Below are 56,794 nucleotides of genomic sequence, written 5' to 3'. Positions count from 1 at the left end.
GCCTGAAGCAGGGCATCGCGATTGCGGGCACCCACGGCAAGACCACCACGACTTCGCTCGTGGCGAGCGTGCTGGCGGCGGGCGGGCTCGACCCGACCTTCGTGATCGGCGGGCGGCTCATCAGCGCGGGCGCGAACGCGCGTCTCGGCACGGGCGACTTCATCGTGGCGGAAGCCGATGAATCCGATGCGTCGTTCCTGAACCTCTTCCCGGTGATCGAAGTCATTACGAACATCGACGCCGATCACATGGACACCTACGGGCACGACTTCGCGCGCCTGAAGCAGGCGTTCATCGAATTCACGCACCGCCTGCCGTTCTATGGCATTGCCGTGCTGTGCGTGGACGATCCGAACGTGAAGGAGATTCTGCCGTTCGTCTCGAAGCCGATCATCCGTTACGGCTTCGCGTCCGACGCGCAGGTACGCGCGGTGAACGTTGTCGCGCGCGACGGCAAGATGTACTTCACGGTGATGCGCGAAGACGCGCCGTCGCTCGACATCGTGCTGAACCTGCCGGGCACGCATAACGTGCAGAACGCGCTGGCCGCGATTGCGATCGCGACCGAGCTCGAAGTGAAGGACGCCGACATTCAACGCGCGCTCGCGGAATTCAACGGCGTGGGCCGTCGTTTTCAGCGCTATGGCGAGATCCCCGTCAACGGCGGCGGCGCCTGGACGTTGATCGACGACTATGGCCATCACCCGGTGGAAATGGCGGCGACCATAGCAGCGGCGCGCGGCGCGTTTCCCGACCGGCGTCTCGTGCTGGCGTTCCAGCCGCACCGCTATACGCGCACGCGCGACTGTTTCGAAGACTTCGTGCGCGTGCTCTCGACCGTCGACGCGCTCGTGCTGACCGATGTCTATGCGGCCGGCGAAGCGCCGATCGTCGCAGCGGATGGCCGCGCGCTCGCACGCGCGATTCGTGTGGCGGGCAAGGTCGAGCCGGTATTCGTCGAGACCGTGGATGAAGTGCCGGAGGCGCTCGCGGCAGTCGTGCGCGACGGCGACGTGGTGATTACGATGGGCGCGGGTTCGATCGGCGGTGTGCCGGGCCGGATCGCAGCTCAGGAACAGAAGGCGTGAGTGACATGAGCAGTATCGATCCCAATTTCGATCCGAAGCAATTTGGCAAGGTAGCCGTGCTGTTCGGCGGCGTGTCCGCCGAGCGCGAGGTGTCGCTCAAGTCGGGCACGCTGGTGCTGCAGGCGCTGCAGAGCGCCGGCATCGACGCGCATCCGTTCGATCCGTCCGTGCGTCCGCTTTCGGCGTTGAAAGAAGAAGGCTTCGTGCGCGCGTTCAACGCGCTGCATGGCGGCTATGGCGAGAACGGGCAGATCCAGGGCGCGCTCGACTTCTACGGCATCCGCTATACGGGCACGGGCGTGCTCGGCTCGGCGCTCGGGCTCGACAAGTTCCGCAGCAAGCTCGTGTGGCAGCAGCTCGGCATTCCCACGCCGCCGTTCGAAGCGGTGCTGCGCGGCGACGACTACGCAGCGCGCGCGCCGCAGATCGTCGCGAAGCTCGGCCTGCCGCTCTTCGTGAAGCCCGCGAGCGAAGGCTCGAGCGTGGCCGTGATCAAGGTGAAGGCCGAAGCCGAACTCGTGCCGGCGCTCGAAGAAGCCGCGAAGTTCGACAAGATCGTGCTGGTGGAAAAGAGCATCGAAGGCGGTGGCGAGTACACCGCGTGCATCGCGGGCGACCTCGATCTGCCGATCATCAAGATCGTGCCGGCGGGCGAGTTCTACGACTACGACGCGAAGTACATCCTCGACACGACGCAGTATCTGATTCCCTGTGGCGTTGCGCCCGAGAAGGAAGCGGAACTGAAGAAGCTCGCGCGCCGCGCGTTCGACGTGCTCGGCTGCACCGACTGGGGCCGCGCCGATTTCATGATGGACGGCGCAGGCAACGCGTATTTCCTCGAAGTGAACACGGCGCCCGGCATGACCGATCACTCGCTGCCGCCGAAGGCCGCGCGCTCGGTGGGCATCGAATATCGCGACCTCGTGGTGCGCGTGCTTGCGCTGACGCTGAAAGATTGAACCCCTAAATAATCGCTGACCGACGAATTGCCGAACCCGTATTAACCCGACAATCTCGAAATGTGGAATAACGTACGCCAGCTCAACCTTGCCGCCAACGCGTTGCACGCGCTGCTTGCGCTCGCGCTTCTGGCGGCTGGCTGCTACTGGCTCGTGCAGCGACCGAACTTCGCGCTGCGAGAGATCCGCATCGAGGGCGACACCGAGCACATCAATTCGCCCACCGTGCGCGCAAGCGTCGTTGGCCGGCTGAAGGGCAACTTTTTCACAGTCGATCTCGATGCGGCGCGCGCCGCGTTCGAACAGATGCCGTGGGTGCGCCACGCGAGCGTGCGCCGCGTGTGGCCCAACGCGCTGGCTGTCACGCTCGAGGAGTACAAACCGCTGGGCACGTGGGGCAGCGATCAGCTCGTGAGCACAGACGGTGAGCTGTTCACGGCGAACCAGGGCGAGCTCGACGAAGAACTGCCCGCGTTCGATGGCCCCGACGGTACCGCGCCCGAAGTGGTCGCGCGCTACCGGGATCTCGAGAAGTGGTTCGCGCCAATCGGGCTCACGCCCGATGAGGTGACGCTCTCGGCGCGCTACGCGTGGACGGTGAAGCTCTCGAACGGCATGCAGCTGGAGCTGGGCCGCGAGCGCAACGCCGACACATTGAGCGAGCGTTCGCACCGCCTCATCGCGGCATGGACGGCAGTCACGCAACGTTGGGGCAAAGAGATCGAATACGCGGACTTGCGTTATCCGAATGGGTTTGCGATAAGAGCGGCCGGCATGCGCTTCATCAGTGACACGCCCGCTCCGGGCAAGAAGTAACAAGACATCACACGCAACGAGCACGATATGAGTAAAGACTATAAGGATCTGCTGGTCAGCCTCGACATCGGGACGTCGAAGGTGGTGGCCGTCGTCGCCGAACTAAAGGGCGAAGGCCACTACGAAGTGATCGGTCTCGGCCAGAGCGAATCGAAAGGTCTCAAGAAGGGCGTGGTGGTGAACATCGAGGCCACTGTGCAGTCTATCCAGCGAGCGCTCGAAGAAGCGGAACTCATGGCCGACTGCAAGATCACTAACGTATTCACCGGCATTGCGGGCAGCCACATTCGCAGCTTCAACTCGAGCGGCATGGTCGCCATCAAGGAGAAGGAAGTCACGCAGGCCGATGTCGCGCGCGTGATCGAAACGGCGAAGGCGATCAACATCCCGACCGATCAGCAGGTGCTGCATATCCTCACGCAGGAATTCATCATCGACGGCCAGGAAGATGTGCGCGAGCCGATCGGCATGAGCGGCATCCGTCTGGAAGTGAAGGTGCATATCGTGACGGGCGCGGTGAGCGCGGCGCAGAACATCGTGAAGTGCGTGCGTCGCTGCGGGCTTGAAGTGAACGACCTCATTCTGCAGCCGCTCGCGTCGTCGCTGGCGGTGCTGACCGAGGACGAGAAGGAACTGGGCGTGGTGCTCGTCGATGTCGGCGGCGGCACGACCGACATCGCGATCTTCAGCGAAGGTGCGATTCGCCACACCGCGGTGATCCCGATCGCGGGCGACCAGGTGACGAGCGACATCGCCATGGCGCTGCGCACGCCCACGCCCGACGCGGAAGACATCAAGGTGAGCTACGGCATCGCGAAGCAGGCGCTCGCCGATCCGGACGAGATGATCGAAGTGCCGGGTCTTGGCGAGCGCGGTCCGCGCACGCTGTCGCGCCAGGCGCTCGCCGCCGTGATCGAGCCGCGCGTGGAAGAGCTGTTTTCGCTCGTGCAGCAGGTGGTGCGCGAGTCGGGCTACGAAGAACTGCTGAGCTCGGGCGTCGTGCTCACGGGCGGCGCCGCGATGATGCCGGGCATGGTGGAGCTTGGCGAAGACATTTTCCTGAAGCCGGTGCGCATTGGCGTGCCGGAATACGCGGGCGGTCTGGCCGACGTAGTGCGCAATCCGCGCTACTCGACGGCAATGGGCTTGCTCGTCGAAGGCCGCTCGCAGCGCATGCGCGGGCGCAAGGTTGCAGTGCAGTCGGGGTCGATGGGCCAGGTCTTCTCACGCATGAAGGACTGGTTCCTCGGCAACTTCTAAAAGCAGGCGCAGGTCAGAAGGCGAAGTACAAGCTTCGAAAAATCGCGCTGGTGACGGCGGCTAGCGCGCAGTGGAAGGTTGCCCGATCTTCCACTGGATAACGGCCGAGGAGCGGAATCTTTTTCTTGACGGAGGCAACATGGAATTCCAGATGCTGGAAACGGAAACCAACGGCACCATCATCAAGGTGGTAGGCGTTGGTGGTGCTGGCGGCAATGCCGTGCAGCACATGATCAACCGCGGCGTGCAAGGCGTCGATTTCATCGTGATGAACACGGACGCACAGGCGCTCTCGCGCTCGCGTGCATCGGCCGTGATTCAGCTCGGCAACACGGGCCTCGGCGCCGGTGCGAAGCCGGAGATGGGTCGCGCGGCCGCTGAAGAAGCCCGTGAGCGCATCGCCGACGCACTGCGCGGCGCACACATGGTCTTCATCACTGCCGGCATGGGCGGTGGCACCGGCACGGGCGCAGCCCCGGTCGTCGCTCAAATCGCCAAGGAAATGGGCATTCTCACCGTTGGCGTGGTGAGCAAGCCGTTCGAGTTCGAAGGCGGCAAGCGTATGCGCGTGGCGGAAGCCGGCTCGCAGCAACTGGAGGATCACGTCGACTCGCTGATCGTCGTCCTGAACGACAAGCTGTTCGACGTGATGGGCGATGACGCCGAGATGGACAAGTGCTTCCAGTGCGCGGACGACGTTCTGAACAACGCAGTTGCCGGTATCGCCGAAATCATCAACGTCGACGGTCTCGTGAACGTCGACTTTGAAGACGTGAAGACGGTGATGGGCGAGCAAGGCAAGGCGATGATGGGCACGGCGACGGTGGCCGGCGTCGATCGCGCACGCCTCGCGGCGGAACAGGCCGTGGCGAGCCCGCTGCTCGAAGGCGTCGATCTGTCGGGCGCGCGCGGCGTGCTGGTCAACATCACGTCGAGCCGTTCGCTGCGTCTGTCGGAAACTCGCGAAGTGATGAACACCATCAAGAGCTACGCGGCAGAAGACGCAACGGTGATCTTCGGTGCGGTGTACGACGACGCGATGGGCGACGCGCTGCGCGTGACGGTGGTGGCAACGGGCCTTGGCCGCGCTGCGAAGAAGCAGCAAGCCGCGCCGATGCAACTGCTGCGCACGGGCACGGACAATCAGCCGATCCCGGCTGCGGCAGGTGCGTACGCACCGCAGCACAGCGGCCACGGCAACACGGCCGACTACGGCGCGCTCGACACGCCGGCTGTGTGGCGCACGTCGCGCGACACCGCGGCTTCGCACGTGCAGGCGCTGCAGGAAAAGGGCGTCGACACGTACGATATCCCGGCGTTCCTGCGCAAGCAGGCGGACTGACGCGAGCCAATCTGACTGCGGCAGGGCACGCGTTGCCCTCGCCCGCAGACAGATAGTGCGCGGCGGTGCAATGAAGGCGAGCAAGACCAGCAAGGCCGCATCCGCGAGGATGCGCGGCAGGGACGGTTGCCCGCCACGCGTTGAGCGTGGGGGACAGGCGCGGTGTCGCCGGGCGAACCTGTGTAACCTTGGAGTACATCGTTGCCCAACATTGCAATCTGTAAGCGCATGAGGCTTGAACAAGCTTGAACATCGTTGCGAAGGACGAGTCATGATCAAACAGGGTGAAACGCTGCCCGAAGCGACCCTCTTCGAGTTCGTCGAAGACGCACGCGAGGGTTGCACGCTGGGGCCTAACAGCTTCGACGTGCGAAAGGAAGCGGCGGGCAAGCGCGTGGTGATCTTCGGATTGCCTGGCGCATTCACGCCTACGTGCTCTGCGAAGCACGTGCCGGGTTACGTCGAACACTTTGACGCGCTGCGCGCGGCCGGTGTCGACGAGATCTGGTGCGTGTCCGTCAACGACGCGTTCGTCATGGGCGCGTGGGGACGCGATCAGCGTACCTCGGGCAAGGTACGCATGATGGCCGACGGCAGCGCAGCGTTGACTCGTGCACTCGGACTGGAGCAGGATTTGTCGGCGCGTGGCATGGGAATCCGCTCCCAGCGCTATGCGATGGTGGTCGACGACGGCGTGGTCAAGACGCTGCACCTCGAAGCACCCGGCAAGTTCGAAGTGAGCGATGCTGCGAGCATACTTGTCACGTTGACCCGCCCATGAGCGCGTTTGCGGGCGCTGCGTTGCCCTGATGCAACGCGCACCTGCGGCGCAAATGTGACAGGCGGTTACGTGAGCCCAGCGGGCCGATCACCCCGGGAACGCCTCCGTTCCGGGCATCGGCCCGCGGTCCATCCCTGGTGGGTAATACAGGGAAACAGTTTGTCACGCCGGTGAAAACAACGGACTCGGTGCAACTGGAGTATAATTCGTGCTATGAGTTAAAAAATCCCGATTGGGATTTTCAATGAGCAAGAAGACCATGTTGAAGCAGCGAACCATCAAATCAATCGTGAAGACAGTCGGCATCGGCCTGCACTCGGGCCGCAAGGTCGACCTGACGCTCCGTCCGGCGGCGCCGAACACGGGCATCGTGTTTTCGCGCGTGGATTTGCCGACGCCGGTTGACATCCCCGCATCGGCGATGGCGATCGGCGACACTCGCCTCGCCTCGGTGCTGCAGAAAGACGGCGCACGTGTCTCGACGATCGAGCACCTGATGTCCGCCTGCGCAGGCCTTGGCATCGACAACCTCTATGTGGATGTGACCGCCGAAGAAATTCCGATCATGGACGGCAGCGCGGCTTCGTTCGTGTTCCTGATCCAGTCGGCGGGTATTGAGGAGCAGAACGCTCCGAAGAAGTTCATCAAGGTCAAGAAGCCGGTGGAGATCCGCGACGGCGACAAGTTCGCACGCCTCGAGCCTTACTTCGGCTTCAAGCTCAAGTTCACGATTGACTTCCGCCACCCGGCCGTCGACAAGACGGGGCAGGCGCTCGAAGTGGACTTCGCGAATACCTCGTACGTGCGCGAAATCGCGCGCGCCCGCACGTTCGGCTTCGCGCATGAAGTCGAGATGATGCGCGAGCTGGGCCTCGCGCGCGGCGGCAGCATGGACAACGCGATCGTGCTGGACGAGTACCGCATCCTGAACAACGACGGCCTGCGCTACGACGACGAGTTCGTGAAGCACAAGATGCTCGACGCGATCGGCGACCTTTACGTGGTCGGCCATCCGCTGCTGGCGGCATACGACGCGTACAAGTCGGGCCACGGCCTGAACAACGCGTTGCTGCGCGAGCTGCTCGCGAATGAGGACGCCTACGAGATCGTCACGTTCGACGATCCGCAAAAGGCGCCGCGCGGCTTCGGTTACGAGGCGCAGACGGCATTCGCCTGAGTTTCAGGCGCGTTTTGCCAGTAAAAAGGGCAGCTTCAAGCTGCCCTTTTTCTTTTTGTGCGCTTTGCAGTGCAGTGCCGTGAGCGCAGTTTCGTAAGATTTGCGCCCGCCGGATTAGCGCTTTTTCGTGTGGCGCGCCGCCATCTTCGCGAGGGCCGCTTGCAGCGGCGACGCTTCGAGCGTTTCACTGAGCGCCTGGAGCGCTGCTGCGCCAGCCGGTGACATGCGCGCCTGCTTGGGCGGAGCGGGATCTTTCACGGCTTGCGGGCGCACACGGATGCGCACGGTGTTCAACGCCCAGCCGCGCGCCTGCAGGTCGGCCACGAGCCGCGGCTCCAGATGCCGCAGCCGCGCCGCGAGCGCATTGTGCGCAGTGAAAAGGGCCAGCGTGCCGTCCTTGATGAAGCCGGGTTCCACGCTCGCCGCGAGATAGTCGGGCAGCAGGGCGTTCAGGTCGCGCTGGATCGCCGCGATCTGCTCGACGCCGGCGCGCAGCGGCGCGAACGCGTCCGTGCGGCTCAGCACTTCGGCGAGCGGCTGCGGGGCGCGTGGTGCCCTGGACCTTGAAAACGGCGAGAAACGGCTCATGTGGCGTAAGGATGGGAGAGCGCAAGCGGCGTCTCGTTGCCTGCGATGCTGTCATTGTAGCCTGCGCATCGCTCATTCAAGCGCCTTCAGGCCATTCGGCCAGGGCCGCATCGCGGCCCTTCGCCGCACGGCGGGAAGGCCGTCCGTGCGGGCATCGCACGCGCCAGAGCCGTCTTCGCGCTGACACAGGCGGGTGAGAGGGCGCGTGCTAAAATGCCCGATTCGAATCCACCAATTTTGGGCTAAAGCCGCCGAGGTCCCTCCGGTCCGGATGCGTAGTGCCGACGTCGGTAGACGTTGCACGACCCGCTGAACCCACCCTCAGGAATCCCGGCCGAAGCCGCGACGCAGACACCGATCCGATGACCACCGGTTTCTTACAGAAAATCTTTGGCAGCCGCAATCAGCGCCTGATCAAGCAATATCAGAAGACGGTCGTGGCGATCAACGCGCTCGAACCGAAGATCGAGCAGTACACCGACGAGCAACTGCGCGCGAAGACGGTCGAGTTCCGCGAGCGCGTGGCCAAAGGCACCTCGCTCGACGAACTGCTGCCCGAGGCGTTCGCCGTTTGCCGCGAGGCGAGCAAGCGCGTGCTGAAGATGCGCCACTTCGACGTGCAGCTGATCGGCGGCATGGTGCTGCATTACGGCAAGATCGCTGAAATGCGCACCGGCGAAGGCAAGACGCTCGTCGCCACGCTGCCCGTGTATCTGAATGCGCTGTCGGGCCGCGGCGTCCACGTGGTGACGGTGAACGACTACCTCGCCCAGCGCGACGCCGAATGGATGGCGCGCCTCTACAACTTCCTCGGTCTCTCGGTCGGCATCAACCTGTCGCAGATGGACCACGCGACGAAGCAGGAAGCTTACGCGGCGGACATCACCTACGGCACGAACAACGAGTTCGGCTTCGACTACCTGCGCGACAACATGGTCTACGAGACCGAGGCGCGCGTGCAGCGCGCGCTGAACTTCGCCGTGGTCGACGAGGTGGACTCGATCCTGATCGACGAAGCGCGTACGCCGCTCATCATCTCGGGCCAGGCCGAAGACCACACCGAACTCTACGTGCGCATGAACGCGCTGCCGCCGCTGCTCGAGCAGCAGATCGGCGAAGAGAAGGCCGACGGCACGGGCGTGGAAAAGCCGGGCGACTACACGCTCGACGAAAAGGCGCGTCAGGTCTTCCTGACCGAATCGGGCCACGAGAAGGCCGAGCGCATGCTCGCCGAGTGGGGCCTGATCGGCCAGGGCGAAAGCCTCTATGCGCCGCAGAACATCACGCTGATGCACCACGTGTACGCCGCGCTGCGCGCCCACACGCTGTTCCACAAGGACCAGCACTATGTGGTGCAGAACGGCGAAGTCATCATCGTCGACGAATTCACCGGCCGTCTCATGGCCGGCCGCCGCTGGTCGGACGGTTTGCACCAGGCCGTGGAAGCGAAGGAGCACGTGAAGATCCAGAGCGAGAACCAGACGCTCGCCTCGATCACGTTCCAGAACTACTTCCGCATGTACGCGAAGCTTTCGGGCATGACGGGTACGGCCGATACCGAAGCGTACGAATTCAACGAGATCTACGGCCTCGAAACGGTCGTGATCCCGACGAACCGCACGCCCAAGCGGATCGACAAGCAGGACCAGATCTACAAGACGGCGAAGGAGCGCTACGACGCCGTGATTCGCGACATCCGCGACTGCTACGAGCGTGGCCAGCCGGTGCTGGTCGGCACGACGTCGATCGAAAACTCCGAACTGCTTTCGAACCTGCTGACCAAGGCCGCTCTGCCGCACGAAGTGCTCAACGCGAAGCAGCACGCGCGTGAAGCCGCGATCGTTGCTGAAGCCGGCCGTCCGCAGCGCGTGACCATCGCCACCAACATGGCGGGCCGCGGTACCGACATCGTGCTCGGCGGCAACGTCGAGAAGCAGTCGGCGTTCATCGAAGCCGACGATGCCATTCCCGCCGACGAAAAGGCGCGCCGCATCCAGCAACTGAACGACGAGTGGCAGACGCTGCACGATCAGGTGAAGGCCGCTGGCGGCCTGCACATCATCGGCACCGAGCGTCACGAGTCGCGCCGGATCGACAACCAGCTGCGAGGCCGTGCGGGCCGTCAGGGCGACCCGGGTTCGTCGCGCTTCTATCTCTCGCTCGAAGACCCGCTGCTGCGCATTTTCGCGGGCGACCGCGTGCGCGCGATCATGGACCGCCTGAAGATGCCGGAAGGCGAGGCGATCGAGGCGGGCATCGTCACGCGCTCGATCGAGTCGGCTCAGCGCAAGGTCGAAGCGCGCAACTTCGACATCCGCAAGCAGCTGCTCGAATACGACGACGTGTCGAACGACCAGCGCAAGGTGATCTACCAGCAGCGCAACGAACTGCTCGAAGCGCATGACATCACCGAAACGATCGGCGCGATGCGTCATGGCGTGATCACCGACATCGTGCGCCAGTTCGTGCCGCACGGCAGTATCGAAGAGCAGTGGGACGTGCCCGAGCTCGAAGAAGTGCTGCGCAACGAATGGCAGCTCGACCTCGCGATCCAGGAGATGATCAACGAGTCGTCGTCGATCGACGCCGATGAAATTCTCGAAGCGGTGCAGGCCGCCGGCGACGAAGCGTACGAGCAGAAGGTCGGGCTCGTGGGCCGCGAATCGTTCAGCGCGTTCGAGCGCTCGGTCATGCTGCAAACGCTCGACCGCAGCTGGCGCGAACACCTCGCGGCGCTCGACCATCTGCGTCAAGGCATCCATCTGCGCGGCTATGCGCAGAAGAACCCGAAGCAGGAGTACAAGCGCGAGGCGTTCGAATTGTTCGCCGCGATGCTCGAAGCCGTGAAGCTCGAAGTCACGCGTATCGTGATGAACGTGCAGATCCAGTCGCCGGAGCAGCTCGAACAGGCGGCCGAGCAGATCGAAGAGCAGGGCCATCACGTCGAGAACGTCGAGTTCCGCCATGCCGAATTCGCCGAAGCCGACACGGCATCGGCTCCCGCGGGTGCCGCACCGGTGGCCGCGGACGCCGCCGCCGCCATGGTGGGCGCGGCCATGAGCCATACGCCGCCGGTGGGCGGCGAGCTGCCCAAGGTGGGCCGCAACGATCCGTGCCCGTGCGGCAGCGGCAAGAAGTACAAGCAGTGTCACGGCAAGATCGCGTGACGCAGGCTTAATAGATTCCGGTGGCCCGCTCCTTCTGGCGGGCCTTGCGTTTTGAATCCCGATGCCGGCCAGGCTCCAGCGCCTTGGCCGGCATCGCCTTTTCGACAGGTCGCCACCATGGCTGTCAATTTCCCCTCGATTGATCCCGCTCAACTTCATCCGGTCGCCGGCGTGACGCTCGGCTGGGCGGAAGCCAACATCCGCAAGCCCAATCGCAAGGACGTGCTGGTGATTTCCGTCGACGAAGGCGCGAGCGTGGCCGGCGTGTTCACGCTGAACCGCTTCTGCGCCGCGCCGGTGACGGTGTGCCGCGAGCATCTCGCGAAGGTGCGCGCAGGCGGCAAGGGTATCCGCGCGCTGGTGGTGAACACCGGCAACGCGAACGCCGGCACTGGCGAGCCGGGCATGAAGCATGCGCGCGAGACCTGCGATGAACTCGCGCGCCTCGCGGGCCTCGAGTCCTCGCAGGTGCTGCCGTTCTCGACGGGCGTGATTCTCGAGCCCCTGCCCATCGACCGTCTGAAGGCGGGCCTGCCCACCGCGCTGGAGAACCGCAAGGCCGCAAACTGGTACGACGCCGCGCAGGCGATCATGACGACCGACACGCTGCCGAAGGCCGTGTCGCGCCAGGTCGTGATCGACGGCCACACGATCACGTTCACGGGCATCAGCAAGGGCGCAGGCATGATCAAGCCGAACATGGCGACCATGCTCGGCTTCCTCGCCTTCGACGCGAACGTCGCGCAGCCCGTGCTCGACGAGCTCGTGAAGTACGTGGCCGACCGCTCGTTCAACTGCGTCACGATCGACGGCGATACCTCGACCAACGACTCGTTCATCATGATCGCCTCGGGCAAGTCGAGCCTGCCCGCGATCACATCGACGGACGCGCCCGCCTACGCCGCGCTGCGCGACGCCGTGACGGCCGTCGCCCAGGAACTCTCGCAACTGATCGTGCGCGACGGCGAAGGCGCGACCAAGTTCATGACCGTGCAGGTGGAAGGCGGCAAGGACGTGGCCGAGTGCCGTCAGATCGCCTACGCAATCGGCCACTCGCCGCTCGTGAAAACGGCGTTTTACGCCTCGGACCCGAACCTCGGCCGTATCCTCGCCGCGATCGGCTACGCGGGCGTGACGGACCTCGACGTCGACAAGATCGACCTCTATCTCGACGACGTGCTCGTCGCCAAGGCGGGCGGCCGTAACCCGGCGTACCGCGAAGAGGACGGCCAGCGCGTCATGAAGAAGAGCGAGATCCTGATCCGCGTGCTGCTCGGCCGTGGCGATGCGCAGGCCACGATCTGGACCTGCGACCTCTCGCACGACTACGTGAGCATCAACGCCGACTATCGTTCCTAACTGCGGTTCCTAACTGCTGCTCCTGATTCACGCCTCTATCACATGGACAAGCTCGAACAGTTTCTGACCCGCGCCGAAGCGCTGCTCGGCCGCCTCGAAGCCGTGCTGCCGCCGTCGGCACCCGATGTCGACTGGAACGCGGCTGTTGCGTTTCGCTGGCGCAAGCGCCAGGGCCGCGGCTTCCTGCAGCCGGTGCCCGCGATCTCGCTGATCTCGCTCGACGACCTGCAGAACATCGACCGACAGAAAGATCTGATCGACCGCAACACGCGCCAGTTCGTGCAGAAAAAGCCTGCGAACAACGTGCTGCTGACCGGTGCGCGCGGCACCGGCAAGTCGTCGCTGATCAAGGCCTGCCTGAACGCGTACGCGAAGGACGGCCTGCGCCTGATCGAAGTCGATAAGGACGATCTGCATGACCTCGGCGATATCGTCGATCTGATCTCGACGCGCCCCGAGCGCTTCATCGTGTTCTGCGACGACCTCTCGTTCGAGGAAGGCGAATCGGGCTACAAGGCGCTGAAGGTGGCGCTGGACGGCTCGGTGGCCGCCCAGTCGGACAACGTGCTCATTTACGCGACCTCGAACCGCCGCCATCTGCTGCCCGAGTACATGAGCGACAACGAGACGTACAAGCACATGCCCGACGGCGAGATTCATCCGGGCGAAGTGGTGGAAGAGAAGATTTCGCTCTCCGAGCGCTTTGGCCTCTGGGTGAGCTTCTATCCGTTCAAGCAGGACGACTACCTGACGATCGTCGGCCACTGGCTGCGCCATTTCGGCTGCGGCGACGCCGAAGTCGAATCGGCGCGCGGCGACGCGCTCGTCTGGGCGCTGGAGCGCGGCTCGCGTTCGGGCCGCGTGGCATGGCAGTTCGCACGCGACTGGTCGGGCAAGAAGGCGCAAGAGGCATGAGCGCCGAAGGCAACGCCGCAAAGGACGCGTCCGCAAATGCACGCCCCGTGACGGAAGTCGCGGTGGGCGTGCTGGTGCAGCCCGATGGCCGCTATCTGCTCGCGCAGCGCCCCGAAGGCAAGCCGTACGCAGGCTACTGGGAGTTCCCGGGCGGCAAGCTGGAAGCGGGCGAGACGGTCGAAGCCGCGCTTGCGCGCGAACTGCACGAGGAACTGGGCATCGACGTGAAGGCGTGCCACCTGTGGCACACGCTCGAGCACGATTACCCGCACGCCTATGTGCGGCTCTTCTTCTGCAAGGTGACGGAGTGGACTGGCGAGCCGCATGGACGCGAAGGTCAGGCGTTTGTCTGGCAGTCGTTGCCGGCGAGCGTCGAGCCGCTCTTGCCTGCGACGATTCCCGTGCTGGAGTGGCTGGCTGCCGAGTAACACGTTCCGGGCCGCTACGACGCAAAAGGCCGCTGTGCGAGATGCACAGCGGCCTTTTTCGTTTGGTGCGCGCGTCGCTTCGCTTATTGACGCGTATCCGTGGGCGGCGCGTCTTCAGGCGGCGTTTCGTCGTCGGCGCCGCCGATGCGGTACTTTTCGGCCGCCCATGCGCCGAGATCCATCTGCTTGCAGCGCTCGGAGCAGAAAGGCCGGAAGCGGTTTTCCGGTACCCAGCGGACTTCCTTGCCGCAGGTCGGACATTTGACGACAGTGGTCATGCGATAGAACTTGGGTTGCGTTGTGTCTGGCGTGGCGAGGCGTTCGGCTTCACAGGCTGATTCACAGGCTGCAGAGCGTGAGCTGGAACGGCACGTCCTGATCGACGGCGCGCGGACGCAGATCGCCATCCTGCACGGTGAAGCGCACCCACAGCATGTACTTGTTGGCGCTCGCTTCGGGAATCATGCGCAGCTCCGGCGCCACGCGCACTTGCATGAGCTGATACGCACGGCCCGACAGCATTTGCTGATAGCTGCCCTGCATGGCCATCACTTTCGACGCCTGGCCCGACTCGCGCGCAAGGCGCAGCACGATGGCGGCGGCGTCGCGCAGCGGCAGCAGCGGCGTGACCCACTTCGCGATGTCCTGGCGGCGTTGATCGGGATGCAGCTGCTGCCACGCGTAATACGACGGCAAATCGAACTTGCAGGTGCCGCCGGGAATGATCGCGCGGCTGCGGATGCTCGTGAGCCACTCGTTGTCCATCAAATGCTGGCCCGTTTTGCCTTGCATCTGCGTGAGGCCGGCCAGTGTTTGCTCGATTTCGCCCAGCACGGTTTCGAGCGCATTCTGCTCGATGCCAGGATTGCCGCGGAACGGCGCGAGCGTTTGGCGCTGCCGCTCGAGTTCCTTCATGAGATCCGACTTCAGGTCGGCACGGCCTGCGACTTCGGCGATTTCGAAGAGCGTCGTGAGCGCGACGTGATGTTCCCTCGGATCCTCCTGGGTCAGGAAAAACGTGAAGCGCTCGAACAGGTCTTCGAGGCGCAGCAGCGTTCGGATTCGCTCGTTGAAGGGATACTCGTAAAGAATCAAGCGCGCTCGCCTCGGGCGTGGTAGGTGACGGATTGCAGGACATTCTAATGCCGTGGGACTACGGTCGCAATCGCGCCGGCTCGGCCCTTTGCCGATATGTCCCGCTAATTTGCCCTGAGCATTGTCCCGCGATGCGTTTCGACTGGCGTGGCGAGCGTGAGTTTCCTGCGCGCAGGTGGCGCGCTTTAAGTTTGACTGGCCTTTGCGGCAGCGAGCTTGAGGTACGTCTGATGCAATGCGTCGACGTCCTGGGCGAGTGTTTCGAGCGTGGCCCCGTTGTCGTTCACCACCACGTTGTCGGCGGCCGCGAGGCGTGCCTCGCGCGTGGCTTGCCGCGCGATGATCGCGAGCACCTGCTCGCGCGTAAAGCCATTGCGCCGCATGACACGGGCGATCTGGGTTTCCACGCTGCAATCGACGGTAAGCACGCGATCGACACGTGTCTTCCAGGTGCCCGACTCCACGAGCAAAGGCACGACCACGATCACGTAAGGGCCGCTCGCCTCTCGCGTTTCGCGTTCTGTCTCGGAGCGGATCAGCGGGTGCGTGATGGCCTCGAGCCGCTTGCGCGCGGCTTCGTCGCCGAATACGAGTGTGCGCATGCGCGCGCGGTCCATCGAGCCGTCCGGCGCGACGAATTCAGCCCCGAATTCAGCGGCGATCTGCGCCATCGCGACGCCATGCGGCGCGGTAATGCGATGCGCGATGAGATCGGTGTCGACGATCGTCACGCCGCGCGCGGCAAAGCAATCCGCAACGGTGGACTTGCCGCTGCCGATGCCACCTGTCAATCCGACCGCGAACATTTGATCAGTTCCCCCACGCAAATACGCTATACAGCGGTGTGCCTGCAAACAATGTGATGAGCGCGCCTGCGGCCAGATACGGGCCGAACGGCAGCGGCTCCTCGTAGCGCATGCGTCCCGTCAACGTAGCGATGATGCCGATGAGCGCGCCGGCTACGGCTGCGATCACGACGATTTGCGGCAGCGCGCTCCAGCCGAGCCAGGCGCCGAGCGCGGCGAGCAGTTTGAAGTCACCGTGGCCCATGCCTTCTACGCCACGCAACAGCTTGAAGACCCAATAGACGCACCAGAGCGCCAGATAGCCCGCGACCGCGCCAATCACAGCTTCGCGCAGTGTGACGAAGGTGCCCGCAAAGTTGACCAGCAGCCCGGCCCACAACAGCGGCTGCGTGATCTCGTCGTGCAGCATCTGGTGTTCGAGGTCGATGGCGCTCGCCGCGATGAGCGCGGCGCACAGCACGAAGGCGGCGAGCGCCTTGCCCGTGGGCCCGAAGGCGAGCAACGCGCCGGCTGCGCAAGCCGCGCTCGCGATTTCGATGACCGGATAGCGCAAGCTCACGCGCGCATGACAGTGCGAGCAGCGCCCGCGCAGCGCGACCCAGCTGATCACGGGAATGTTTTCCCAGGCGCGCAAGACGTGGCCGCAGTGCGGGCACGCGCTGCGCGGGAGCCAGAGGTTGTAGCGCGCGGGCAGCCCGTCTTCTTCGAAGAGCGGGCCGGGTGTGCCGGTGGCTTCCGCCACATCGGCGCGCCACGCGCGCTCCAGCATGATCGGCAGCCGGTGAACGACTACGTTGAGAAAGCTGCCGATGACGAGCCCGAATGCGATGGTGAAGCCCATGAGCACGCCGAAGGGCAGGCCGGCGAGAGCGGCGGCGAGCGGCGTTGCGGTGTCGGGCGCGGAAAGAAGTTGGACGGGCATGGGACGGAACCGGAGTCTGGCAGCGATGCTACACCACGTTGCCCAGTTGAATGATGGGAAGATACATCGCCACGACGAGGCCGCCGACGAGCGCACCCAGCACGACGATCACGAGCGGCTCGCACAGGCTCGATACGAGCGCGATCTTTTCGTCGACCTGACGGTCGGCGAGCGAGGCCACATCGAGCAGCATGGCGTCGAGCGCGCCTGACTCTTCCGCGACCGCAACGGGCTGAACCACGTCGACCGGAAAGCATCCCGCCGCGCGCATGGCGGCGGCGAGCCGCTCGCCGTGCCGCAGACGCTCGCTGATGCCCGCGCTCGCGCGATCGAAGAATGCGTTGCCGCTCGCGTGCGCGAGCGAATCGAAGGCTTCGGCGAGCGGTGTGCCGGCGGCGAGCAGCGTACCGAGCGCACGGCTCCAGCGGGCGGCGCACAACGTGGTGAGCAGCGCGCCGCAAAGCGGGAGTTTCAGCATCGTTCGTCCGAACGCGATGCGCGCGGCTTCCGATCGGCGCAAGCACGCTTGCAGGGCGAGCGCGCCGGTCGCGGCACCGACAGCGGCCGGCACGCTCCAACGTGCGGCACCCGCCGAGAGCATCAGCACGAATTGCGTTGGCGCTGGCAGTGCGGCGCCGAAGCCGTCGAAGATCTGCTTGAACGTGGGCACGACCCAAACCAGCAGCGCCGCGGTAATGACGAACGCGAGCAGCAACACCGCGACGGGGTAGGTGAGCGCCGCGCGTACTTTGGCGCGCTGCACGGCGGCGCGCTCGCGGTCGTCGGCGAGACGCCCGAGTACGGCTGCGAGCGCTCCTGAGGCTTCGCCAACGGCGACGAGCTGGCAATAGAGCGCGTTGAAGCGCGCGGGGTGCAGGGCGAGCGAGTCGGCAAAGCGCAGGCCGCCGGCGATATCACGTGCGAGCGCGGCAGCAATGCGTGGCATGCCGTGCGGCCCCGGTGACAGTGCAAGCAAGTCGAGCGCATTCGCAAGCGGCAGGCCGGCGCGCAGGAGGCTCGCGAGTTGGCGCGTAAAGCGCGTGACGTCCGCGTGGCTTGCCTTGGGCGCGCCTGCGCTCGACTTGCGCTCGATGGCGAGTACGGTGATGCGCTCGCGCTTGAGTGCGACGCGCACAGCGGCGGCGTCGAGTGCGATCATCGTGCCGCGTTTCGCGGCGCCCGATGCATCGAGACCGCGCCACGCGAAGCGCCACTCGGATGGACCGCGATGGGCGCGCGTGGTGCCCAGAGTGCTCATGACGCGTCCGTTGCGGCGAGCGCTTCGGCCAGGCTCGTGGTGCCGTCGCGCACGCGGGCGAGCGCCGCTTCGCGCAAGGTCGCCACACCGTTTCTGCGTGCTTCGCGAGCGATTTCGTGTGCACCGCGCCCGGCGACGATCAGGTCGCGTATGGCCTCTGATATCGGCAAGACTTCGTGTATGCCCACGCGGCCGCGATAGCCAATGCCGTGGCAAGCTTCGCAGCCGCGCGCAACATAAGGTTGCGCGATGTCACATTCTTGCGTGCTCAGTCCCGCCGCGACGAGCACCGCCTGCGAAGCATCGCCGCGCACGCGGCATTGCGGACACAACCGCCGCACGAGACGTTGCGCCGTGACGAGCCGCAGCGAGCCCGCCAGGTTGTACGGCTCGACACCGATGTCGACGAGCCGTGCGCAGGCCGCGCTCGCGTCGTTCGTGTGCACGGTCGAGAGTACGAGATGGCCGGTTTGCGCGGCCTTCACGGCGACGCTGGCGGTTTCTTCGTCGCGAATTTCGCCGATCATGATGACGTCCGGGTCCTGGCGCAGCAGCGCGCGTAGTGCCACCGCAAAAGTGAGCCCGGCCTTCTCGCGCACGTTGACCTGATTGATGCCCGCGAGCTGGATTTCGGCGGGGTCTTCCACCGAGCAGAGATTGTGCGCCGTGCCGTTGAGTCTCTGCAGGAAACAGTAGAGCGAGAGCGTCTTGCCGCTGCCCGTGGGGCCCGTGACGAGCACGAGACCATGCGGCGCGCTGATCGCATCGGCAAGCGTGCGCTGTTGCGCTTCGTCGAGCCCGAGTTCGGCAAGGGATAGGTCTGCGGGTAGCGCTTCGAGCCTGCGCAACACGAGCTTTTCGCCGTGAAGGGTGGGCAGCGAATTCACGCGATAGTCCTCGGCGGCTTGCGACGTCGTGGAGGCCGCGAGCCGCAGCCTGCCGTCCTGTGGTACGCGCCGCTCGGCGATGTCCATGCGTGCGAGCACCTTGATGCGTGTGACGAATGCATCGCGCAGATGCGCGGGCGGCCTCGCCAATTCATGCAGCACGCCGTCGATGCGCAGACGCACGCGCCAGCCGTGTTCCATTGGCTCGATGTGCAGATCCGAGGCGTTGCGCCGTGTGGCTTCGCGCAGCGTCTCGGAGAGCAGGCGAACGGCCGGGGCGTCGTCGAGCTGCGGTGCAGAAATAGGCGCGGGTGCGCGTGCCGTTGCCCCGCCGCCCATACCGCCTTCGGCAGGCATGGCGGCGAAAAGGCGCGCACAATAAGGAGTAGAAAGCATCGACATGCCAGCGCGAAGCCGCCTCGAACAAATGACGCCTTCATCATGGCGTGCGGCGCACTGCGCCGCCACCTGGCCGAACGGCTAACGTCCCGGAAGCAGCTTCTTCGCCTTTTGCAGCGTGCTTGGGCGTGCTTTGGCGCCTGGCTTGAAGAGCTTGACCGTGCGCACAGCCTGGTCGTCGCTGCGCAGCACTTCGAGCTTCACGTCGCCGATCTGCAGGCACACGTCGCCCTCGGGAATCTCTTCGAGCACTTCGAGAATCAAGCCGTTGAGCGTCTTGGGACCGTCGGTGGGCAGCTTGATGTGAAGCCAGCGATTGAGCTCGCGCAAAGGCATGCTGCCCGGCACGATGCATTCGCCTTCTTCGTTCCAGCCGCCGCGCCCGGTGCCGCTGCGCGGCATCGACGTGGTGAATTCGCCGATCAACTCCTCGATGATGTCCTCGGGCGTCACGAGCCCTTCCATCTCGCCGTACTCGTTCACGACGAGGGCGATGCGATGACGGCTTTCCTGGAAGTACTGAAGTTGCTGGAACCCTGGTGTGCCCGTAGGCACGAAATACGGCTCGGCGAGCAGTTCGCGCAAGGTCTCGCGCTCGAACTCCTGGTTATGCAGCGCGGCCAGCGTCTTGCGCACATGCAGCACGCCGAGTACACGGTCGATGTCGCCTTGATAGACGATCAGCTTGTTGTGATAGCAGGTCTCGAGCTGATGCAGGATATCTTCGAGAGGAGCGTCGTAGTCGAGCGCCTCGATGCGCCGGCGCGGAATCATCACGTCGTCGACGGTGATGTTCTCCAGATCGAACAGGTTCAGCAAGATGCTGCGGTGCTTGGTCGGCATGAAGCTGCCCGACTCGAGCACGATGGTGCGCAACTCCTCGGTGGAGAGCCGCTGGTCGTGTGCCTTGTGCGTATTGATGTGCAGGACGCGCAAAATGCCGTTTGCGAACATGTTGACGAACCAGATGAGCGGCTTCGTCACACGCATGAGCGGCGCGATCAACAGGCTTGCGGGCAGCGCGATTTTCTCGGGGAACGTTGCGCCCACAATCTTCGGCGTGATTTCCGCGAACACGATGATGAGAAACGCGACGATGCCCGTTGCGACCGAGAGCACGAGATTGTCGTGACCGAACGTGTGCAGTGCGATCGAAGTCGTCAGCACCGGGATGATGGTGTTGAACAGATTGTTGCCGATCAGGATGACCGAAAGCAGCAGGTCGGTGCGCGCGAGCAGCTTCTGGGTGGTCTTCGCGCCGAGCGTGCCGTGATTGGCGAGGTATTTGAGCCGATGGCGATTGAGCGCCATCATCGCCGTTTCGGAGATGGAGAAAAAGCTGGAGCAGATGAGCAGGACGAAGACGGCGCAAATCTGCGCCCATAAGGGAAGGTGGTCCACGCGTCGAGAAAATGAGGGGGGGCGGATGGGGAAACTATAACAGAGGGGTTCCGCACTTCCAGGGCCACTGGCCGATCGGACAAGGCCGTGGCCGCCGCGCCCCCGCGTGGCCCGGCGCACAGGAGGTACAGACGAAAAAAAACCGCGCATTGCATGCGCGGTTTTTTTTGAATTCTGGTCGGGGTGAGAGGATTCGAACCTCCGGCCTCTACGTCCCGAACGTAGCGCTCTACCAGGCTAAGCTACACCCCGAATTTACTGCTGGACTCCACAACCCGCTTCGTCTGTTTCAAGACTGGCGCGTCGTCGAGTAAGAACATAATTCTAGCAGGCTATCTTTGTAAATGGAAGGGGGGAACGCTGAAATCGCATCGGCGGCAGCCTGCGCCTCGGCGCGCGCGCATTGCAGCGTGTGTTCGAGCGCGCCCGAGCGGGTAATTGCCGCGAAGATTTCGTCGAAGCGCGTCGTGCCGCCTTGCTCGATCGCTTCGCGTGCAAGTGCGGCTTCCGCCGCCGTGCCGTGTTCGATCAGCCAGATGAGCGGCAGCGTGGGCTTGCCTTCGCGCAGGTCGTCGCCGGCGTTCTTGCCCATCGATTCAGGCGTGCCCGTGTAGTCGAGCCAGTCGTCCATGATCTGGAATGCCGTGCCGATGCGCCGCCCGTATTCGGCCGCGGCCTCCTCGGTGCGCGCATCCGCCCCCGAAAGCACCGCGCCAAGCTGCGCCGCGGCTTCGAAAAGCTTGGCGGTCTTGTAGCGGATCACCTGCATGTAGCGGTCGGTGTCCACGTCGGCGTCGTGCATGTTCAGGAGCTGCAGGACTTCACCCTCGGAGATGATCGTCGTGGCCGCCGAAAGAATTTCCATCACGCGCATCTTGCCGACGCCCACCATCATCTCGAACGAGCGCGAGTACAGGTAGTCGCCCACCAGCACACTGGCGGCGTTGCCGAAGAGAGCATTGGCCGTCTGGCGGCCGCGCCGCAGATCCGATTCGTCGACGACGTCGTCGTGCAGGAGCGTAGCCGTGTGAATGAACTCGACGACCGCCGCGAGCACGTGACGCTGCGTGCCGACGTCGCCGAGCGCGCCGGCCACCATCAGCAGGAGCGCCGGACGCAGCCGCTTGCCGCCCGCGCCGATGATGTACTCGGAGATCTGGTTGATCAGCATCACCTCGGACGCCAGGCTTTGCCGGATGACACGATTCACCTGCTCCATGTCACTGGCGATGGGGGCGAGCAGGGTGGCTGCGCTGGGGGATGGGGTGGCGGTGGACGACATGATGGCAAATATGGGTAGTGCCGCGGATTATAAGGCGAATCGACGGCATGCCGGACGCTCCGCTGCCGTCCGGCTGATGGCTCCCTCTATTTTTACGCGGCCCGGGCGGGCGCATGGATGTTGGCGCTATGCCGATCGGACAGCCGCGGACCTGTCTGGCGATCCCCAGGCGCCCTCGCGCATCAGCACAACGGACTTGCATGTCTTTTGACCGCGTAGCTAACTCTATGTATAATCTAAGGTTTCGGGCGCGCAGTGTGCCTGAAAAGATTACTCAGAGTGAGGTTCTCAATGTACGCGGTCATAAAAACCGGCGGCAAGCAATACAAAGTTGCCGTTGGCGAAAAACTTAAAGTAGAACAGATACCGGCTGACATTGACGCAGAAATCACGCTCGACCAGGTTCTCGCAGTGGGCGAAGGCGAATCGATTAAGTTCGGTACGCCGCTGGTCAGTGGGGCTTCCGTCAAGGCCACCGTTGTGTCGCAAGGCCGACACGCCAAAGTGACCATCTTCAAGATGCGTCGCCGGAAGCACTACCAGAAGCATGGCGGCCACCGCCAGAACTACACCGAACTGCGCATCGACGCGATCAACGCGTAAGCGCACGCAGGTAAAGGAGCAAACAAATGGCACACAAAAAGGCAGGCGGGTCGTCACGTAACGGCCGCGACTCAGAGTCGAAACGACTTGGCGTGAAGGTGTTCGGCGGCCAGGCTATCCTCGCAGGCGGCATCATCGTTCGCCAGCGCGGTACGCGTATGCACCCGGGCCTGAACGTCGGCATCGGCAAGGACCACACGCTCTACGCGCTGGTCGACGGCCACGTCTCGTTCTCGATCAAGGGCGCAGCCAACAAGCAACAGGTCAACGTCGTCCCGGCAGCGGCCTAAGCTTTAGACCGCTCGCGAGCGGGCTACACGCGACGCTAAGAAGGCCCCGCGAAGTTTGCGGGGCCTTTTTGTTTATCTGCAGTCTTTCGGGGTCGTAGTGGGCTTCCGTCTGGCTTTGCGAGCGTCGTTGGCCGTTCGGCCAGGTTGGCCAGTTTTGGCCATGGCGGGCAAAATATCGACATTCACGGGACGGAGTAACTCATGAAGTTCATTGACGAAGCGAAGATCGAAGTCATCGCCGGCGATGGGGGCGATGGCAGCGCGTCGATGCGACGCGAGAAGTTCGTCCCGTTCGGCGGGCCGGACGGCGGTGACGGCGGGCGCGGCGGCAGCGTCTACGCGGTCGGCGACCGCAACATCAACACCCTCATCGACTACCGCTACACGAAAAAGCACCAGGCGCGCAACGGCGAGAACGGCCGCGGCTCGGACTGCTACGGCAAGGGCGGCGACGACATCACGCTGCGCATGCCGGTGGGCACGGTCATCACCGACCAGGACACGGGCGAGCTGATCGCCGACCTGACCGAGCACGAGCAGCAGGTGATGGTCGCGAAGGGCGGCGCGGGTGGCCTCGGCAACCTGCATTTCAAGTCGTCCACGAACCGCGCGCCGCGTCAGAAGACCGACGGCAAGCCCGGCGAGCGCCGCATGCTCAAGCTGGAACTGAAGGTGCTGGCCGACGTCGGCCTGCTCGGCATGCCGAACGCGGGCAAATCCACGTTCATCGCCTCGGTGTCGAACGCGAAGCCCAAGATTGCCGACTACCCGTTCACGACGCTCGCGCCGAATCTGGGCGTGGTGCGCGTGGGGCCGAGCAAGAGCTTCGTGATCGCCGATATTCCGGGCCTGATCGAAGGCGCCGCCGAAGGTGCGGGCCTCGGTCACCAGTTCCTGCGCCACCTGCAGCGTACGAACCTGCTGCTGCATCTGGTCGATCTCGCGCCGTTCGACGAAAGCGTCGATCCGGTTGCGGAGGCGAAGGCGATCGTCGGCGAACTGCGCAAGTACGACGAGACGCTCTATGACAAGCCGCGCTGGCTCGTGCTGAACAAGCTCGACATGGTGCCGGAAGATGAGCGTGCAGCGCGTATCGCCGACTTCGTGAAGCGCTTCGAGTGGGAAGGGCCTGTGTTCGAGATCTCCGCTCTCACGGGGCAGGGCTGCGAAAACCTGTGTTACGCGATATACGACTACGTCTCCGCGCACTCCGACGCACGCCGTGCTGAAGAAGCCGAAGACCTCGCATCCGACGTGCGCTTCCGCGAGGGGCAAGGCGGAAACGCGGAGCAGCCGCAGGAGTAATTCGCCGCATCGGCCGGCGCGCGAGCCGCGCCGGCCGCTCTCAGGAAACTTCACGCGTCATCAGTCATTTGGGAGACCGCGCAGCATGCGTTCCGTCATCGCCGATTCGCGGCGTCTGGTAGTGAAAGTCGGCTCGAGCCTCGTCACCAACGACGGCCGCGGGCTCGATCATGCGGCAATCGGCCGCTGGGCCGCGCAGATCGCGGCGCTGCGCGCACAGGGCAAGGAAGTCGTGCTCGTGAGTTCGGGCGCGATCGCCGAAGGCATGCAGCGGCTCGGCTGGACGAAGCGACCGCGCGAGATCGACGAGCTTCAGGCCGCTGCGGCGGTCGGCCAGATGGGGCTCGCGCAGGTTTATGAGAGCCGCTTTGCCGAGCACGACATCCGCACTGCGCAGATCCTGCTTACGCACGCCGACCTCGCTGACCGCGAACGCTATCTCAATGCGCGCTCCACGTTGCTCACGCTGCTGCGTCTGGGCGTCGTGCCGATCATCAACGAGAACGACACCGTGGTCACCGACGAAATCAAGTTCGGCGACAACGACACGCTCGGCGCGCTCGTCGCGAACCTGATCGAAGGCGACGCGCTCATCATCCTCACCGACCAGAGCGGCTTGTATACGGCCGATCCGCGCAAGGACCCGAACGCAACGCTCGTGCAGGAAGCCGACGCAGGCAAGCCGGAACTCGAGGCCATGGCGGGCGGCGCGGGGTCGAGCATCGGCCGCGGCGGCATGCTCACCAAGATCCTCGCAGCCAAGCGCGCTGCGCATAGCGGCGCGAACACGGTGATCGCGAGCGGGCGCGAAGCGCAGGTGCTCGTGCGGCTGGCTGCGGGCGAGGCGATCGGCACGCAACTCATCGCACGCACGGCGCGCATGGCGGCGCGCAAGCAGTGGATGGCCGACCACCTTCAGGTGCGTGGCCACGTCGTGATCGATGACGGCGCGGTGCAGAAGCTCACGGCAGACGGCAAGAGCCTGCTGCCGATCGGCGTGACCGGCGTGCAGGGCGCGTTTGCACGCGGTGAGGTGATTGCTTGCCTGAACGGCGCAGGCGCGGAAGTCGCGCGCGGGATCACCAACTACAGCAGCGCGGAAACGAAGCTGATCCAGCGCCATCCGAGCGGCGAGATCGAGGGCATCCTCGGCTATATGCTTGAGCCGGAGCTGATTCACCGCGACAATCTCGTGCTGGTCTGACGCTGTCCCGGCTAGCCGCGCGTCGCCAAAAATTGAAAAGCCGCTGTGGCCAATGGCCGCAGCGGCTTTTTTCACGCCCGTCGCCGTAAGCGTTGGCGCGGCTATTAACGCACCAGCGTCGACTGCGTGCGGCCGTAGCGCAGGTTCTCGATGAGGGTCGGCGCCTTCGCGATCGGCATCTTGTTGGCGCAGAAGTAGTCCTGATAAAGCCTCGACTGGTACGCGTTGAGCGTGCCGTTCTCGATGCGCGACCAGTTGTTCGCGACGGTCTGGTCCCAGCCGTTGTGATCGGCGTCGAGGCTCGCGTAGAGGCGCCACTCGTAGGTGTCGCAGCGAATGCCTTCATAGTTCACGTTACGCGCGCCCGTCGGGCTCGTGATGACGATCGTGTAGCGCACAACGCCATCCGTGCCGACCGTGAGCGAAGCCGGGTCGATCGCGAACTGGAGCGGCGAATTGTTCGATACGTCGAACGGCAGCAGCTTCGCGCCGGCCTGCGGCAGCGGCGGCAGGCCTTCGAGCTTGTTTTCCTGCCATTCGCCCTTGCGGTCCAGAAGGTAGACGAACGCGCTGTCGTCCTTGTTCGTGGGACCGGAACTGGAGCACGCGGCCAGTCCCGACACAAGCAGCACACCGCCTGCGGCGCATGCCGCAGCAAGAGCAAATCGTTTCAAATTGGTTTTCCTCGAAGCACGGGCGCACGTTACAACCGAACTGCGCCGCGAATGCGAACCGGCGGGGCCTGGCGCGTGATGCGCCGGACCCCGCCGGTTCGGGCGTTCTTTGCGTTGGCTCAAGCCCCCTGATCCTGCTCGTCCTGCGCAGGCTCGATGATACTCTGCGCCGACGCGCAATCGCTTTCGATCGGCGTTCGTTCGGGCACGCTTTCTGTTACGGCCTCGTACGGCTCGGCATGCACCGCGTCTGCGTGCGCCGACGTCACGAGGCGCGGGTAACGCACCTCGTGAGCTTGCACGCCCAGCCGCTCCTGGCGCGGCGCAGGCCGGCGCAAGAAGCGCGAGAGCTCGGTCAGCGCGAGCTGGTAGACGTCACGCTTGAACTCGATGACCGCTTCGAGCGGCACCCAGTATTCGTTCCAGCGCCACGCATCGAACTCGGGATGCTCCGTTGCCCGCAGGCAGATATCGCAGTCGCGCCCGACCATACGCAGCAGAAACCAGATCTGTTTCTGGCCGCGATAATGGCCGCGCACTTCGCGCTTGATGAACTTGTCCGGCACCTCATAACGCAACCAGTCGCGTGTGCGACCGACGATCTTGACGTGCTCCGGATGCAAACCGGTTTCTTCGTGCAACTCCCGAAACATTGCCTGCATGGGGGTTTCACCATACTTGATGCCCCCTTGCGGAAACTGCCAGGAATGTTCGCGAACCCGCTTGCCCCAAAACACCTCGTTTCGCGCGTTCAAGAGGATGATGCCGACGTTCGGGCGAAACCCCTCACGATCCAGCATACAACCACCTTCGAATCCTTTAAAATTGCTTTGATTATAAACAGATAACGGTCCTCACGCACCCGCCGTCCGGAAAGTTGAGCGAATGGCCGCGACCGCGCAAAACGGTCTCGGGGCGCAATCGGCTTCGAATCTGGCTGGCGTCATCGGCGCGGCACGTGGCGCGTTGTCATAATGGCGGGTTCGTGAACTCCTCCGTTGGTCACTTCTTCGGGCGGTCTGCACCGGGCCGCCGCTTTTGGATAATTTGAATGAAAGCCTCCCGTTTCTTTATCGGCACCCTGAAGGAAGCGCCCGCTGACGCGGAAATCGTCAGCCACAAGCTGATGGTTCGCGCGGGCATGATCCGTCGCATCGCTGGCGGCATCTACAACTACTTGCCGATCGGCCTGCGTTCGATCCGCAAGGTCGAGCAGATCGTGCGCGAGGAAATGAACCGCGCCGGCGCAATTGAGCTGCTCATGCCGGCCGTGCAGCCGGCCGAACTGTGGCAGGAATCGGGGCGCTGGGAACAATACGGGCCGGAACTGCTGCGCTTCAAGGACCGCAAGCAGAGCGACTTCGTGATGGGGCCGACGCACGAAGAGGTCGTTACCGACATCGCGCGTGGCCAGATCAAGAGCTATCGCCAGTTGCCGGTGAACTTCTATCAGGTGCAGACGAAGTTCCGCGACGAAATCCGTCCCCGTTTCGGCGTGATGCGCGGGCGCGAATTCATCATGAAGGACGCGTATTCGTTCGATAAGGACGTCGAAGGTCTCAAGGTTTCGTACCAGAAGATGTATGACGCCTACGTGCGCATTTTCACGCGCCTCGGCCTGCAGTTCCGCGCGGTCGCGGCCGACAACGGTTCGATCGGTGGCAGCGGTTCGCACGAGTTCCACGTGATCGCGGAAACGGGCGAGGACGATATCGCCTACTGCCCGACCTCGGAATTCGCAGCCAACGTCGAAGCCGCCGAAGCGCTGCCGCTCATCGCGCAGCGCGGCGCCGCGACGCAAGCACTCACGAAAACGCCCACGCCGGGCGCGGCCAAGTGCGAGGCAGTGGCTGAGCTGCTCGGCATTCCGCTCGAAAGCACGATCAAGTCGATTATTCTCGCGACGGACAACGAAGGCGCCGAGCCGACCATCTGGCTGCTGATGCTGCGCGGCGACCACGATCTGAACGAGATCAAGGTCGGCAAGCTCGAAGGCCTGAGCGGCTTTCGCTTCGCTACCGAAGCGGAAATCGTCGAGTGGTTCGGCACGCCGCCGGGTTACCTCGGCCCGCTCAACACGAAGAAGCCGGTCAAGGTGATCGCCGACCGCACGGTCGCGAACATGAGCGACTTCGTGGTGGGCACGAACGAAGTCGACTTCCACACCACGGGTGTGAACTGGGGCCGTGACCTGCCGGAGCCGGTCGTCGCCGATATCCGCAACGTGAAGAAGGGCGACCCGTCGCCGGACGGCAAGGGCGTGATCGACATCTGCCGCGGCATCGAAGTGGGCCACGTGTTCCAGCTCGGGACGAAGTACTCGGAAGCGATGAACGCCACGTTCCTCGCCGAGAACGGCAAGCCCGCGCCGATGCAGATGGGCTGCTACGGCATCGGCATCACGCGTATTCTCGGTGCAGCCATCGAGCAGAACTTCGACGAGAAGGGCATCATCTGGCCTGAGTCGATTGCGCCGTTCCAGGTCGTCGTGTGCCCGATGGGCATGGACCGCAGCGAGCTCGTGCGCGAGCACGCCGAGCGCGTGTACAGCGAACTCGTCGAAGCGGGCGTGGACGTGATCCTCGACGACCGCGGCGAGCGCCCGGGCGTGATGTTCGCCGACTGGGAGCTGATTGGCGTGCCGCATCGTCTCGTCATCGGCGAGCGCGGTCTGAAGGACGGCAAGATCGAGTACCAGGGCCGCCGCGACACCGAAGCGACGCTGCTCGCCGCCGATGAGGCTGCGCAGACGGTGGCGCAGAAGATCCGCGCGGCGCTTGCGGTTTAACGACGATCCATCACGGTTAAAGGAGCGCTCTGAGCGTGGAGTACAGTTTTCTGTCCGCTACGGTCCTGCTGCTCCTTATCACCGACCCGCTCGGTAACATTCCGCTCTTTATCACCTGCCTGCGCGGCGTTGCCCAGCAGCGCCGCGCGATCGTGATCCTGCGCGAGGTCGCGATTGCGTTCGTGATCCTGCTCATCTTCATGGTGGCGGGCAACGCCTTCCTGCGCATGATGGGGCTCACGGACACGTCGCTGCGCATCGGCGGCGGCATCGTGCTGTTCCTCATCGCGCTGCGCATGATCTTCCCGCATCCGGGCGGGCCGTTCGGCGGCGGCGACAAGGGCGGCGAGCCGCTCATCGTGCCGCTCGCCATTCCCGCGCTCGCGGGGCCTTCGGCGCTCGCCACGGTCATGCTGCTCACCTCGCAGGCACCGGGCAAGCTCTATGAATGGGTCGCGGCGCTCGTCGTGACGATGGTGATCTGCGCGATCGTGCTGGTGCTGGCGGAGCGCATCCAGCAGTGGCTGGGCGAGCGTGTCGTGACGGCATTCGAGCGGCTGATGGGCCTCGTGCTCGTGGCGATCTCGGTGGAGATGATCCTCGCGGGTATCGCCAACTTCGTGCATCACCTCTGACGCCGCATGCAGCGGGCGTCGCAGGCAATAAAAAAGCAGCCCACGGGCTGCTTTTTTTCATGGCGCTCCAGATAGTCGACGCGCGCTTCACGCGCCTTCGGTCAGCGCACGGATGGTCGGCAGATTGCGCCAGTAACCTTTGGCGTCCATGCCGCAGCCGAACACGTAGCGGTCCGGCACCGAAAAGCCGCAGTAGTCGGGATGCAGCGGCTTGGCCTTCGTGAGCGTCTTCTCGCACAGCACGGCCGAGAGGAAACGCTTCGCGCCCATGTCCATGATGCGGTCGCGAATCGCGGCCATGGTCTCGCCTTCGTCGAGGATGTCGTCGAGCACGAGCACCACGCGGTCTTTCACCGACTCGCGCGGCGCCACGCGCCATTGCATCTCGGCGCTGCCCTTGATCGCGTTGCGGTAGCGCGTGAGGTGGATGTAGTCGAACTCGAGCGGGAAGTCGAGGTGCGGCAGCAGCATGCCGGTGAACACGGCGGCGCCGCCCATCACCGACAGCACGAGCGGGAAGTCCTCGCTGATCTCGGCGCGGATGGCTTCGGCCATCCGGCCGATCGACGCATTGACGTCGCCCTCGGAAACGATCTCTTCGGAGTGGCGGAAAATGTGCAGGGCTTCTTCGCGATTCATGACTCTGGCGGGAAGGTAGCTGTAGCTATGAAGTGTGGAAAATAACGGCGGCGCGCGCTACAGCATAAACCCGCGCATTTGTTCCGTCGCGCGCCGCGTCGAGTCGGGCCGCCTGCGCGCGATGTGCGCCGTGCGGCCCGCAGGATCAGCGCATGCCGGGCATCATGCCCTTCATGCCGCGCATCATCTTTTGCAGATTGCCGCCCTTCAGCTTCTTCATCATGGTGCGCATCTGCTCGTACTGGTTGAGCATGCGGTTCACTTCCTGAACCTGCACGCCCGCGCCCGCTGCGATGCGGCGCTTGCGCGTGGCCTTGATGAGTTCGGGCTTGGCGCGCTCGGCGGGCGTCATCGAGTTGATGATGCCTTCCATGCGGCGCATCTGCTTCTCGGCCTGGCCCATGTCGGCGCCCGAGGCGGCCTGCTGGAACTGGGCGGGCAGCTTGTCCATGAGCGACGACAGACCGCCCATGTTCTTCATTTGCGAGAGCTGCGCGCGGAAGTCGTTGAGGTCGAAGTCGCCGCCTTTCTTGACCTTGTCGGCGAGCTTTTGTGCGGCCTGCACGTCCACGCCGCGCTGCGCTTCCTCGACGAGCGCGAGAATGTCGCCCATGCCGAGAATACGGTTGGCCATGCGGTCCGGGTGGAACACCTCGAGGCCGTCGAGCTTTTCCGCAACGCCGACGAACTTGATCGGCTTGCCCGTGATGTGGCGCACGGAGAGCGCCGCGCCACCGCGCGAGTCGCCGTCGAGCTTGGTGAGCACGACGCCGGTGAGCGGCAGGGCGTCGTTGAACGCTTTCGCGGTGTTGACCGCGTCCTGACCGAGCATCGCGTCGACGACGAACAGCGTTTCAGCCGGCTTGAGCGACGCGTGCAGCGCCGTGATCTCGTTCATCATCGCCTCGTCGATACCGAGGCGGCCGGCCGTGTCGACGAGCAGCACGTCGTGATAGTGGCGCTTGGCCCAGTCGACCGCGGCGGCGGCGATCTCGACGGGCTTCTGGTCCGGCTGCGAGGGGAAGAAGTCGGCGCCGACCTGTTCCGTCACCGTCTTCAACTGCGCGATGGCGGCAGGGCGGTAGACGTCACACGAAACGGTGAGGACCTTCTTCTTGTACTTCTCGCGCAGGAGCTTGGCGAGCTTGCCGGTGGTGGTGGTTTTACCCGCGCCCTGCAGACCCGCCATGAGGATGACGGCAGGCGGTGTGACGGCGAGATCGAGTTCGGCGGCCTTGCCTTCGTAGTCGCCGCCGATCACGGCGGTCAGCTCGCGCTGCACCACGCCGACGAGCGCTTGTCCAGGCGAGAGGCTGGCGATCACTTCCTCGCCGAGCGCCTTCTCCTTCACCTTGGCGATGAATTCGCGCACGACGGGCAGCGCCACGTCCGCTTCGAGCAGGGCGAGACGCACCTCGCGCAGCATTTCCTGCGTGTTGGCTTCGGTCAGCCGGGCTTCGCCGCGCAGCGTCTTGACGACGCGCGCCATCCGTTGAGTGAGATTGTCGAGCATGGGGAGGCGGTGAGCAGTGCGGCCCGGCCCGCGCACGTTAAACGGGAAAGCGCCGCGTTTCGTCGCGCTTCTGTGTGTTTGCCGCGCGGCCAGGGGGCCTATAGTAAACTTCGAACATGGATATTGTACTGTATGCCCTCACCGTCCTCCTGTACGGCGGATTGTGCGCCGCCGACTGGCGCGCGCTGCGCCGCGCGGGCACCGCGCCGCTGCTTGGCAGCGTGCCGCCCGTTCCGGTGACGGTCGGCGCGGGCGCGGGCTTGGGTGGCGACGCCCTGCGCGCCCGGACCTTCGGCCCGCTTTCGCGCACGCTGCTCTTTGGCGCGCTCGCCGCGCACGGCCTGCTGCTGCACACGACGATCTTCCCCGCCAACGAAATGGTGTTCGGCTTCGCCTTCGCGTTGTCGGCCATGTTCTGGCTCGGCGCGGGCATCTACTGGATCGAGAGCTTTTTCTTTGCGCTCGACGGTCTGCGTCTGTTGCTGCTGCCGCTCGCCGCAGTCGCGTCGATCCTGCCGCTCGTGTTCGGCGGTGTGCGCGTGCTGCCCTATGCGGCGGCGCCCATGTTCAAGCTGCACTTCGTCATCGCGAACGTCGCCTACGGGCTCTTCGCGATCGCCGCGTTGCACGCGGTGCTGATGCTCGCTGTCGAGCGCCGGCTGCATGCGCTCAAGGGCGCCGGCTTTCAGCGCAACGCGAGCAATCGCGGCGGCGGCTGGCTGTCGAACTGGATCGAGACGTTGCCGCCGCTCCTCACGATGGAGAAGCTGCTGTTCCGCCTGATCGGCGCGGGCTTCGTGCTGCTCACGGCCACGCTCGTTTCCGGCATCGTGTTCAGCGAGCAGTTGATCGACCGGCCGCTCTCGCTCGATCACAAGACCGTCTTCGCGATTTTGTCCTGGCTGATGTTCGGTGCGTTGCTCACCGCGCGCAAGATTTCCGGCTGGCGCGGACGCGCCGCGCTGCGCTGGGTGATCGCGTCGTTCATCGCCTTGCTGCTCGCTTATGTGGGCAGCCGTTTCGTCTTCGAGGTGCTGCTGCACCGCCCTGTGGTTTGAGTCGTTTGAGTCGCGTGTTCCGATGAGACAGATTTTCCTCCTCGTGCTGCTGTTCGTGATCGGACAGTGGTTCGTCAAGGCCCTGCGCCGTGCGCAGACACAGTCGCGTCCCGGTGCGCAGCCGGGGCAGGGTGCGCAGCCGGGGCAAGGCGCCGCGCGCAATGCCAATGGCGGCACGAGCGCGGGCGGCCAGGCCGCGCTGCCCGAGCCGATGGTCCGCTGCGCCGAGTGCGGCGTGCATGCGCCGCGCAGTGAATCGGTGAATGTCGGCGCGCGCTCGTTCTGCAGCGCCGAGCATGCGCGCGCCTACGATGCGCGCACCACCGCCCAGGATCGCCCCGCACGATGAGCGCTGCTGCATCGCCGGAATTGCCGGGATCGCGCGCATACGAAGTCGATGCGCGAGGCTGGGTGCCGGGCGCGCGCCACCTTCCTTCGCCGAACTTCGAGGCGCGCCCGCAAGGCGCCGTGCCGACGCTCATCGTCGTCCACAACATCAGCCTGCCGCCCAACGTGTTCGGCGGCCCCGAGATCGCCGATCTGTTCCTCAACCGCCTCGACTGCGACGCCCATCCGTACTTCGACGCCAACCTGCGCGGCGTGCGCGTCTCGGCGCACTTCGTCATTCATCGCGATGGCGCGCTCGAGCAGTTCGTCTCGTGCGACGAGCGCGCGTGGCACGCGGGCGCATCGAGCTTCTTCGGGCGCGAGCGCTGCAACGATTTCGCGATCGGCATCGAACTCGAAGGCAGCGACACGACCGCCTTCGAGGCGGCGCAATACGCCACGCTTGCGGCGCTCGTGAAGGCACTCGTTGCGCACTATCCGATCGAGGCGCTGGCGGGCCATTCGGACATCGCCCCTGGGCGCAAGACCGATCCCGGCCCACACTTCGACTGGGCACGCCTCAAACACGATACGCAGCTCGCCGATGCCAGCTTCCCCTATATCCAGGGGCACGATGCGCAGAACGCGGCGTCATGACACGTTCGAACGCAGGCTAATCACCCTTCGGCTGCACAAGAAATAAGCACCTCTCGCGCGCAAAAGCAGCGTCTTGGCGCGCGCCTCGCAGACCACTCGAAAGCGCATTGGCCGGTAAGGCCCGCGCTGCTTGGCTTGCGGTCTTGTCAAGATAGGACCAGCAAAAAAAGCCATTTGATCGCCTTGTTTCTTCCACTATACTTTGTACCCGAAACAAGGCTTCACACCATATGTTGTGTTGTACCGCGGCGCCCCGCTTCATGAGCAAGGCGCCGCGCGCGTTACCAGCATAGAAAAAACAGAAACTTTGTACGGTGCCGTCGGCCGAGAGAACCGGCGCACCGGCTGTAATCGAGAGAGAAGGTACAGCCAATGATCGCGACATCCACGATGAAGACCGAAGCAGTCCGTGATTCATCTGCCTTGTCGCATCCGGCAGCCTCGCCAGGCTGGACTTTTTTCTCTGCCCGATCGATCGCGCACACGGGGGCGCGGCGTCGGCGTCCGTACTAATCCGCGAACTCTCTTCGCACCTTTCCAGGACCCAGGAGCTTTGCACATGCAAACGACCGATAACGTCTCGACCCGGTATGAAGGCGCGCCCGCGCACACGCTGGGTGGCCAGCCGCAGGACGGTCAGACGAGCGCGCAGCAGTTCGCCGACCACAAGGTGATTCGCCGCAACGGTAGCGTGGTGTCGTTCGAACCTTCGAAAGTCGCGATCGCGATGACGAAGGCTTTCCTCGCCGTGAACGGCGGCCAGGGCGCGGCTTCGGCGCGCATTCGCGAGCTGGTCGAACAGCTCACGCAGAGCGTCGTGCGCGCACTCGTGCGCAGCCGTCCGAACGGCGGCACGTTCCATATCGAAGACATCCAGGATCAGGTCGAACTCGCGCTGATGCGCGGCGGCGAGCACAACGTCGCGCGTGCCTACGTGCTGTATCGCGAGAAGCGCAACCAGGAACGCGCGCATTCGCCGGAAACGGCAGCGCCCGCAGCGCCTGGCATCAACGTCACGGACAACGGCGTGACGCGCCCGCTCGACATGCAAGCGCTGCGCGCGCTGATCGCGTCGTCGTGCGACGGTCTCGGCGATGCGGTCAACGCTGACCCGATCGTCGCGGAAACGGTGAAGAATCTGTACGACGGCGTGCCGATGACCCAGGTCTACGACTCGGCCATCCTCGCTGCGCGCACGATGATCGAAAAGGACCCGGCGTATAGCCAGGTGACCTCGCGCATCCTGCTGCACACGATCCGTCGCGAAATTCTCGAAGAGGAAGTGACGCAAGCCGAAATGGCCGTGCGTTACGCGGACTACTTCCCGCAGTTCATCAAGCGCGGCGTGGAAGCCGGCCTGCTCGACGACAAGCTCCAGCAGTTCGACCTGAAGCGCCTCGGCAACGCGCTCGACGCGAGCCGCGACCTGCAGTTCGGCTACCTCGGCCTGCAGACGCTGTACGACCGCTACTTCCTGCACGTGCATGGCACGCGCATTGAAATGCCGCAGGCATTCTTCATGCGTGTCGCGATGGGCCTCTCGCTCAACGAGATCGACCGCGAAGCGCGCGCGATCGAGTTCTACAACGTGCTCTCGTCGTTCGACTTCATGTCGTCCACGCCCACGCTGTTCAACTCGGGCACGCACCGCTCGCAGCTCTCGTCGTGCTACCTCACGACGGTTGCCGACGACCTCGACGGCATCTACGAAGCGCTGAAGGACAACGCACTGCTGTCGAAGTTTGCAGGCGGCCTGGGCAACGACTGGACGCGCGTGCGCGCGCTCGGTTCGCACATCAAGGGCACCAACGGCAAGTCGCAAGGCGTGGTTCCGTTCCTGAAGGTCGTGAACGACACGGCTGTAGCCGTGAACCAGGGCGGCAAGCGCAAGGGCGCGGTGTGCGCGTACCTGGAATCGTGGCACCTCGACATCGAAGAATTCCTCGAGCTGCGCAAGAACACCGGCGACGACCGCCGCCGCACCCACGACATGAACACGGCGAACTGGATTCCCGACCTGTTCATGAAGCGCGTGATGGAAGGCGGCGACTGGACGCTCTTCTCGCCCTCGACCTGCCCGGACCTGCACGACAAGTTCGGCGCCGAATTCGAACAGGCTTACACGGCTTACGAAGAGAAGGTCGCGCGCGGCGAGATCAAGCTGTTCAAGAAGCTGCCGGCCGCGCAACTGTGGCGCAAGATGCTCGGCATGCTGTTCGAAACGGGTCACCCGTGGATCACGTTCAAGGATCCGTGCAACATCCGTTCGCCGCAGCAGCACGTGGGCGTCGTCCACTCGTCGAACCTGTGCACGGAAATCACGCTGAACACGAGCGACAGCGAAATCGCCGTGTGTAACCTGGGTTCGGTGAACCTGGTTGCCCACATGGTCGAACAGGCCGACGGCACGTTCGCACTCGACCACGACAAGCTCAAGCGCACCATCAGCGTGGCGATGCGCATGCTCGACAACGTCATCGACATCAACTACTACGCGGTGTCGAAGGCGCGCAACTCGAACCTGAAGCACCGTCCGGTGGGCATGGGCATCATGGGCTTCCAGGACTGCCTGCACGTTCTGCGCACGCCGTTTGCTTCGCAGGAAGCCGTGGAGTTCGCCGACCGCTCGATGGAAGCCGTCTGCTACTACGCGTACTGGGCGTCGACGGAGCTGGCAGCCGAGCGCGGCCGCTACTCGACCTACCGCGGCTCGCTGTGGGATCGCGGCATCCTCCCGCAAGACACGCTCAAGCTGCTCGCCGAAGCGCGCGGCGGCTATGTGGAAGTCGACTCGAGCGAGTCGATGGACTGGACGTCGCTGCGCGAGCGCATCGCCCAGCACGGCATGCGCAATTCGAACTGCATCGCGATCGCACCGACCGCGACCATCTCGAACATCATCGGCGTGTCGCCTTGCATCGAGCCGACGTTCCAGAACCTCTATGTGAAGTCGAACCTCTCGGGCGAATTCACGGTGGTGAACGACTACCTCGTTCGCGATCTGAAGTCGCGCGGCCTGTGGGACGAAGTCATGGTCGCCGACCTGAAGTACTTCGACGGCATGCTCTCGCGCATCGACCGCGTGCCGGCCGATCTACGCGCTGTGTATGCAACGGCGTTCGAAGTCGATCCGACGTGGCTCGTCGAAGCCGCTTCGCGTCGTCAGAAGTGGATCGACCAGGCGCAGTCGCTGAACATCTTCATGGCGGGCGCATCGGGCAAGAAGCTCGACGAGATCTACAAGCTCGCCTGGGTGCGCGGCCTGAAGACCACGTACTACCTGCGCACGATGGCGGCCACGCACGTCGAGAAGTCGACGGTTGCGCACGGCGCGCTCAACGCCGTGCCGACGGGCGGCGAAGGCGGCGGCAATGCAGGCGGCGCCGCAGGTGGCACATTCGGCGGTGCGTCGGGTGGCGCATTCGGCGGTGCAGCAGGATCGACCACGATGCAGGCTGCACCGGAAGCTGCTGTCGAAGCCGCGCAGGAAGCAGAGGGTCCGGTGTGCATGATGCGTCCGGGCGATGCTGGCTTCGAAGAGTGCGAGGCTTGCCAGTAACCACGAGGTGAGCTGGCTGCGCATGATGCGTGCGGTGCAACGCCGCGCGCATCATGCGCGGACCGAAGCATCGGTAGTAAACAGTAGTAGTTGGTCGTAGCGAGATGTAACAACGAAAGAGGCGCGCGCAATGCGCGCCGACTCTCCCGGCAACTCGCACCTCGCGCGTTGCAGTACGCGAAAGAGGCAACAGGAAGGAATCCCTGGAGTTTCGCGCAGGGACAAGACTTGAGGCCGCGCGAGCATCTAGCGCCGCGCGCGGCAGGCAGTGAACGGCGAGTGAAAACGCACTCGCAGCGCGAGCGAACAGCGCGCGGCGAACGCCGTCTTTCACACACGCTCTCGATGTCGCGAAGACCTTCGAAGCACATCGCACATGCGAAGTGAGCACGACGAAGCAGTGCTCTCTACGCAGTGCTCATGCGATGCAATCGACACGACGCGATAACAAAGTGTTGTATCGAGGTCGCAACGCGAATCGAAAACAGGATTTTTCGTGTGCGAACCCTTTTATCGCTCACGAAAAGATGGTACAAACCGATCTAAATTGATGGTGACATTTATGCTCAACTGGGATGACGAGATCACGGCCGTAACTCCGTCGAGCGGTGCGCAGCAAAACGCAATGCGCAACCCCGCGGGTCAGGCTGTCCAGGCTGCCGAGATGCAGTTTGGTCTGCGTTCCGCTCCTCAGGCTTCCACGGCGACGAACATCTTCGCCAGCGACTTCGCCGTTGCACCGCCGCCGCAAGCACCGGTCTCGACCGAAGCGCGCGTGAATGTCGCCGACAAGCGCATCATCAACGGTCAGACCGACGTGAATCAGTTGGTCCCGTTCAAGTACAAGTGGGCTTGGGAAAAATACCTGGCAGGCTGCGCGAACCACTGGATGCCCCAGGAAATCAACATGTCCCGCGACATCGCCCTGTGGAAAGACCCGAACGGTCTGACCGAGGACGAGCGCCGCATCGTCAAGCGTAACCTCGGCTTCTTCGTGACGGCCGACTCGCTCGCCGCGAACAACATCGTGCTCGGCACCTACCGGCACATCACGGCGCCCGAATGCCGCCAGTTCCTGCTGCGCCAGGCGTTCGAAGAGGCGATCCACACGCACGCCTACCAGTACATCGTCGAGTCGCTGGGTCTGGACGAGAGCGAGATCTTCAACGCGTACCACGAGGTCAAGTCGATCCGCGACAAGGACGAGTTCCTGATCCCGTTCATCCAGACGCTGACCGATCCGGCGTTCAAGACCGGCACGCTCGAAGCCGACCAGAGCCTGCTCAAGTCGCTCATCGTGTTCGCCTGCATCATGGAAGGCCTGTTCTTCTATGTGGGCTTCACGCAAATTCTGGCGCTCGGCCGCCAGAACAAGATGACCGGCGCCGCGGAGCAGTACCAGTACATCCTGCGCGACGAGTCGATGCACTGCAACTTCGGCATCGACCTCATCAACCAGATCAAGCTTGAAAACCCGCACCTGTGGACCCCGGCGTTCCGTGCGGAGATCACCGAACTGTTCAAGCATGCGGTCGACCTCGAGTACCGCTATGCTGAAGACACCATGCCGCGTGGCGTGCTGGGTCTGAACGCATCGATGTTCAAGAGCTATCTGCGCTTCATCTGCAACCGCCGTTGCCAGCAGATCGGTCTCGATCAGCTGTTCCCGAACGAAGAGAATCCGTTCCCGTGGATGAGCGAGATGATCGACTTGAAGAAGGAACGCAACTTCTTCGAGACGCGCGTGATCGAATATCAGACGGGCGGTGCGCTGTCCTGGGAGTAACCCGGGCGCACTGCGGTGCAAGTCTTTAGGGGTTGCCGGAGGCGGCGCGCGAGCCGCCTCGACCGGCATGATGATTAGGAGCAGGAACGCCTGATGCAAAGCATGCCCGGAGCCAGGTTGGCTCATCGACGTGACAGGCACTTTGCGAACCCTTCAGAGGGATGGGCAAACTTCCCCCCGGAAAAGCGTGCTGGCTATGTAGCCGCCGCTTTCAACGAACGTTGCCCGGTGTCGGTAGCCGACGCCGGAATGACTTGGCGCGCTGTGCCTCGTGGCACGGCGCGCCTTACCGCATTCATTAGCGTAAGCGCGCGGGATCAGCGTACGCCGATGAATAGCCCGCTTCGCAGCGTGCGCCGTGAGAAGCGTTCGCGGGAAGCGGGTTTTGACGAAGGGTGTAGTTTGAACTGACTCTCATCTGAACCTGAAGGAGAAAAAAAATGGCTACTGCCAAGAAGAAACCGGCGGCTAAGAAGGCCGCAGTGAAGAAGGTTGCAGCGAAGAAGGCAGCTCCGGCGAAGAAGGCCGCAGCGAAGAAGGTCGCGGTCAAGAAGGTCGCAGCCAAGAAAGTCGCCGTGAAGAAGGTTGCTGCGAAGAAGGCAGCACCGGCGAAGAAGGCCGCAGCGAAGAAGGTTGCAGCCAAGAAGGCGCCTGCGAAGAAGGCTGCTGCCAAGAAGGCTGCGCCTGCGAAGAAGGCTGCCGCCAAGAAGGCTGCCAAGAAGGCGCCTGCGAAGGCCGCTGCCGCACCTGCTGCCCCTGCTGCGCAACCGTCCGCGCCCGCAGCAACGGTCAAGACTGCCCTGAACCCGGCCGCAGCATGGCCGTTCCCGACCGGCAGCCGTCCGTAAGCAGTCCGAGACGAAGCGCGCAGGCCACATCGTTCGCGCGCTTCGTTGGCCGGGCCGGGCGGCATCACGCGCAAGGCTCGATCCCGATCCCGTCGCTGGGTTGTCCGCGACGGGATTTTTTTCGTCTGGAGTTCGTAATAATCGAGGTCAGGAGTGCGAGTTCGTGCTCACGCCGCGCGCGGGCATGAAAAAAGGCGCATGCACAGGGGAGCACATGCGCCTGAGGTTCCGCATCCGGCGCGAGGCGCCGCTGCGGTACAGGGGAAAGCTTTAGTGCGTGACGCGCGTCACGCCGCCGCTCGAGAGCAGCCGCACGCGGTCGCCCGCGTTGAAGACTTCGCCGGTCGCCGTTTGCGTGATGGCCCGGTAGTCGCCGTTGTCGAGGCGCACGGTGATCTCGAGGCCGTCGCGCATGGCCACGCCGTTCTCGACCGCGTTGCCGGCCACGGCACCCGCAATGCCGCCGATGATGCCGGTGACGATCGAGCCCGTGCCGCCGCCGATCTGACTGCCGGCCACCGCGCCGAGTGCACCGCCGCCGATCGCGCCGAGGCCGCTAGGCTGGCCGTTGTTCGAGCTGATCTTCACCGCGCGCACGCTTTCGACCGTGGCCATGCGCACTGTTTGCTCGCGCTGCGCCTGCGAGGCCGTGTACACATCGGCGGAACTGCTGTTATAGGCACAGCCCGACAGCGCGAGCGACCCCGCGACCCCAGCTGCAACAATCAGACGACTCGTTATTTTCATTCCCGTAGCTCCAATGGGCGCCGTTCGTGTGCGGCGCCCGCGTTCAGTTCGGCAGTTCGTAGCCGAATGCCTCCTTGAACCGTTCGTTGATTTGCGCCCGCGTGGGCGCGTAGTTTTGCGGACCGAGATGCTCGATCTTGAGCGCGCCCATCAGGCTCGCGAGACGCCCCGTGGTTGCCCAGTCGAGGCCGTTCTCGATGCCGTAGAGCAGGCCGCCGCGGAAAGCGTCGCCGCAGCCGGTCGGGTCGAGCACCTGAGCGGCCTTGACCGGAGGAATCTCCTCGATCTTGCCGCCGTGGTAGATCTGCGAGCCGTGCTCGCCGCGCGTGATGATCAGCGCGTCGACATGGCTGGCGATTTCGTCGAACGACCAGCCGGTGCGATGGCTGACAAGGTTGGCTTCGTAGTCGTTGACCGCTACGTAGGTCGCAAGTTCAATTGCGCGGCGCAAAGACGCACCGTCGAAGAGCGGGAGGCCTTGACCCGGATCAAAGATAAACGGGATGCCTGCCTTCGCGAATTGCTCGACGTGCTGAACCATGCCGTCAAAGCCGTCCGGTGCGACGATGCCGAGCTTGATGCCGGGCGCTTCGTCGGCGCGGTTCAAATGTGATTGCATCATCGCGCCCGGGTGGAACGCGGTGATCTGGTTGTTCTCGAGGTCGGTCGTGATCATCGCCTGTGCGGACCACGTATCGTCGAGCACGCGCACGTGCGCCTTCGAGAGGCCGAGCGTGTCGAGGCGTTCGAGATAAGGGCGCGCGTCGGCTGCGCCGAGCGTCGCCATGATGCGCGCGTCGCCGCCGAGCAGATGCAGCGCGTACGCAATGTTGCCGGCACAGCCGCCGAACTCGCGGCGCATCGTCGGCACGAGAAAGCTCACGTTCAGGATGTGCACCTGCTCGGGCAGGATGTGCTCCCGAAAGCGACCTTCAAAGGTCATGATGTTGTCGTAGGCGAGCGAGCCGCAGATCAGCGTAGCCAAGGCGGGAATTCCTGTAGGGCGTGGTAGGAGAGGGGGCGGCGCACCGGCCTGCGAATCCGACCGGAAAGCAGGCTCTGTTCGTGTGCGCCGCCGCCGGATTACTTCAGCGCGGCGAGTGCGGCGTCGTAGTTCGGTTCGTTCTTGATTTCGCTCACGCGCTCGGCGTGCAAGACGTTGTCGTTTTCGTCGAGCACGACCACAGCGCGCGCGGTCAGGCCGGTGAGCGGGCCGCTCGTCACGTCCACGCCATAGGCTTGCGCGAATTCATGGCCGCGGAAGGTCGAGGCCGTGACGACGTTGGCGATGCCTTCGGTCGTGCAGAAGCGCGAAGCGGCGAACGGCAGGTCGCCCGAAATCACGACGACGGCCGTGTTGCTCAGGCCGGCTGCGGCTTCGTTGAACTTGCGCGTGGAGGTGGCGCAGGTCGGCGTGTCGAGGCTCGGCACGATGTTCAGCACCTTGCGCTTGCCGGCGAAATCGGCGAGCGAGACAGGCTTCAGATCCTTGCCGACGAGCGAGAACGCCGGGGCCTTCTGGCCGACGCTCGGGAACGTGCCGGCGACGTCGATCGGGTTACCGCCTAGCGTGACTTGACTCATGATGTGCTCTCCGGAAATGCATGTTGTGGTGAATGGCGCGCCCGCGCGAAGCGGGACGCCGGGAAACGCGCGGGGCACGCCAGTGCGCCCGCGCACAAACGGAACATCAGGGGTAGAAAATTTCGATGCGGAAGTTCGACGCCACCACGTCGCCCGTGTCGAGCCGCACGATCATGGTCTGCGTGGTGCGTGCGGGCAGACCGGCTTCGATGGACGTGCCGGGCGTGACGTAGTCCTGCGGCCACAGCACGCGCCGCACGACGATGTTGTTCTGCCGGTCGAGCAGCGACAACTCGATGGCGGGGTAGGCAAGCGCGACGTTAAAGCGGTTGCGCAGCGGCACCTTCAGTTCGAGGTGGTGCGGCTCGTTGTCGACCTGGCGCAGATCGGATGGCTCGACCAGCAGGCCGTCGATGTCGCGCGGCGGCAGCACGCGGCAGCCGAGCTGCGCGCACGCCTGCTGATAGAGCGGCTGCGAGTCGGGCCAGTAGACCATGACCGTTTCGCGCTGCCACCACGCGAGTTGCACGACGAGCAACGCGAGCAACACGATGGCAATGAGCGTGCCGAGAATGCGCCAGACGAGGCCGCGCGAGCCGCGCGGACGGGCCGGCGCTTCGCGGGTGACGGCGAATGGCGAGGTGCCGTCGTTGGGGGAGAGCGCGCTGAATGCGGGCTCGGGCGCGGGTTCGCCGGCGCGAGGGCCGAGCGCGGGCTCGGGGTCGTTCATGTGAGCCGCTGCCGATGCTTCGTTTGCAGAAAAGGTGGGCTCGGTCGGGCCGCTCGTGCCCAGGTTCGGCTCGCTGCGCGTCCAGCGCGTGGCGGGCGGGAAGGGCTCGGTGGCTGCCGGTTGCTCGGGCGGCGGCACGGGTGTAGCGGCGGCTGGCGCTGCTGCTGGTGTCGCTGGCGCGTGAGGCGCATCATGCGGCGTGCGCGCAAGCGTCGGTTCGTCGTCGAAAATGATCCGCGACTCGACCCCGCGCGTGACACCCGGCGTGGCGCCCGGGGCAATGCTTGCCCCGGGGAGTTTGTCGGCGTTGTATTGCAGGCGCGGATCGAGCTTGCTGTCCTGGGGCGGCGCCCACGGGTCCCACGCGCGATTCGTGAAATTGGGCGTGGCGCTCAGCTGCGGAGGCGGTTCTTGCGACGGCGCTGCAGCTGCAGGCTGACTCGCCTCAGCACGCTCGACATCGGCTTGCTGGGAAATCGGCTGCGATAGGGGCTGTGACGCGGACTGTGACGCGGACTGTGAATCGCGTCGTGAATCGGGCTCTAAAGCAGGCTGCGCAACAAACTGTGAAGCAACGTGTGAAGCTTCATGTGAAGCAGGCTCCGATGGCGGCGAGGTCAGGCTGGCCGCGATCTCGGCAGCAACGGGCACGGCGCGCGTGAAGTCGCCGCCTTCGGGCATCTCGTACAAACTGCCCGACGCGTCGAACGCTTCCTGACAATGTCCGCAACGCACGAGGCCGCGCCGCACGGCAAGCTGAGTGGGCTGGATGCGGAATACGGTTTCACAGAAGGGGCAGCGCGTTGCCAGAAGCATGTGGGCCGAAGATCTGGGTAGACCGGAGGATTGGTGATACCCGCATTCTACTGGCAATCCACCGCAGCCTACGACTTCGGTCATGCCGCTTGGGGCGCGATCAGGCTCGCGTGAGCCTGATCGAAACGCGAAGGGATTATGCGCGGCGCGTGCCCGCGAGGCAGACCCACCCTTCGTGTTCGCGCCAGACTGAGATGTCGATCCACTGCGCGTACACCTGCGCGACTTCCTCGGCTTGGCGCGCGAGAATGCCCGAAAGTGCGATGCGTCCGCCCGGCTTCACGCGCGAGGAGAGCATCGAGGCCATCAGCTTGAGCGGATTCGAGAGAATGTTGGCGACGACGATGTCGAACTCGCCGGCGGGGCAATCGTCGGGCAGGCCATACGTGACCTCCGCGCGGTTGCGCTCGCTGTTATGGCGCGCCGACTCGACGGCCTGCGGGTCGATGTCGATGCCGATCACCGGATTCGCACCGCACTTCTTCGCGAGGATCGCGAGAATGCCCGAGCCGCAGCCGTAGTCGAGCAGCGAGTTGCCGGGCTGCACGTGCTGTTCGAGCCATTCCATGCACAAACGCGTGGTGGGATGGCTGCCCGTGCCGAACGCGAGGCCCGGGTCCAGTTCGAGCACGAGCGCGTTCGGGTCCGGTGCATCGTGCCACGACGGCACGACCCAGATGCGCTCACCGATCTGGATCGGGTCGAACTGCGATTGCGTCAAACGCACCCAGTCCTGCTCCTCGACTTCGCGCAGCGAGAACTTCGGCGTTTCAGCGAGGCCCAACTCGTTCGAAGCGGCCGCAAGCAGCACGGCGGGATCCTGATCGGCGCCGATCAGCGCAATCACGCGCGAATGCTGCCACGCGGTGCGATCGGGGGTGAGGCCCGGTTCGCCAAAGAGCGGTTGCTCGTCGGGCGTGTCGGCGTCGGCGTCTTCCACCGACACCGAGAGGGCGCCAAGCTCGATCAGCGCGTCGGACAGTGCCTCCGCGCGGTTGCGATCCAGCTCGACGATCAGTTCCCGGTAGCTCATGAATTACGCTTCGTCCTTCTTCACTGCCTGACGTTCGGCCAGGCGGCTTTCGAGGTAGTGAATGCTCGTGCCGCCCTCGACGAACTTCGCGTCGAGCATCAGCTCGCGGTGCAGCGGGATGTTGGTCTGAATGCCTTCGACCACCATTTCCGAGAGCGCGATGCGCATGCGCTGAATGGCCTGTTCGCGCGTGGCGCCGTAGGTGATCAGCTTGCCGATCATCGAATCATAGTTCGGCGGCACGAAATAGCCATTGTAGGCATGCGAGTCAACACGCACGCCAGGACCACCCGGCATGTGCCACGACGTGAGACGGCCCGGCGACGGCGTGAACTTGAACGGATCTTCCGCGTTGATACGGCACTCGATCGCATGGCCCTTCAGCTGGATGTCGCGCTGACGGAACGAGAGCTTCTCGCCTGCGGCAATGCGGATCTGTTCCTGCACGATGTCGATGCCCGTGATCAGCTCGGTGACCGGGTGCTCGACCTGCACGCGCGTGTTCATCTCGATGAAGTAGAACTCGCCGTTTTCATACAGGAACTCGAACGTGCCCGCGCCGAGGTAGCCCATCTTCTTGCACGCATCGGCGCAACGGTCGCCGATGCGATCGAGCAGGCGGCGCGCGATGCCCGGCGCCGGCGCTTCTTCGATCACCTTCTGGTGACGGCGCTGCATGGAGCAGTCGCGCTCGCCGAGCCACACGGCGTTCTTGAACGAGTCCGCGAGAATCTGGATCTCGATGTGACGCGGGTTCTCGAGGTACTTCTCCATGTAGACCTGCGGGTTGCCGAACGCACGGCCGGCTTCCTCGCGGGTCATGTTGACCGCGTTCACGAGCGCCGCTTCCGTGTGCACGACGCGCATGCCGCGCCCGCCGCCGCCGCCCGCCGCCTTGATGATGACGGGGTAGCCGATCGCGCGCGCGATCTTCACGATTTCTTTCGGATCGTCGGGCAATGCGCCTTCCGAGCCCGGCACGCAGGGCACGCCGGTCTTGATCATGGTCTGCTTCGCCGTGACCTTGTCGCCCATCATGCGGATCGTTTCCGGGCGCGGGCCGATGAACGTGAAGCCCGACTGCTCCACACGTTCGGCAAAGTCGGCGTTCTCGGAGAGGAAGCCGTAGCCGGGGTGGATCGCTTCTGCGTCGGTGACTTCCGCCGCGCTGATGAGCGCGGGCATGTTCAGGTAGCTCAGGTTCGAAGGCGCCGGGCCGATACAGACCGCCTCGTCGGCGAGCTTCACGTACTTGGCTTCCTTGTCGGCTTCCGAATAGACGACGACCGTCTTGACGCCGAGTTCGCGGCACGCGCGCTGAATGCGGAGCGCGATTTCGCCACGATTGGCAATGAGGATTTTTTCAAACATGGTGGGTATTCGACTCATCAAAGGGCGTCGCAAGTCATATGTGCCGACGCCTCAGAGGATCGGTCGCGTGCGTCGCCGTCATGGGGCGCCAAACGCGACAAACGCGGCGTGGCCGAACAAGAAGGCCACCGCCGCGCGCAGAAAAGCTTAGGCGATCACGTAAAGCGGCTGGCCGTATTCGACTGCCTGGCCGTTCTCGACGAGGATTTCCTTGACCACGCCAGCCGCGTCCGACTCGATCTCGTTGAGCAGCTTCATCGCTTCGATGATGCAAAGCGTCTGGCCTTCCTTGACCGTGTCGCCAACCTGGACGAACGGGTCGGCGCCCGGCGACGGCGCGCGGTAGAACGTGCCCACCATCGGCGAGGTGACGATGTGGCCTTGCGGCACGGCGGGCGCGGCGGGGGCCGCTGCGGCGGCTTCGCCGACGTGGCCGGGAGCGGCGAGCGGAGCGCCCATGGCCGGTGCCGCGTATTGCGCGGGGGCCGGCTGCACGTAAACGGGCGGCGCGTTCTTGACGATGCGCACCTTGCCTTCACCCTCGGTCACTTCGAGCTCCGAGATGCCCGATTCGGAGACGAGGTCGATCAGAGTCTTCAGCTTACGTAGATCCATGGTGCAGCCCCTTTTACTTTGAATACGTGAAGTGCCGGGGCGCGCGCGTCCCGACACGGGTTGTTGTTCAGGTATTGACGGTCATCCGGCGCAGGAATCAGTCCGCCGACCGGGCAGCGAGCCGGTCGAGCGCGTATTCGAGCGCGTAGAGATAACCCTTCCAGCCGAGGCCGCAAATCACACCCTCGGCCTGGTCGGAGAAATACGAATGGTGCCGGAAGGACTCGCGGCGATGCACGTTCGACAGGTGAATCTCGACGAACGGGATGCCGACGCCTGCCAGCGCATCCCGAATCGCGACGCTCGTATGCGTGTACGCGGCCGGGTTGATCAGGATGAAGTCGGTTTGCTCGGTGCGGGCCGACTGGATGCGGTCGACCAGCGCGCCTTCGTGGTTGCTCTGGAAAGTCGCGAGTTCGACGCCGGCGTCCGCCGCGCGGTCCGAGAGCGCCTGATCGATCTGCGGCAGCGTCACGCGCCCATACACCTCCGGTTCCCGGGTGCCGAGAAGATTGAGGTTGGGGCCGTGCAGAACCAGCAGTCGCGTCATGGTCGCTTCTTTTTCCGTGGAATTGCGCGAACTTTAGCGCCGATTAGAGAAATTTGTCTAGTTTTCCGATAAGGGGATATGGCCCCGACTGCGCTTTGCAGCGAAGGTTTGGGCCGATCTTCAGTCAAATGACGGGATTTCCACGGCAAAACCAGCGATACGGCGCTTAAGATCTTGTCAGACGATCCACTGCGTCAAAGCGCGTCGAGCGTGCGCCGAAGCTCGTCCGGCTTGATTTGTCCTAATTTTGTCGCACGAACGGTGCCGTTCGCGTCGATTACCACCGTGTAAGGTAAGCCGCCCGCGTTGTTGCCGAACGCGCGCGCGACGTCCGCGCCGCCGAAACCGGCGATGTAGATCGGGTAATCGACGGGTACCTTCTTGAGGAACGTCTTGATGTTCGCCGCCGAGTCCACGCCCACACCCACGAACTGAATGCCCTTCTTCGCGTATTCACGCTGGAGCGCGGAAAGCTCCGGCATCTCCTCGACGCACGGACCGCACCACGAGGCCCAGAAGTTGACCACGATGGGCCGGCCCTTGTAGATGGCGAGCGATTGCGCCTTGCCGTCCGGGTTCGTGACCGCCGCCGACCAGAGCTGGTCGACCGCGTTCTGCTTGCCGCTCGCCGAGGCCGCGTTGCTGCTCACCGAGGCCGCGTCGGCCACGCCGGCGCTGCCGCTCGTGGCCCAGTGCCCAGCCAGTATGCCGCCGCCTGCGGCGATTGCCGCCACTGCCACGCCGGCCAGAATCCGCTTCGTATTCATCGCTGCCGTTTTCAGGTTGTGGAAGAAGTGGCGCCGCTCTCGTCGATCAGCGCCTGGAGGGCCTGCGCGTTGGCGCGTGGCAGCCTGCCACGCGCATCGGCGCGCACGGCACCGCGCAAGTCGTCCGTATTGTAGAGCGCAACGTGGATGCCCACCGGCTCCTCGGCGCGTGACGGCCGCCACATGAAGCTGAGTGTTTCCACGAAGCCGCGCGCCGCGAAATGGCGCGTTTCCGACACGTCGTACTGCACATTCGCATTCAGGAGCCAGATCGCGACATCCTTCGCGTTGTCACAAAAAATCTGCAGATGGATGTCGGAGTGCTCGCCCGCCGTGCCGTTGAGTACCGCGCCGGTCAGGAAAGGATTGAACGGCTGGAGCCGCTGCATCCATTCGAGCGCGATTTCGCGCAGGCGGCGCAGCACCGCGGGCTGACTGTCGCTCTGAAAGAGGGCCTGATATTCGCGGATCTCTTCCTCGATCTGGTCGTTGTCGGGCAGCCAGGTGCCTTCGATACGCGTTTCCCCCACCACCTGCCGGGCTGCCTTGCGTTTGGCGGTGGCGTAGTCGAGGCCGTCCTCGGCAATCATCCTTGCTGCCGCGATGGCGATTTCCTCGCGCACGCGCTGGGGATCGAAATGTGATCTGCGAACCATCCTTCAATGATACTAGAGATCGCCCTGGGCTCCGGGCAGCGGCCATTGAGCCGCGTCCGCTGTCGGGTGCGCCAAGGGTTTTCCGTCGGTGGGGAGGCCGAGGTCGAGCCAATAGGGCTTGGGGCCTCGGGTACAATACCGGTCTTTGCTGCGGCGGCGCAGGACTGCCGCCGTTCCAAGCTTCTGCATCCTTCAACCCGATCAATCCGATCGACGCGTTCACGACGCCCGCGCGGCGCGACAGGCTTATGCACATCCATATCCTCGGCATCTGCGGCACGTTCATGGGCGGACTCGCGGTGCTCGCGCGCAGCGCGGGCCACACGGTGACCGGCTGCGACGCCGGCGTGTACCCGCCGATGAGCACCCAGCTCGAAGCACAGGGCATCCGCCTCATCGAGGGTTACGACGCGAGCCAGACCGAACTGAACCCCGATCTCTATGTGATCGGCAACGTGGTCACGCGCGGCAACCCGCTGATGGAAGAGATCCTCAATCGCTGCCTGCCGTATACGTCGGGCCCGCAGTGGCTCGGCGAGCACGTGCTGCGCGACAAATGGGTGCTCGCGGTGGCGGGCACGCACGGCAAGACCACCACGAGCTCGATGCTCACGTGGCTGCTCGAAGACGCTGGCCTGAACCCAGGTTTCCTGATCGGCGGCGTGCCGCTGAACTTCGGCGTGTCGGCGCGCCTGACCGACTCGAGCTTCTTCGTGATCGAAGCCGACGAGTACGACACGGCGTTCTTCGACAAACGCTCGAAGTTCGTTCATTACCGTCCGCGCACGGCGCTGCTCAACAACCTCGAGTTCGATCACGCCGACATCTTCCCCGATCTCGCCGCAATCGAAACGCAGTTCCATCACCTCGTGCGCACGATTCCTGGCGTGGGCCGCATCGTCACGAATGGCCGTTCGGACGCGCTCGAGCGCGTGCTCACGCGCGGCGTGTGGAGCGACGTAGAGCGCTTCGGCGTGGACGGCGGCTGGCAGGCGCTGCCCGCGGAAGACGGCGTTGCCGTTGACGAGCGCTTCGCCGTGTATCACAACAGCGAACGCGTGGGCGTGGTGGACTGGCAGATCCAGGGCGAACACAACCGCCTGAACGCGCTCGCCGCCATTGCCTCTGCACGCAGCGTGGGCGTGCCGCCCGCGCAGGCTGCGGCCTCGCTTGGCACGTTCCGCAACGTGAAGCGCCGCATGGAAGTGCGCGGGAGCGTGGACGGCGTGACCGTCTATGACGACTTCGCGCACCATCCCACGGCCATCGAAACGACGATCGCCGGCCTGCGTACACGCGTCGGCCACAAAAACACGCGCATCCTCGCCGTGCTCGAGCCGCGCTCGAACACGATGAAGCTCGGCGTGATGAAGGCGCAACTGCCTGCCAGTCTCGCCGACGCCGACCTCGTGTTCGGCTACGGCGCCCCGAGCGGCAAGGACGCGCTCGGCTGGGATCTCGCGGGTGCACTCGCGCCGCTAGGCGAGAAGGCCCGCGCGTACCACGATCTCGAAGCGCTCGTGAAGGCGGTCGCAGCGGCGGCGCGCCCCGGCGACCAGGTGCTCGTGATGAGCAACGGCGGCTTCGGCGGCGTGCATCAAAAGCTGCTCGATGCCCTTTCGGTGCGGAGCGCGGCGTGATCGTCTATCTGCACGGCTTTCGTTCGTCGCCCCAGTCGTTCAAGGCGCGCCTGCTCGCGGCGCGCATGGCTGAGCTGGGCCGCAGCGGCGAATGGCTGTGCCCGACGCTGCCGGTTTCGCCGCAGGAGGCGATTGCGCTCGCCGAGCAGGACATCGGCGCGCAGTTGAAGCCGGGCGAGCGCGTCACGCTCATCGGCAGTTCGCTTGGCGGCTACTTCGCCACGCATCTCGCGGAAAAGCACGGCTGGCGCGCCGCGCTGCTGAACCCCGCCGTGGTGCCCGACCGCGATCTGTCGAAGTATCTCGGCGAGCAGCCGCTCTGGCACGGCGGCGGCAGCATCGTCGTCGAACCGCGCCATCTGGAAGAGTTGCGTGCGCTGGCCGTCGCGAGGGTGACGCAGCCCGCGCGCTACTATTTGATGGCCGCGACCGGCGACGAAGTGCTCGATTACCGCGAGATGCTCGCGCATTATCCGGGTGTGCCCACACACCTGATCGAAGGCAGCGATCATGGCATCAGCGAGTTCGCCGATTACGTCGACGAAGTGATCCGTTTCTGCGACGCCGCTTGATGCGTGCGAACGCCTATATCTATATGTATACAGCACCGCCCGCGCGCCGCGCCGGCGGTCGAAGCAAGTCTGAACGAGAGTATTGAGTGAACGTTTTCTTTGAGGAATCGGGCAGTTTCAAGGCCGGCAGCGTGCTGTCGCGTCAGGGCGACGCGTTCCAGGTCGAACTGCCCGGCGGGCGGCGCGCCAAGGTGCGCGCGAAAGACGTGCTGATCGAGTTCGAGAAGCCCGCAGCAAGCGAACTGCTGGAGCAGGCGGACGCCGCTGCCGAGGAGATCGATCTCGACTTCCTCTGGGAGTGCGCGCCCGCAGAGGAATTCGCCTACACGGCGCTGGCGAGCGAGTACTTCGGCGAAACGTATGGCCCTGTCGAGCGCGCCGCGCTTGTGCTGCGCCTGCATGGATCGCCCGTGTACTTCCGCCGCAAGGGCCGCGGCCAGTATCAGCGCGCGCCTGAAGAGCAGCTCAAGATGGCGCTGGCCTCGCTCGAGCGCAAGCGTCAGCAGGCGCTGGTTCAGGCTGGCTACGAAGATGAGCTGAAGGCGGGCGGGTTGCCCGAGGCGTTCAAGGGCAAGGCACTCGGACTCCTCACGAAGCCCGACAAGAATTCGATCGAATATAAGGCGCTCGAAGCGGCGGCGGCTGCGCGCGGCATTTCGATGCCGCGCCTCATGCTCGAATGCGGTGGCATTGCTTCGCCGCGCGCGCTGCACGAGGCGCGCTTCCTCGCGGACTTCTTCCCGCACGGTACGGGCTTCCCGCCCGTCGAAGTGGGCACGCTGCCCGAGGATCTCCCCACTGCCGCCGAGCACGTGCAGGCCTTCTCGATCGACGACGTCACGACGACCGAAATCGACGACGCGTTTTCCATCGAGCATCTGGCTGACGGCCGCGTGCGCATCGGCATTCACATCGCGGCGCCGGCGCTTGGCATCCAGCGCGGCGACACGGCGGATACGATCGCGCGCACGCGTCTTTCGACGGTCTACATGCCCGGCGACAAGATCACGATGCTGCCCGACGATTTCGTCGACGCCTTCACGCTCAAGGAAGGCGGCCTGCGCCCGGCGCTTTCGCTCTACTGCATCGTGAACCGCGAGACGCAGGAGATCGTCGCGACCGAAACGCGCGCCGAGCGCGTGTTCGTGAAGAACAATCTGCGCCACAACACGCTCGACGAGGTCGTGACCGAAGAGACGCTCGCGGCGGGCACGGGCGAATATGCGCACAAGGACGACATCGCCGTGCTGTGGCCGTTCGCGCAGGCGCTGTTCGAGAAGCGCCAGCAGGCGCGCGCGGGTTACGGCCTGCGCCGCGAAGTCCAGCGCAACACCGACTTCAACTTCTACGTGGAAGGCGAGCATGTGACCATCTCCCCGCGCCGCCGTGGTTCGCCGCTCGACATGATCGTCGCGGAACTGGCGATTCTCGCGAACTCCACGTGGGGCGCCTTCCTGCACGATCATGGCGTGCCGGGCATCTATCGCTCGCAGCGTGCGTTCGGCGCGCCGAGCGGCCCCAAGCGCACGCGCATGCAGACCAACGCCGCCCCGCACGAAGGTCTCGGCGTCGCGCAGTATGCGTGGAGCACCTCGCCGCTGCGCCGCTATGTGGACCTCGTGAACCAGTGGCAATTGCTCGCATGCGTGGAGCATGGCGTGGCCGCCAAGCTCGTCGCGCCGTTCAAGCCCAAGGACGCCGATCTGTTCGCCGTCGTGCAGGGCTTCGACGAGACCTACACCGCCTACGCCGACCATCAGCGCCGCATGGAGTACTTCTGGTGCCTGCGCTGGCTGCAGCAGGAAATGCGCGGAGAGGGCGGTGGCGAACCGCGCCGCGAATTCCCGGCGAGCGTGGTGAAGGACGACCTCGTGCGCTTTGAGGAAGTGCCGCTGCTCATGCATGTGCCCGCGCTTGGCGTGCACGCGCGCGGTACGCGTTTGATGATGGAAGTGCTGTCGATCGACGAGCTGACCATCGAGGCTTCGGTGCGCATGCTGCGCGTGCTCGACGCGCCCGTCGTGACGAGCGGCGAGCAGGCGGAAGAGGATGCGGGCGAAGACGAAGAATTGATCGAAGCCGCCGACGAGTCCGCACAGAGTGAAGCGGAAGCCGTCGCGGAAGCGGACGAAGCCGAAGACGAAGCGGCAGGCGATGCGCCCGCGGCAGAAGAACAATCGAGCGAACAGCACGCCACGGAGCCGCGCGCATGAGCGTTAGCGAATCGAAGCCCGTTGCGCACGCCGACCGTTACGCCGTAGTCGGCAACCCGGTGGCGCACAGCAAGTCGCCGTTCATCCACGCGCAGTTTGCGCTGCAAACCGGCGAGCGCGTCGAATACGATCGTCTGCTCGCGCCGCTCGACGGTTTCGTCGAGCACGTGCAGGCATTTCACGCAGCGGGCGGACGCGGCCTGAACGTGACCGTGCCGTTCAAGCTGGAAGCGCACGCGCTGGCGCACAAGCTCTCGCCGCGCGCGGCGGCGGCGGGTGCGGTGAACACGCTGCGCTTCGACGCAGACGGCATCTTCGGCGACAACACCGACGGCTTCGGCCTCGTGCGCGACATCGAGGTGAACCTGGGTGTATCGCTCGCAGGCGCGCGCGTGCTGCTGCTCGGCGCGGGCGGTGCGGCGCGCGGCGTCGTGCTGCCGATGCTCGAGCGCCGTCCGCGCGAGATCACGATCGTGAACCGCACGGCGCCCAAGGCGCACGCGCTCATCGAGCAGTTCGCAGGCGCGGCGGGCGAGTTTGGAACTCTGCTGAACGGCGGAGGCCCGCAAGCCGTTGACCCCAAGCCTTACGACGTGATCGTGAACGCGACGGCGGGCAGCCTCGACGCAGCGTTGCCCGAGTGCGACGAACGCGCGTTCGGCACGGGCACGCTTGCCTACGACATGATGTACGGCGCGCAGCCCACTGTATTCATGCGCCATGCGCAGGCACTCGGCGCGCGCGCGGCCGACGGCCTCGGCATGCTCGTCGAGCAGGCTGCGGAGTCGTTCTTCGTTTGGCGCGGCGTGCGGCCCGAGGGCGCACCGGTGCTGGCGGCATTGCGCGCGCAGTTGGCCGCGCAGGCCGCGTAACGCCCGGCGCTGCTCGGACAAGCTCGCACAACACGGAGACGACGCCATGCGCAGGCAAGCCATCGGTGCGCAAGCCGCGACGGTCGCGAGCGGCAGTGGGCGGCGTGCGCAGTCCCGCAACCGTCCCGGCGCGCGGCGCTGGCTCGCCTGGATCGTCTGCGTGTTCGCCATTGCTTGGATCGCCACGCAACTCTTCTACTTCGCGCAAATCGCGCTGTGGAACTTCGTCGATCCGCAAACCACAGCGTTCATGCGCACCGACGCCGCGCGGCTTTCCGCCGAGCGGCCCGGTCTTTCGATCCAGCACGAATGGGTGCCGTACGACCAGATTTCGCGCAACCTGAAGCGCGCGATCATCGCGTCCGAGGACGCGAACTTCGTCAACAACAACGGCTACGAGACCGACGCCATCCTCCAGGCGTGGGAGAAGAACAAGAAGCGCGGCCATATCGTGCGCGGCGGCTCGACCATCACGCAGCAGCTTGCGCGCAACCTGTTCCTCTCGCGCGAGCAGAGCTATATCCGCAAAGGTCAGGAGTTCATCATCACGTGGATGCTGCAGGCGCTGCTCGACAAGGAGCGCATCTTCGAGATCTATCTGAATTCGGTGGAGTGGGGCAACGGCGTGTACGGCGCGCAAGCCGCCGCGCGCTACTACTACCGCACGACAGCTGCGAAGCTCACGCCGTGGCAGTCGGCGCGGCTTGCGGTGATGCTGCCGCGTCCCAAGTACTTCGATGAGCATCGCAACTCGGCGTATCTTGCGCAGCGCACCGCTGTGATTGCGCGGCGCATGGGGGCGGCGGAGTTGCCGCATTGAGGTACGCTGGTACGCCAATAAAAAACGCGCCGCATTTGCGGCGCGTTTTGCTTTCTACCGGGTGCTTCGATGTTGCGCTTACTGGCGCGCGAGCCGCGCGTTATCCGGCATCGGCATATTGAAGTTGGTGCGAAACGGATTGATGTCGAGGCCGCCGCGCCGCGTGTAGCGCGCGTAGACGGCGAGCCGATCCGGTTTGCACTCGCGCAGGATGTCCATGAAGATGCGCTCGGCGCACTGCTCGTGAAAGCCCGTGTGATTGCGGTACGAGATGATGTAGCGCAAGAGGCCCGCCTGATCGATCTGCGGCCCGACGTAGTGGATCTGCACGCTGCCCCAGTCGGGCTGGCCCGTCACCGGGCAGTTCGACTTGAGCAGATTCGAGATCAGCGTTTCTTCGACCGGCGCTTCGTCGAAAGCCGCTTTCAGGAGCGTCGGCTCCGGGTGATAGATCTCCGTGTCGAGATCGAGGCGATCGAGCGAGAGGCCGTCGAATTCCTCGAACGGGATCTTGCCGAACGCGCCCGGCTGCTCGAGCCTCACCGAAACCGATGCGCCGCAAGCCGCCGTCACGTCACGCTTGATCGTGTCGCGCACCACGTCGGCGGATTCGAACGGCGTTTGCGCGAACGAACCCAGATACAGCTTGAACGACTTCGATTCGATGATGTTCGGCGAATCGGCGGGAATGAAGAACGTGGCGATCGCGATCTGCGGCTTGCCGCGCGAGTTGAGCCACGAAAGCTCGTAGGCGTTCCAGATATCGCTGCCGAAGAAGGGCAGTTGCGCGCCAATGCCGATCTGCTCGCGCGCGGCGGCACGCGGGATCGGGAACAGGAGCGAGGCGTCGTATTGCTCGGTGTAGGTGGAGGCCTTGCCGAGCGGAGATTGGTCGGGAGTCATGATGCGTTGGCTTCGGTAGCGAGATTGGTCACGCCGCTTGCCACGTGCCCGGTGGCCGTGACCGAGCGCGCGGATTCGCAGGTGCGGATCTGGTCGTCGAAGAAAAAATCAGGTTCGAACTCGCGCAGGAACGGGCCTTTGTCGAGTCCGCCAAGGAACATCGCTTCGTCGATCTCGATGTTCCAGGCCATCAGCGTACGGATTGCGCGCTCGTGCGCCGGCGCGGAGCGCGCGGTGACGAGAGCGGTGCGGATACGCATCTGCGCGTTCGCGTCGGCGAGCTTCTGCAGACGGTTGAGCGCGGCCAGCAGCGGCTGCAGCGGGCCTTGCGCGAGCGGCAGTTCGCGGTTGTCGCGCTCGTGGCTCACGAAAGCGGAAAGGCCCTTGCTCTGGAAGATCTGCTCGGCTTCATCGGAAAACAGCACCGCATCGCCGTCGAACGCGATGCGAATCTCGTGCGCGTTGCGCTCCGCCATTGTCGCCGATTCCGGAAAGACGCGTGCGGCGGGGAAGCCGGCGTCGAGCGCGCTCTTCACGTCCGCCGGGTTCGCGGAGAGAAAGAGCGATGCGTTGAGCGGCTTGAGGTAGTGCCAGGGCTCGCGCCCGCGCGTGAACACGCCGCGCTGGATGTCGAGCCCGTGCTCGCGGCACGAACTGAACGCGCGCAAGCCGCTGATGGGATCGCTGCGCGAAAGGATCACGACTTCCACGTGATGCGCGCCGTTGTTCAGCGCGAGCAGCTTGCGAATGAGCGCGAACGCCACGCCCGGCCGCGCGGGCACGGTCAGGCGCTCGCGCTGTAGCGCCTCGTAGGCTTGCAGGTCGCCGCCCTCGAACACGTGGTTTTCCTCCTCGAAATCGAAGAGGGCCCGCGACGAAATGGCGACGACGAGTTTGTCGGAGAGCGAAACGGACACGATGGCGGCCAGTTAGGCGAGGAAGAGCCGGTACGCCGGATTGCTCGTCTCTTCCCAATGCGGATAACCGAGCGTGGCGAGGAAGCGGCGGAACTCGGCGTCCTCGGCGGCGGGCACCTGGATGCCCACCAGAATCGAACTATAGTCGGCGCCCTGGTTACGGTAATGGAAG

The 56,794-nt window shown here is 64.6% G+C and carries 54 protein-coding genes, 1 tRNA gene and 1 pseudogene (1 of these 56 cut by a window edge); 29 read left to right on the top strand and 27 right to left on the bottom strand.

From position 1 onward, the window contains the following. The 7 genes from murC to lpxC form a co-directional block, all read left to right on the top strand. On the top strand, positions 1–1,088 hold the 3' portion of the coding sequence (gene murC, locus U5A57_RS36840) for a UDP-N-acetylmuramate--L-alanine ligase (RefSeq protein WP_321916785.1). 307 nt of this gene lie to the left of the window's left edge; only the last 1,088 of its 1,395 coding nucleotides appear in the window; its start codon lies beyond the left edge, outside the window; the stop codon is at positions 1,086–1,088. A 5-nt stretch (positions 1,089–1,093) separates the two neighbouring features. Continuing rightward, positions 1,094–2,047, top strand: coding sequence for a D-alanine--D-alanine ligase (locus U5A57_RS36835; RefSeq protein WP_321916783.1), 954 nt, complete (start codon positions 1,094–1,096; stop codon positions 2,045–2,047). Positions 2,048–2,107: 60 nt separating this feature from the next. Then, on the top strand, positions 2,108–2,863 hold the full coding sequence (locus tag U5A57_RS36830; RefSeq protein ID WP_321916781.1) for a cell division protein FtsQ/DivIB: 756 nt from the start codon (positions 2,108–2,110) through the stop codon (positions 2,861–2,863). Between the two features lie 27 nt (positions 2,864–2,890). Next, the gene (ftsA, locus tag U5A57_RS36825; RefSeq protein ID WP_042270315.1) at positions 2,891–4,123 is read left to right on the top strand and encodes a cell division protein FtsA; all 1,233 of its coding nucleotides are present in this window, start codon (positions 2,891–2,893) and stop codon (positions 4,121–4,123) included. A 139-nt stretch (positions 4,124–4,262) separates the two neighbouring features. After that, the gene (gene ftsZ, locus U5A57_RS36820; protein ID WP_321916780.1) at positions 4,263–5,465 is read left to right on the top strand and encodes a cell division protein FtsZ; all 1,203 of its coding nucleotides are present in this window, start codon (positions 4,263–4,265) and stop codon (positions 5,463–5,465) included. Positions 5,466–5,736: 271 nt separating this feature from the next. Then, positions 5,737–6,246, top strand: coding sequence for a peroxiredoxin (locus U5A57_RS36815; protein ID WP_321916778.1), 510 nt, complete (start codon positions 5,737–5,739; stop codon positions 6,244–6,246). Between the two features lie 259 nt (positions 6,247–6,505). Continuing rightward, entirely contained in the window at positions 6,506–7,423 is a 918-nt protein-coding gene (gene lpxC, locus U5A57_RS36810) for a UDP-3-O-acyl-N-acetylglucosamine deacetylase (protein WP_028207797.1), read from the top strand. 114 nt (positions 7,424–7,537) lie between these two features. Here the strand turns inward: lpxC and U5A57_RS36805 are convergent, their stop codons facing one another. Beyond that, positions 7,538–8,011, bottom strand: coding sequence for a DciA family protein (locus U5A57_RS36805; RefSeq protein ID WP_321916776.1), 474 nt, complete (start codon positions 8,009–8,011; stop codon positions 7,538–7,540). Between the two features lie 362 nt (positions 8,012–8,373). Between U5A57_RS36805 and secA the strand changes: the two genes are divergently transcribed. The 4 genes from secA to mutT all read left to right on the top strand — a co-directional run bounded on the left by secA (position 8,374) and on the right by mutT (position 13,880). Then, positions 8,374–11,178, top strand: coding sequence for a preprotein translocase subunit SecA (gene secA / locus U5A57_RS36800; protein WP_321916775.1), 2,805 nt, complete (start codon positions 8,374–8,376; stop codon positions 11,176–11,178). Between the two features lie 117 nt (positions 11,179–11,295). Next, the gene (gene argJ, locus U5A57_RS36795; RefSeq protein ID WP_321916773.1) at positions 11,296–12,537 is read left to right on the top strand and encodes a bifunctional glutamate N-acetyltransferase/amino-acid acetyltransferase ArgJ; all 1,242 of its coding nucleotides are present in this window, start codon (positions 11,296–11,298) and stop codon (positions 12,535–12,537) included. Between the two features lie 42 nt (positions 12,538–12,579). Then, positions 12,580–13,452, top strand: coding sequence for an ATP-binding protein (locus U5A57_RS36790; RefSeq protein WP_321916772.1), 873 nt, complete (start codon positions 12,580–12,582; stop codon positions 13,450–13,452). Then, positions 13,449–13,880: an 8-oxo-dGTP diphosphatase MutT gene (gene mutT / locus U5A57_RS36785; protein ID WP_158758674.1), complete on the top strand. Its 432-nt coding sequence runs from the start codon at positions 13,449–13,451 to the stop codon at positions 13,878–13,880. The genes U5A57_RS36790 and mutT overlap by 4 nt, the downstream gene beginning before the upstream one ends. An 83-nt stretch (positions 13,881–13,963) precedes the next feature. Here the strand turns inward: mutT and U5A57_RS36780 are convergent, their stop codons facing one another. The 9 genes from U5A57_RS36780 to U5A57_RS36740 form a co-directional block, all read right to left on the bottom strand. Then, a complete protein-coding gene (locus U5A57_RS36780; RefSeq protein ID WP_028207803.1) occupies positions 13,964–14,158 on the bottom strand; it encodes a DNA gyrase inhibitor YacG in 195 nt (64 codons plus the stop codon). Between the two features lie 61 nt (positions 14,159–14,219). After that, a complete protein-coding gene (gene zapD / locus U5A57_RS36775; protein WP_028207804.1) occupies positions 14,220–14,975 on the bottom strand; it encodes a cell division protein ZapD in 756 nt (251 codons plus the stop codon). Between the two features lie 185 nt (positions 14,976–15,160). Beyond that, entirely contained in the window at positions 15,161–15,781 is a 621-nt protein-coding gene (coaE, locus tag U5A57_RS36770) for a dephospho-CoA kinase (protein WP_321916770.1), read from the bottom strand. Positions 15,782–15,785: 4 nt separating this feature from the next. Beyond that, positions 15,786–16,703 carry an A24 family peptidase gene (locus tag U5A57_RS36765; RefSeq protein ID WP_321916768.1) on the bottom strand — a complete coding sequence of 306 codons (918 nt, stop codon included), beginning with the start codon at positions 16,701–16,703 and terminating at the stop codon, positions 15,786–15,788. 28 nt (positions 16,704–16,731) lie between these two features. Then, complete coding sequence (locus tag U5A57_RS36760; RefSeq protein ID WP_321916766.1) at positions 16,732–17,961, bottom strand: type II secretion system F family protein; 1,230 nt, start codon at positions 17,959–17,961, stop codon at positions 16,732–16,734. Continuing rightward, entirely contained in the window at positions 17,958–19,187 is a 1,230-nt protein-coding gene (locus U5A57_RS36755) for a GspE/PulE family protein (RefSeq protein WP_321916802.1), read from the bottom strand. The genes U5A57_RS36760 and U5A57_RS36755 overlap by 4 nt, the downstream gene beginning before the upstream one ends. Before the next feature lie 141 nt (positions 19,188–19,328). Further along, on the bottom strand, positions 19,329–20,648 hold the full coding sequence (locus tag U5A57_RS36750) for an HlyC/CorC family transporter (protein WP_321916765.1): 1,320 nt from the start codon (positions 20,646–20,648) through the stop codon (positions 19,329–19,331). Between the two features lie 175 nt (positions 20,649–20,823). Then, a tRNA-Pro gene (locus tag U5A57_RS36745) sits at positions 20,824–20,900 on the bottom strand. A gap of 37 nt (positions 20,901–20,937) precedes the next feature. Continuing rightward, on the bottom strand, positions 20,938–21,930 hold the full coding sequence (locus tag U5A57_RS36740) for a polyprenyl synthetase family protein (protein WP_321916763.1): 993 nt from the start codon (positions 21,928–21,930) through the stop codon (positions 20,938–20,940). A gap of 291 nt (positions 21,931–22,221) precedes the next feature. Here U5A57_RS36740 and rplU point away from each other — a divergent pair, with 291 nt between their 5' ends. The 4 genes from rplU (at position 22,222) to proB (ending at position 25,332) form a co-directional block, all read left to right on the top strand. Then, complete coding sequence (rplU, locus tag U5A57_RS36735) at positions 22,222–22,533, top strand: 50S ribosomal protein L21 (RefSeq protein WP_007180329.1); 312 nt, start codon at positions 22,222–22,224, stop codon at positions 22,531–22,533. A 26-nt stretch (positions 22,534–22,559) separates the two neighbouring features. Further along, positions 22,560–22,823: a 50S ribosomal protein L27 gene (rpmA, locus tag U5A57_RS36730; protein WP_158758669.1), complete on the top strand. Its 264-nt coding sequence runs from the start codon at positions 22,560–22,562 to the stop codon at positions 22,821–22,823. A 201-nt stretch (positions 22,824–23,024) separates the two neighbouring features. Then, a complete protein-coding gene (gene cgtA, locus U5A57_RS36725) occupies positions 23,025–24,128 on the top strand; it encodes an Obg family GTPase CgtA (protein ID WP_321916762.1) in 1,104 nt (367 codons plus the stop codon). An 85-nt stretch (positions 24,129–24,213) separates the two neighbouring features. Continuing rightward, a complete protein-coding gene (proB, locus tag U5A57_RS36720) occupies positions 24,214–25,332 on the top strand; it encodes a glutamate 5-kinase (protein ID WP_321916760.1) in 1,119 nt (372 codons plus the stop codon). Positions 25,333–25,436: 104 nt separating this feature from the next. Here the strand turns inward: proB and U5A57_RS36715 are convergent, their stop codons facing one another. Together U5A57_RS36715 and U5A57_RS36710 are read right to left on the bottom strand one after the other, a co-directional pair. Beyond that, on the bottom strand, positions 25,437–26,006 hold the full coding sequence (locus tag U5A57_RS36715) for a CNP1-like family protein (protein ID WP_321916758.1): 570 nt from the start codon (positions 26,004–26,006) through the stop codon (positions 25,437–25,439). A 119-nt stretch (positions 26,007–26,125) separates the two neighbouring features. Continuing rightward, entirely contained in the window at positions 26,126–26,806 is a 681-nt protein-coding gene (locus tag U5A57_RS36710; protein ID WP_321916757.1) for an RNA pyrophosphohydrolase, read from the bottom strand. Between the two features lie 251 nt (positions 26,807–27,057). On the opposite strand from U5A57_RS36710, the gene U5A57_RS36705 reads away from it, so the two are divergent. Next, entirely contained in the window at positions 27,058–28,794 is a 1,737-nt protein-coding gene (locus U5A57_RS36705; protein ID WP_321916755.1) for a proline--tRNA ligase, read from the top strand. Positions 28,795–28,829: 35 nt separating this feature from the next. After that, positions 28,830–29,429 carry a MarC family protein gene (locus U5A57_RS36700; RefSeq protein WP_321916754.1) on the top strand — a complete coding sequence of 200 codons (600 nt, stop codon included), beginning with the start codon at positions 28,830–28,832 and terminating at the stop codon, positions 29,427–29,429. 87 nt (positions 29,430–29,516) lie between these two features. Here U5A57_RS36700 and U5A57_RS36695 read toward each other — a convergent pair whose 3' ends face one another. Together U5A57_RS36695 and ffh are read right to left on the bottom strand one after the other, a co-directional pair. Next, a complete protein-coding gene (locus U5A57_RS36695; RefSeq protein ID WP_028207817.1) occupies positions 29,517–30,068 on the bottom strand; it encodes a hypoxanthine-guanine phosphoribosyltransferase in 552 nt (183 codons plus the stop codon). Positions 30,069–30,213: 145 nt separating this feature from the next. Continuing rightward, complete coding sequence (gene ffh, locus U5A57_RS36690) at positions 30,214–31,581, bottom strand: signal recognition particle protein (protein ID WP_321916752.1); 1,368 nt, start codon at positions 31,579–31,581, stop codon at positions 30,214–30,216. Positions 31,582–31,697: 116 nt separating this feature from the next. On the opposite strand from ffh, the gene U5A57_RS36685 reads away from it, so the two are divergent. From U5A57_RS36685 to U5A57_RS36655, 7 genes are all read left to right on the top strand, one after another. Beyond that, entirely contained in the window at positions 31,698–32,639 is a 942-nt protein-coding gene (locus U5A57_RS36685) for an inner membrane protein YpjD (protein WP_321916751.1), read from the top strand. A gap of 22 nt (positions 32,640–32,661) precedes the next feature. Then, on the top strand, positions 32,662–32,988 hold the full coding sequence (locus tag U5A57_RS36680) for a PP0621 family protein (RefSeq protein ID WP_321916750.1): 327 nt from the start codon (positions 32,662–32,664) through the stop codon (positions 32,986–32,988). After that, on the top strand, positions 32,985–33,623 hold the full coding sequence (gene ampD, locus U5A57_RS36675) for a 1,6-anhydro-N-acetylmuramyl-L-alanine amidase AmpD (protein WP_321916748.1): 639 nt from the start codon (positions 32,985–32,987) through the stop codon (positions 33,621–33,623). Before U5A57_RS36680 ends, ampD begins: the two co-directional genes overlap by 4 nt. 559 nt (positions 33,624–34,182) lie before the next feature. After that, entirely contained in the window at positions 34,183–37,182 is a 3,000-nt protein-coding gene (locus tag U5A57_RS36670; RefSeq protein WP_321916746.1) for a ribonucleoside-diphosphate reductase subunit alpha, read from the top strand. A 562-nt stretch (positions 37,183–37,744) separates the two neighbouring features. Then, complete coding sequence (locus U5A57_RS36665) at positions 37,745–38,968, top strand: ribonucleotide-diphosphate reductase subunit beta (RefSeq protein WP_158758656.1); 1,224 nt, start codon at positions 37,745–37,747, stop codon at positions 38,966–38,968. A 93-nt stretch (positions 38,969–39,061) separates the two neighbouring features. Further along, entirely contained in the window at positions 39,062–39,379 is a 318-nt protein-coding gene (locus U5A57_RS36660; RefSeq protein ID WP_321916744.1) for a hypothetical protein, read from the top strand. A gap of 29 nt (positions 39,380–39,408) precedes the next feature. Further along, on the top strand, positions 39,409–39,816 hold the full coding sequence (locus tag U5A57_RS36655) for a histone H1-like DNA-binding protein (protein ID WP_321916743.1): 408 nt from the start codon (positions 39,409–39,411) through the stop codon (positions 39,814–39,816). 270 nt (positions 39,817–40,086) lie between these two features. Here the strand turns inward: U5A57_RS36655 and U5A57_RS36650 are convergent, their stop codons facing one another. The 10 genes from U5A57_RS36650 to U5A57_RS36605 all read right to left on the bottom strand — a co-directional run bounded on the left by U5A57_RS36650 (position 40,087) and on the right by U5A57_RS36605 (position 48,685). Then, complete coding sequence (locus tag U5A57_RS36650) at positions 40,087–40,563, bottom strand: glycine zipper 2TM domain-containing protein (protein WP_321916741.1); 477 nt, start codon at positions 40,561–40,563, stop codon at positions 40,087–40,089. A gap of 43 nt (positions 40,564–40,606) precedes the next feature. Next, positions 40,607–41,548, bottom strand: coding sequence for a carbohydrate kinase family protein (locus U5A57_RS36645; protein WP_321916739.1), 942 nt, complete (start codon positions 41,546–41,548; stop codon positions 40,607–40,609). Between the two features lie 98 nt (positions 41,549–41,646). Further along, positions 41,647–42,147 carry a thiol peroxidase gene (gene tpx, locus U5A57_RS36640; RefSeq protein WP_321916738.1) on the bottom strand — a complete coding sequence of 167 codons (501 nt, stop codon included), beginning with the start codon at positions 42,145–42,147 and terminating at the stop codon, positions 41,647–41,649. A gap of 106 nt (positions 42,148–42,253) precedes the next feature. Further along, complete coding sequence (locus tag U5A57_RS36635) at positions 42,254–43,693, bottom strand: DUF3426 domain-containing protein (protein WP_321916736.1); 1,440 nt, start codon at positions 43,691–43,693, stop codon at positions 42,254–42,256. A gap of 136 nt (positions 43,694–43,829) precedes the next feature. Further along, entirely contained in the window at positions 43,830–44,726 is an 897-nt protein-coding gene (gene prmA, locus U5A57_RS36630; protein ID WP_321916735.1) for a 50S ribosomal protein L11 methyltransferase, read from the bottom strand. 3 nt (positions 44,727–44,729) lie between these two features. After that, a complete protein-coding gene (gene accC / locus U5A57_RS36625) occupies positions 44,730–46,097 on the bottom strand; it encodes an acetyl-CoA carboxylase biotin carboxylase subunit (RefSeq protein ID WP_028214031.1) in 1,368 nt (455 codons plus the stop codon). A gap of 147 nt (positions 46,098–46,244) precedes the next feature. Continuing rightward, positions 46,245–46,712 (bottom strand): acetyl-CoA carboxylase biotin carboxyl carrier protein, encoded by a 468-nt coding sequence (accB, locus tag U5A57_RS36620; protein ID WP_321916733.1) that lies wholly within the window; start codon positions 46,710–46,712, stop codon positions 46,245–46,247. 97 nt (positions 46,713–46,809) lie between these two features. Beyond that, on the bottom strand, positions 46,810–47,262 hold the full coding sequence (aroQ, locus tag U5A57_RS36615) for a type II 3-dehydroquinate dehydratase (RefSeq protein WP_321916731.1): 453 nt from the start codon (positions 47,260–47,262) through the stop codon (positions 46,810–46,812). Between the two features lie 194 nt (positions 47,263–47,456). Next, complete coding sequence (locus U5A57_RS36610; protein ID WP_321916730.1) at positions 47,457–48,029, bottom strand: TlpA disulfide reductase family protein; 573 nt, start codon at positions 48,027–48,029, stop codon at positions 47,457–47,459. A gap of 11 nt (positions 48,030–48,040) precedes the next feature. Beyond that, on the bottom strand, positions 48,041–48,685 hold the full coding sequence (locus U5A57_RS36605) for a UDP-N-acetylmuramate--alanine ligase (RefSeq protein ID WP_321916728.1): 645 nt from the start codon (positions 48,683–48,685) through the stop codon (positions 48,041–48,043). A 200-nt stretch (positions 48,686–48,885) separates the two neighbouring features. On the opposite strand from U5A57_RS36605, the gene mpl reads away from it, so the two are divergent. The 5 genes from mpl (at position 48,886) to mtgA (ending at position 54,802) form a co-directional block, all read left to right on the top strand. Further along, on the top strand, positions 48,886–50,325 hold the full coding sequence (mpl, locus tag U5A57_RS36600) for a UDP-N-acetylmuramate:L-alanyl-gamma-D-glutamyl-meso-diaminopimelate ligase (RefSeq protein WP_415774702.1): 1,440 nt from the start codon (positions 48,886–48,888) through the stop codon (positions 50,323–50,325). Next, positions 50,322–50,897 (top strand): YqiA/YcfP family alpha/beta fold hydrolase, encoded by a 576-nt coding sequence (locus U5A57_RS36595; RefSeq protein WP_321916724.1) that lies wholly within the window; start codon positions 50,322–50,324, stop codon positions 50,895–50,897. Before mpl ends, U5A57_RS36595 begins: the two co-directional genes overlap by 4 nt. A gap of 86 nt (positions 50,898–50,983) precedes the next feature. Continuing rightward, positions 50,984–53,110 (top strand): ribonuclease catalytic domain-containing protein, encoded by a 2,127-nt coding sequence (locus U5A57_RS36590; protein WP_321916722.1) that lies wholly within the window; start codon positions 50,984–50,986, stop codon positions 53,108–53,110. After that, entirely contained in the window at positions 53,107–53,982 is an 876-nt protein-coding gene (gene aroE / locus U5A57_RS36585) for a shikimate dehydrogenase (protein WP_321916720.1), read from the top strand. Before U5A57_RS36590 ends, aroE begins: the two co-directional genes overlap by 4 nt. Positions 53,983–54,028: 46 nt before the next feature. Continuing rightward, complete coding sequence (gene mtgA / locus U5A57_RS36580; protein ID WP_321916718.1) at positions 54,029–54,802, top strand: monofunctional biosynthetic peptidoglycan transglycosylase; 774 nt, start codon at positions 54,029–54,031, stop codon at positions 54,800–54,802. 78 nt (positions 54,803–54,880) lie between these two features. Here the strand turns inward: mtgA and queF are convergent, their stop codons facing one another. From queF to U5A57_RS36565, 3 genes and pseudogenes are all read right to left on the bottom strand, one after another. Continuing rightward, positions 54,881–55,705, bottom strand: a complete 825-nt coding sequence (queF, locus tag U5A57_RS36575; RefSeq protein WP_321916716.1) for an NADPH-dependent 7-cyano-7-deazaguanine reductase QueF — start codon at positions 55,703–55,705, stop codon at positions 54,881–54,883. Continuing rightward, positions 55,702–56,622: a 5'-nucleotidase gene (locus U5A57_RS36570; protein WP_321916715.1), complete on the bottom strand. Its 921-nt coding sequence runs from the start codon at positions 56,620–56,622 to the stop codon at positions 55,702–55,704. The genes queF and U5A57_RS36570 overlap by 4 nt, the downstream gene beginning before the upstream one ends. 12 nt (positions 56,623–56,634) lie before the next feature. Next, positions 56,635–56,794, bottom strand: a pseudogene (locus U5A57_RS36565) (threonine ammonia-lyase, biosynthetic); the annotation flags it as partial.

The organism is Paraburkholderia sp. J11-2, assembly GCF_905220185.1.
Taxonomy (GTDB): Bacteria; Pseudomonadota; Gammaproteobacteria; order Burkholderiales; family Burkholderiaceae; genus Paraburkholderia.
The sequence above is the reverse complement of the archived record's forward strand: the minus strand, read 5'-3'. Positions and strand labels throughout refer to the sequence as shown.

Coding starts and splice junctions, on each gene's coding strand:
- U5A57_RS36835 (WP_321916783.1), top strand. CDS start 1,094: ATGAGCAGTATCGATCCCAATTTCGATCCGAAGCAATTTGGCAAGGTA.
- U5A57_RS36830 (WP_321916781.1), top strand. CDS start 2,108: ATGTGGAATAACGTACGCCAGCTCAACCTTGCCGCCAACGCGTTGCAC.
- ftsA (WP_042270315.1), top strand. CDS start 2,891: ATGAGTAAAGACTATAAGGATCTGCTGGTCAGCCTCGACATCGGGACG.
- ftsZ (WP_321916780.1), top strand. CDS start 4,263: ATGGAATTCCAGATGCTGGAAACGGAAACCAACGGCACCATCATCAAG.
- U5A57_RS36815 (WP_321916778.1), top strand. CDS start 5,737: ATGATCAAACAGGGTGAAACGCTGCCCGAAGCGACCCTCTTCGAGTTC.
- lpxC (WP_028207797.1), top strand. CDS start 6,506: ATGTTGAAGCAGCGAACCATCAAATCAATCGTGAAGACAGTCGGCATC.
- U5A57_RS36805 (WP_321916776.1), bottom strand. CDS start 8,011: ATGAGCCGTTTCTCGCCGTTTTCAAGGTCCAGGGCACCACGCGCCCCG.
- secA (WP_321916775.1), top strand. CDS start 8,374: ATGACCACCGGTTTCTTACAGAAAATCTTTGGCAGCCGCAATCAGCGC.
- argJ (WP_321916773.1), top strand. CDS start 11,296: ATGGCTGTCAATTTCCCCTCGATTGATCCCGCTCAACTTCATCCGGTC.
- U5A57_RS36790 (WP_321916772.1), top strand. CDS start 12,580: ATGGACAAGCTCGAACAGTTTCTGACCCGCGCCGAAGCGCTGCTCGGC.
- mutT (WP_158758674.1), top strand. CDS start 13,449: ATGAGCGCCGAAGGCAACGCCGCAAAGGACGCGTCCGCAAATGCACGC.
- U5A57_RS36780 (WP_028207803.1), bottom strand. CDS start 14,158: ATGACCACTGTCGTCAAATGTCCGACCTGCGGCAAGGAAGTCCGCTGG.
- coaE (WP_321916770.1), bottom strand. CDS start 15,781: ATGTTCGCGGTCGGATTGACAGGTGGCATCGGCAGCGGCAAGTCCACC.
- U5A57_RS36765 (WP_321916768.1), bottom strand. CDS start 16,703: ATGCCCGTCCAACTTCTTTCCGCGCCCGACACCGCAACGCCGCTCGCC.
- U5A57_RS36760 (WP_321916766.1), bottom strand. CDS start 17,961: ATGAGCACTCTGGGCACCACGCGCGCCCATCGCGGTCCATCCGAGTGG.
- U5A57_RS36755 (WP_321916802.1), bottom strand. CDS start 19,187: ATGGGCGGCGGGGCAACGGCACGCGCACCCGCGCCTATTTCTGCACCG.
- U5A57_RS36740 (WP_321916763.1), bottom strand. CDS start 21,930: ATGTCGTCCACCGCCACCCCATCCCCCAGCGCAGCCACCCTGCTCGCC.
- rplU (WP_007180329.1), top strand. CDS start 22,222: ATGTACGCGGTCATAAAAACCGGCGGCAAGCAATACAAAGTTGCCGTT.
- rpmA (WP_158758669.1), top strand. CDS start 22,560: ATGGCACACAAAAAGGCAGGCGGGTCGTCACGTAACGGCCGCGACTCA.
- cgtA (WP_321916762.1), top strand. CDS start 23,025: ATGAAGTTCATTGACGAAGCGAAGATCGAAGTCATCGCCGGCGATGGG.
- proB (WP_321916760.1), top strand. CDS start 24,214: ATGCGTTCCGTCATCGCCGATTCGCGGCGTCTGGTAGTGAAAGTCGGC.
- U5A57_RS36710 (WP_321916757.1), bottom strand. CDS start 26,806: ATGCTGGATCGTGAGGGGTTTCGCCCGAACGTCGGCATCATCCTCTTG.
- U5A57_RS36705 (WP_321916755.1), top strand. CDS start 27,058: ATGAAAGCCTCCCGTTTCTTTATCGGCACCCTGAAGGAAGCGCCCGCT.
- U5A57_RS36695 (WP_028207817.1), bottom strand. CDS start 30,068: ATGAATCGCGAAGAAGCCCTGCACATTTTCCGCCACTCCGAAGAGATC.
- ffh (WP_321916752.1), bottom strand. CDS start 31,581: ATGCTCGACAATCTCACTCAACGGATGGCGCGCGTCGTCAAGACGCTG.
- U5A57_RS36685 (WP_321916751.1), top strand. CDS start 31,698: ATGGATATTGTACTGTATGCCCTCACCGTCCTCCTGTACGGCGGATTG.
- U5A57_RS36680 (WP_321916750.1), top strand. CDS start 32,662: ATGAGACAGATTTTCCTCCTCGTGCTGCTGTTCGTGATCGGACAGTGG.
- ampD (WP_321916748.1), top strand. CDS start 32,985: ATGAGCGCTGCTGCATCGCCGGAATTGCCGGGATCGCGCGCATACGAA.
- U5A57_RS36670 (WP_321916746.1), top strand. CDS start 34,183: ATGCAAACGACCGATAACGTCTCGACCCGGTATGAAGGCGCGCCCGCG.
- U5A57_RS36665 (WP_158758656.1), top strand. CDS start 37,745: ATGCTCAACTGGGATGACGAGATCACGGCCGTAACTCCGTCGAGCGGT.
- U5A57_RS36660 (WP_321916744.1), top strand. CDS start 39,062: ATGCAAAGCATGCCCGGAGCCAGGTTGGCTCATCGACGTGACAGGCAC.
- U5A57_RS36655 (WP_321916743.1), top strand. CDS start 39,409: ATGGCTACTGCCAAGAAGAAACCGGCGGCTAAGAAGGCCGCAGTGAAG.
- U5A57_RS36650 (WP_321916741.1), bottom strand. CDS start 40,563: ATGAAAATAACGAGTCGTCTGATTGTTGCAGCTGGGGTCGCGGGGTCG.
- tpx (WP_321916738.1), bottom strand. CDS start 42,147: ATGAGTCAAGTCACGCTAGGCGGTAACCCGATCGACGTCGCCGGCACG.
- U5A57_RS36635 (WP_321916736.1), bottom strand. CDS start 43,693: ATGCTTCTGGCAACGCGCTGCCCCTTCTGTGAAACCGTATTCCGCATC.
- prmA (WP_321916735.1), bottom strand. CDS start 44,726: ATGAGCTACCGGGAACTGATCGTCGAGCTGGATCGCAACCGCGCGGAG.
- accC (WP_028214031.1), bottom strand. CDS start 46,097: ATGTTTGAAAAAATCCTCATTGCCAATCGTGGCGAAATCGCGCTCCGC.
- accB (WP_321916733.1), bottom strand. CDS start 46,712: ATGGATCTACGTAAGCTGAAGACTCTGATCGACCTCGTCTCCGAATCG.
- aroQ (WP_321916731.1), bottom strand. CDS start 47,262: ATGACGCGACTGCTGGTTCTGCACGGCCCCAACCTCAATCTTCTCGGC.
- U5A57_RS36610 (WP_321916730.1), bottom strand. CDS start 48,029: ATGAATACGAAGCGGATTCTGGCCGGCGTGGCAGTGGCGGCAATCGCC.
- U5A57_RS36605 (WP_321916728.1), bottom strand. CDS start 48,685: ATGGTTCGCAGATCACATTTCGATCCCCAGCGCGTGCGCGAGGAAATC.
- aroE (WP_321916720.1), top strand. CDS start 53,107: ATGAGCGTTAGCGAATCGAAGCCCGTTGCGCACGCCGACCGTTACGCC.
- mtgA (WP_321916718.1), top strand. CDS start 54,029: ATGCGCAGGCAAGCCATCGGTGCGCAAGCCGCGACGGTCGCGAGCGGC.
- queF (WP_321916716.1), bottom strand. CDS start 55,705: ATGACTCCCGACCAATCTCCGCTCGGCAAGGCCTCCACCTACACCGAG.